General features: G+C 39.7%; 47 protein-coding genes, 1 tRNA gene and 1 pseudogene. 24 read left to right on the top strand and 25 right to left on the bottom strand.

Annotated features, from left to right (window positions below; genetic code table 11):
* A pseudogene (locus tag I8748_RS30865) lies at window positions 1-818 on the top strand (hypothetical protein); the annotation flags it as partial.
* A gap of 430 nt (window positions 819-1,248) precedes the next feature.
* Here the strand turns inward: I8748_RS30865 and I8748_RS30860 are convergent.
* Window positions 1,249-1,395: a hypothetical protein gene (locus I8748_RS30860; protein WP_198128293.1), complete on the bottom strand. Its 147-nt coding sequence runs from the start codon at window positions 1,393-1,395 to the stop codon at window positions 1,249-1,251.
* Between the two features lie 51 nt (window positions 1,396-1,446).
* A complete protein-coding gene (locus I8748_RS30855) occupies window positions 1,447-3,042 on the bottom strand; it encodes an iron uptake porin (protein ID WP_198128292.1) in 1,596 nt (531 codons plus the stop codon).
* A 325-nt stretch (window positions 3,043-3,367) separates the two neighbouring features.
* On the opposite strand from I8748_RS30855, the gene I8748_RS30850 reads away from it, so the two are divergent.
* The 4 genes from I8748_RS30850 (at window position 3,368) to I8748_RS30835 (ending at window position 6,446) form a co-directional block, all read left to right on the top strand.
* Window positions 3,368-4,381: a metal ABC transporter solute-binding protein, Zn/Mn family gene (locus I8748_RS30850; protein ID WP_198128291.1), complete on the top strand. Its 1,014-nt coding sequence runs from the start codon at window positions 3,368-3,370 to the stop codon at window positions 4,379-4,381.
* A gap of 87 nt (window positions 4,382-4,468) precedes the next feature.
* Window positions 4,469-5,248 (top strand): metal ABC transporter ATP-binding protein, encoded by a 780-nt coding sequence (locus I8748_RS30845; RefSeq protein WP_198128290.1) that lies wholly within the window; start codon window positions 4,469-4,471, stop codon window positions 5,246-5,248.
* 180 nt (window positions 5,249-5,428) lie between these two features.
* Window positions 5,429-6,298, top strand: a complete 870-nt coding sequence (locus tag I8748_RS30840; protein ID WP_198128289.1) for a metal ABC transporter permease — start codon at window positions 5,429-5,431, stop codon at window positions 6,296-6,298.
* Between the two features lie 75 nt (window positions 6,299-6,373).
* Window positions 6,374-6,446: transfer RNA gene (locus I8748_RS30835), tRNA-Phe, on the top strand.
* Between the two features lie 481 nt (window positions 6,447-6,927).
* Here I8748_RS30835 and I8748_RS30830 read toward each other — a convergent pair.
* The 6 genes from I8748_RS30830 to cofH all read right to left on the bottom strand — a co-directional run bounded on the left by I8748_RS30830 (window position 6,928) and on the right by cofH (window position 13,804).
* Window positions 6,928-8,022 (bottom strand): reverse transcriptase domain-containing protein, encoded by a 1,095-nt coding sequence (locus I8748_RS30830; protein ID WP_198128288.1) that lies wholly within the window; start codon window positions 8,020-8,022, stop codon window positions 6,928-6,930.
* A gap of 229 nt (window positions 8,023-8,251) precedes the next feature.
* On the bottom strand, window positions 8,252-9,283 hold the full coding sequence (locus tag I8748_RS30825; protein ID WP_318781300.1) for an RNA-binding domain-containing protein: 1,032 nt from the start codon (window positions 9,281-9,283) through the stop codon (window positions 8,252-8,254).
* Between the two features lie 135 nt (window positions 9,284-9,418).
* Window positions 9,419-9,592 (bottom strand): hypothetical protein, encoded by a 174-nt coding sequence (locus I8748_RS35480; protein ID WP_225896598.1) that lies wholly within the window; start codon window positions 9,590-9,592, stop codon window positions 9,419-9,421.
* A 184-nt stretch (window positions 9,593-9,776) separates the two neighbouring features.
* Window positions 9,777-11,276: a family 10 glycosylhydrolase gene (locus tag I8748_RS30815; protein WP_198128287.1), complete on the bottom strand. Its 1,500-nt coding sequence runs from the start codon at window positions 11,274-11,276 to the stop codon at window positions 9,777-9,779.
* 798 nt (window positions 11,277-12,074) lie between these two features.
* On the bottom strand, window positions 12,075-12,470 hold the full coding sequence (psb27, locus tag I8748_RS30810; RefSeq protein WP_198128286.1) for a photosystem II protein Psb27: 396 nt from the start codon (window positions 12,468-12,470) through the stop codon (window positions 12,075-12,077).
* A 194-nt stretch (window positions 12,471-12,664) separates the two neighbouring features.
* The gene (gene cofH / locus I8748_RS30805) at window positions 12,665-13,804 is read right to left on the bottom strand and encodes a 7,8-didemethyl-8-hydroxy-5-deazariboflavin synthase subunit CofH (RefSeq protein ID WP_198128285.1); all 1,140 of its coding nucleotides are present in this window, start codon (window positions 13,802-13,804) and stop codon (window positions 12,665-12,667) included.
* Between the two features lie 709 nt (window positions 13,805-14,513).
* Between cofH and I8748_RS30800 the strand changes: the two genes are divergently transcribed.
* Together I8748_RS30800 and I8748_RS30795 are read left to right on the top strand one after the other, a co-directional pair.
* Window positions 14,514-15,764, top strand: a complete 1,251-nt coding sequence (locus tag I8748_RS30800; protein ID WP_198128284.1) for an acyltransferase family protein — start codon at window positions 14,514-14,516, stop codon at window positions 15,762-15,764.
* A gap of 67 nt (window positions 15,765-15,831) precedes the next feature.
* The gene (locus I8748_RS30795; RefSeq protein ID WP_198128283.1) at window positions 15,832-17,514 is read left to right on the top strand and encodes a glycosyltransferase family 39 protein; all 1,683 of its coding nucleotides are present in this window, start codon (window positions 15,832-15,834) and stop codon (window positions 17,512-17,514) included.
* A 64-nt stretch (window positions 17,515-17,578) separates the two neighbouring features.
* Here the strand turns inward: I8748_RS30795 and I8748_RS30790 are convergent, their stop codons facing one another.
* Window positions 17,579-19,174, bottom strand: a complete 1,596-nt coding sequence (locus I8748_RS30790) for a glycosyltransferase family 39 protein (RefSeq protein ID WP_198128282.1) — start codon at window positions 19,172-19,174, stop codon at window positions 17,579-17,581.
* Window positions 19,175-19,586: 412 nt separating this feature from the next.
* Between I8748_RS30790 and I8748_RS30785 the strand changes: the two genes are divergently transcribed.
* The 4 genes from I8748_RS30785 to I8748_RS30770 all read left to right on the top strand — a co-directional run bounded on the left by I8748_RS30785 (window position 19,587) and on the right by I8748_RS30770 (window position 26,331).
* The gene (locus tag I8748_RS30785) at window positions 19,587-20,831 is read left to right on the top strand and encodes a glycosyltransferase (protein ID WP_198128281.1); all 1,245 of its coding nucleotides are present in this window, start codon (window positions 19,587-19,589) and stop codon (window positions 20,829-20,831) included.
* Window positions 20,832-20,923: 92 nt separating this feature from the next.
* Complete coding sequence (locus I8748_RS30780; protein ID WP_198128280.1) at window positions 20,924-22,717, top strand: glycosyltransferase family 39 protein; 1,794 nt, start codon at window positions 20,924-20,926, stop codon at window positions 22,715-22,717.
* Window positions 22,718-22,925: 208 nt separating this feature from the next.
* Complete coding sequence (locus I8748_RS30775; RefSeq protein ID WP_198128279.1) at window positions 22,926-24,575, top strand: ArnT family glycosyltransferase; 1,650 nt, start codon at window positions 22,926-22,928, stop codon at window positions 24,573-24,575.
* Between the two features lie 88 nt (window positions 24,576-24,663).
* Window positions 24,664-26,331, top strand: coding sequence for a N,N-dimethylformamidase beta subunit family domain-containing protein (locus tag I8748_RS30770; protein WP_225896597.1), 1,668 nt, complete (start codon window positions 24,664-24,666; stop codon window positions 26,329-26,331).
* 123 nt (window positions 26,332-26,454) lie between these two features.
* Here the strand turns inward: I8748_RS30770 and I8748_RS30765 are convergent, their stop codons facing one another.
* The 3 genes from I8748_RS30765 to I8748_RS30755 form a co-directional block, all read right to left on the bottom strand.
* Complete coding sequence (locus I8748_RS30765; protein ID WP_198128278.1) at window positions 26,455-27,051, bottom strand: DUF3318 domain-containing protein; 597 nt, start codon at window positions 27,049-27,051, stop codon at window positions 26,455-26,457.
* A gap of 70 nt (window positions 27,052-27,121) precedes the next feature.
* Window positions 27,122-27,454, bottom strand: coding sequence for a hypothetical protein (locus I8748_RS30760; RefSeq protein ID WP_198128277.1), 333 nt, complete (start codon window positions 27,452-27,454; stop codon window positions 27,122-27,124).
* Window positions 27,454-27,846 (bottom strand): hypothetical protein, encoded by a 393-nt coding sequence (locus I8748_RS30755; RefSeq protein WP_198128276.1) that lies wholly within the window; start codon window positions 27,844-27,846, stop codon window positions 27,454-27,456. Before I8748_RS30755 ends, I8748_RS30760 begins: the two co-directional genes overlap by 1 nt.
* A gap of 258 nt (window positions 27,847-28,104) precedes the next feature.
* Between I8748_RS30755 and I8748_RS30750 the strand changes: the two genes are divergently transcribed.
* Window positions 28,105-29,538, top strand: a complete 1,434-nt coding sequence (locus I8748_RS30750; RefSeq protein WP_198128275.1) for a DUF3370 domain-containing protein — start codon at window positions 28,105-28,107, stop codon at window positions 29,536-29,538.
* A 77-nt stretch (window positions 29,539-29,615) separates the two neighbouring features.
* On the opposite strand, the gene I8748_RS30745 is transcribed toward I8748_RS30750, so the two are convergent.
* On the bottom strand, window positions 29,616-29,918 hold the full coding sequence (locus I8748_RS30745) for a small RNA NsiR4-regulated ssr1528 family protein (protein ID WP_198128274.1): 303 nt from the start codon (window positions 29,916-29,918) through the stop codon (window positions 29,616-29,618).
* A 269-nt stretch (window positions 29,919-30,187) separates the two neighbouring features.
* On the opposite strand from I8748_RS30745, the gene I8748_RS30740 reads away from it, so the two are divergent.
* Window positions 30,188-30,574 carry a hypothetical protein gene (locus I8748_RS30740; protein ID WP_198128273.1) on the top strand — a complete coding sequence of 129 codons (387 nt, stop codon included), beginning with the start codon at window positions 30,188-30,190 and terminating at the stop codon, window positions 30,572-30,574.
* Window positions 30,575-30,623: 49 nt separating this feature from the next.
* On the opposite strand, the gene I8748_RS30735 is transcribed toward I8748_RS30740, so the two are convergent.
* From I8748_RS30735 to I8748_RS30725, 3 genes are all read right to left on the bottom strand, one after another.
* A complete protein-coding gene (locus tag I8748_RS30735; protein ID WP_198128272.1) occupies window positions 30,624-30,878 on the bottom strand; it encodes a hypothetical protein in 255 nt (84 codons plus the stop codon).
* Between the two features lie 185 nt (window positions 30,879-31,063).
* Window positions 31,064-34,135: a phosphoenolpyruvate carboxylase gene (gene ppc / locus I8748_RS30730; RefSeq protein WP_198128271.1), complete on the bottom strand. Its 3,072-nt coding sequence runs from the start codon at window positions 34,133-34,135 to the stop codon at window positions 31,064-31,066.
* A gap of 106 nt (window positions 34,136-34,241) precedes the next feature.
* Window positions 34,242-34,475, bottom strand: a complete 234-nt coding sequence (locus tag I8748_RS30725; protein ID WP_198128270.1) for a hypothetical protein — start codon at window positions 34,473-34,475, stop codon at window positions 34,242-34,244.
* A gap of 219 nt (window positions 34,476-34,694) precedes the next feature.
* Here I8748_RS30725 and I8748_RS30720 point away from each other — a divergent pair, with 219 nt between their 5' ends.
* From I8748_RS30720 to psbA, 3 genes are all read left to right on the top strand, one after another.
* Window positions 34,695-37,721 carry a DUF1574 family protein gene (locus I8748_RS30720; RefSeq protein ID WP_198128269.1) on the top strand — a complete coding sequence of 1,009 codons (3,027 nt, stop codon included), beginning with the start codon at window positions 34,695-34,697 and terminating at the stop codon, window positions 37,719-37,721.
* Window positions 37,722-37,924: 203 nt separating this feature from the next.
* Entirely contained in the window at window positions 37,925-39,421 is a 1,497-nt protein-coding gene (locus tag I8748_RS30715) for an MBOAT family O-acyltransferase (RefSeq protein WP_198128268.1), read from the top strand.
* Window positions 39,422-39,618: 197 nt separating this feature from the next.
* Entirely contained in the window at window positions 39,619-40,701 is a 1,083-nt protein-coding gene (gene psbA / locus I8748_RS30710) for a photosystem II q(b) protein (RefSeq protein ID WP_198128267.1), read from the top strand.
* 109 nt (window positions 40,702-40,810) lie between these two features.
* On the opposite strand, the gene I8748_RS30705 is transcribed toward psbA, so the two are convergent.
* On the bottom strand, window positions 40,811-41,356 hold the full coding sequence (locus I8748_RS30705) for a hypothetical protein (protein ID WP_198128266.1): 546 nt from the start codon (window positions 41,354-41,356) through the stop codon (window positions 40,811-40,813).
* Between the two features lie 527 nt (window positions 41,357-41,883).
* Window positions 41,884-43,266: a helix-hairpin-helix domain-containing protein gene (locus I8748_RS30700; RefSeq protein WP_198128265.1), complete on the bottom strand. Its 1,383-nt coding sequence runs from the start codon at window positions 43,264-43,266 to the stop codon at window positions 41,884-41,886.
* Window positions 43,267-43,844: 578 nt separating this feature from the next.
* Here I8748_RS30700 and gatA point away from each other — a divergent pair.
* Window positions 43,845-45,305: an Asp-tRNA(Asn)/Glu-tRNA(Gln) amidotransferase subunit GatA gene (gatA, locus tag I8748_RS30695; RefSeq protein WP_198128264.1), complete on the top strand. Its 1,461-nt coding sequence runs from the start codon at window positions 43,845-43,847 to the stop codon at window positions 45,303-45,305.
* 104 nt (window positions 45,306-45,409) lie between these two features.
* Here gatA and I8748_RS30690 read toward each other — a convergent pair whose 3' ends face one another.
* Complete coding sequence (locus I8748_RS30690; protein WP_198128263.1) at window positions 45,410-46,246, bottom strand: helix-turn-helix domain-containing protein; 837 nt, start codon at window positions 46,244-46,246, stop codon at window positions 45,410-45,412.
* Between the two features lie 186 nt (window positions 46,247-46,432).
* Here I8748_RS30690 and I8748_RS30685 point away from each other — a divergent pair, with 186 nt between their 5' ends.
* Complete coding sequence (locus I8748_RS30685) at window positions 46,433-47,341, top strand: alpha/beta hydrolase (RefSeq protein ID WP_198128262.1); 909 nt, start codon at window positions 46,433-46,435, stop codon at window positions 47,339-47,341.
* A 59-nt stretch (window positions 47,342-47,400) separates the two neighbouring features.
* Here the strand turns inward: I8748_RS30685 and I8748_RS30680 are convergent, their stop codons facing one another.
* From I8748_RS30680 to uvrB, 6 genes are all read right to left on the bottom strand, one after another.
* Entirely contained in the window at window positions 47,401-47,679 is a 279-nt protein-coding gene (locus I8748_RS30680) for a BrnA antitoxin family protein (RefSeq protein ID WP_198128261.1), read from the bottom strand.
* A 98-nt stretch (window positions 47,680-47,777) separates the two neighbouring features.
* Window positions 47,778-48,191, bottom strand: a complete 414-nt coding sequence (locus I8748_RS30675; protein ID WP_198128260.1) for a type II toxin-antitoxin system VapC family toxin — start codon at window positions 48,189-48,191, stop codon at window positions 47,778-47,780.
* A complete protein-coding gene (locus I8748_RS30670) occupies window positions 48,188-48,463 on the bottom strand; it encodes a hypothetical protein (RefSeq protein WP_198128259.1) in 276 nt (91 codons plus the stop codon). The genes I8748_RS30675 and I8748_RS30670 overlap by 4 nt, the downstream gene beginning before the upstream one ends.
* Before the next feature lie 183 nt (window positions 48,464-48,646).
* Entirely contained in the window at window positions 48,647-49,405 is a 759-nt protein-coding gene (locus I8748_RS30665; RefSeq protein ID WP_214662824.1) for a hypothetical protein, read from the bottom strand.
* A gap of 85 nt (window positions 49,406-49,490) precedes the next feature.
* Window positions 49,491-49,619, bottom strand: coding sequence for a hypothetical protein (locus I8748_RS35910; RefSeq protein ID WP_263977114.1), 129 nt, complete (start codon window positions 49,617-49,619; stop codon window positions 49,491-49,493).
* An 88-nt stretch (window positions 49,620-49,707) separates the two neighbouring features.
* Window positions 49,708-51,705, bottom strand: coding sequence for an excinuclease ABC subunit UvrB (uvrB, locus tag I8748_RS30660; RefSeq protein WP_198128257.1), 1,998 nt, complete (start codon window positions 51,703-51,705; stop codon window positions 49,708-49,710).
* Between the two features lie 249 nt (window positions 51,706-51,954).
* Between uvrB and I8748_RS30655 the strand changes: the two genes are divergently transcribed.
* From I8748_RS30655 to I8748_RS30630, 6 genes are all read left to right on the top strand, one after another.
* Window positions 51,955-52,422: a hypothetical protein gene (locus tag I8748_RS30655; protein ID WP_198128256.1), complete on the top strand. Its 468-nt coding sequence runs from the start codon at window positions 51,955-51,957 to the stop codon at window positions 52,420-52,422.
* A gap of 447 nt (window positions 52,423-52,869) precedes the next feature.
* Window positions 52,870-53,052, top strand: a complete 183-nt coding sequence (locus tag I8748_RS30650; RefSeq protein WP_198128255.1) for a CsbD family protein — start codon at window positions 52,870-52,872, stop codon at window positions 53,050-53,052.
* 335 nt (window positions 53,053-53,387) lie between these two features.
* Window positions 53,388-53,825 (top strand): hypothetical protein, encoded by a 438-nt coding sequence (locus tag I8748_RS30645; RefSeq protein ID WP_198128254.1) that lies wholly within the window; start codon window positions 53,388-53,390, stop codon window positions 53,823-53,825.
* 134 nt (window positions 53,826-53,959) lie between these two features.
* Window positions 53,960-54,481, top strand: a complete 522-nt coding sequence (locus tag I8748_RS30640) for a hypothetical protein (RefSeq protein WP_198128253.1) — start codon at window positions 53,960-53,962, stop codon at window positions 54,479-54,481.
* A gap of 507 nt (window positions 54,482-54,988) precedes the next feature.
* Window positions 54,989-55,180 carry a PEP-CTERM sorting domain-containing protein gene (locus tag I8748_RS30635; protein ID WP_198128252.1) on the top strand — a complete coding sequence of 64 codons (192 nt, stop codon included), beginning with the start codon at window positions 54,989-54,991 and terminating at the stop codon, window positions 55,178-55,180.
* A 139-nt stretch (window positions 55,181-55,319) separates the two neighbouring features.
* On the top strand, window positions 55,320-55,805 hold a 486-nt coding region (locus I8748_RS30630; protein WP_198128251.1), incomplete at its 3' end, for a helix-turn-helix domain-containing protein.

Below are 55,805 nucleotides of genomic sequence, written 5' to 3'. Positions count from 1 at the left end.
GTGTGATTCCCAGTAGATTTCAAGTGATAGTCACGGCTGATCGAGGCCTGTATGCAGATTGGTTATATCAACTCATTGTCGATGCTGGCTGGCATCCGTTTTTACGTATTAACCATCAAGGGACTTATCGAGTTCCACCTAGTCACACATGGCATCTATTGGTAGATGTAGTCTCTGCTCCTGCACAATCTTGGTCAGGTCAGATTATTTGTTTTAAAACCAATCCACTCAAATGCACATTACTGGCACGTTGGGATATCGGCTATCAAGACCCGTGGTTGATTCTGACTGACATTGAACCAACTCGCGCTTCGGCTGTTTGGTACGGTTTACGTCCTAGCACTGAATGCGTTTACCCTTCGGGTTCGGGGGTTCGCAATCGACGGGAACCGCCAAGACTGCGACCCCCTCACCGCGATGTTAAATCTGACGGTTGGCAGTGGCACAACACCGTTTACTTGACCCTCAACGTGCTGAACGTATGCAGGTTAGCGATCGCAGTTTCTACCCTTTGGATGGTTATGCTTGGTGGTGAGGTAGTGCGTTCCTGTCGCCTTGCGTCGGAAAGCAACTACCGAACCCGTAAGGGTGAAGCTGAAAATCAATCATCTCCCCCAAATTTAGAAACACTTCCATCTCACCACATTGTATTTTCTCAACCTCTTAACCTTCATCCTCAACGTCATCTTTCTTGTTTTCTCCAGGGATTGTTAACCCTGATTGCTAATTTACTCAACCATCTTCCTATTCAACTTCATCGTTGGAGTTCTTTTCCTTCTACTCCTGTTGACGATTTTTACTGTTTTAACTCCTCCTAAGTGTAAAAAACCTACACCTGTCAGCCATCCCCCCATCCCCCCATCCCCTCTATCCCTTGACATTTTTGAAATATTCTGAAAGATAGAAGCTAATTTCCTTCGGCCACATCTTTTTTTGGTAAATTTTTACGAAAAAACTGTGTTGGCTGTTACAATATTGTTAAGAAAAGTTGCCCGTTGCATTTTGGGAACGCGCAATTGGGTTTTAACTCTATTGAGAAGACAACGCGAAAAAATATTTTTCAAACCAGCCGTGGGAGGCTGGTTTTTTTTATGCTGTAAACTTTTTCTCTATTGATTGCCTTGTCAATAATACTAATTTTACAAAATTTCCTCAGTAATTACCATGAGCTTACTTTTCCAACTCTGTAAAATCCACTATGGATTTTCTTGTTTATATTGCTCATATGCTCGAAGATCTGCATAAACACTATAAAACATTTAAAATGTCGTTTTCAGATGTCCAACCCAGCCAGGATGCTGGGTTTTTATTTTGATATTCAGTAGCAAAAGACGCGAAGTTTTTCTTCGCGTCTTCTTTTGATGCTAATTCTGTGTAACGTTGCGCTTTATTCATATAGTGGCAATTCATGCATTGCCACTACAGCACCTAGTTTTGCTTAAAAAATTAGAAACTGAATGTGGTTCTTAAAGCACCAATCACAACATCATCGTTGTTATCGTTATGATCTGGGGATGTTAGCCAGATAACTCCTGGGGTGATGGTGATATTGTCACTTACTTTGTATTGGTAAAACGCCTCAACATGATATGAAGTATCATTATCTTCAGCTAATCCGGCGACACTGGAACTTGTCACTCTCGGCTCTACACCAGCGATAATACCAGCTAAATTACCTTTTTTGCCAAGGTCGGGGAAGCCGAGAGTGACTGCATAATTCCAAATGTCAACATCCCCACGGTTTCCACTTAAGGTACGGCTGGTGGTGTATCCAGCCCAACCGCCTAAGACAAATTGATCACTGATGCTAAAAGATGCTTGGATACCGTAAGAATTGCTGGAAAATGCCACATCTTCTAAATTTACAAAAGTTGCCGCATTACTACCCGTAAGTAGTGGCTGTTTGTAGGAATTGATGTAAGTTAAACCAATAGTAATGCGATCGCTTGGTTTAATAGTCAGCTGCGCTAAAGCACCGTAACCACCATCAAACAAACCATTCTTGGGAGATGGGTCATTAGCTGTACCACTCAAATACCCTAGGCTGAGTGCTAATTTATCACTAAATTCGTGAGTGACTCCCAACCCTGCACCACCGATTTGGTTATAAATTGGGTTGCGCGTACCAAAGGTGGACAAAGCACCGAAAGCACCATCACCATCGAAGATATTAACAGTATTGGTCAGGTCATCTGCTGCACCTCCGTTGGCAATTAGTTTCACCTCAGTCTGTTTGCCAAGGGGAAATGCATAAAATAATGCATCTATAAAAGCGTCGTTAGTACCATCTTCACCAGCAAAGAATAAGTTGCCCTCTGGCGTACCAATGTCAGGGCTAAGAATATTATTCGTTTGAAGCCTAGTAAAAAGTGTATCTTGCCCTGTGAAACTAGTAACAAATTCAACGCGTGCCCGTACCCCAAGAGTTGTATTTTTGTCGGTAATTTCTATACCGTTAACAGTATCTCCTGAGAAAACATCACTGACAACTGCCACAACTTGCCCTTGTAGTTTGGTTGTAGTTGAGAATCGATTCGCCTCCAACTCAGCTGTGCGTGTTTCTAGAGAATCCACTCGACCCCGTAATGTCGCCAGTTCCGCGGAAAATTCTTCTTGTAGCTTTTGCAATTGAGCTAAATCTTCTTTTCTTACAATGTCGCTGGTAGCTGTGGCAATCAGTTCATTCACCCGATCTAGACAAGCATTCAAACCAGCAGCGAATTCATAGCGTGACAGTGGACGATTACCTCGATAAGTGTTATCTGGATAACCTGCAATACAACCGTAACGTTCTACTAGTGATTGCAAGGCGACAAAAGCCCAATCCGTAGGTTGTACATCAGATAACTGAGACACTGAGGTAATTTGTGCCATTACCTGATTTTGATGAAAATTCTCAGCATTATTTTCTGGACTTGCTATCAATAGCGGTTGACTTGTTTGTGATGTGGCTGGTGTTTCTTGTGCATATGCATCACCAGCAAATATCAGACTAGCGCAAACTACTGGGCTTACCAGCAAATATTTCCATAACTTTTGCATTTTTTCCTCACACTTACTCACCGTTGGTCACACCTTCACGGCAATTTTATCAAAGCAGATTTTGTTGACAAGTATTCTCAAAATATTATCAGTAGAGAGCTATCTTTTTAACACTCAAAGTCAAGAAATTATCATTCATCGGGCTAAACTAAACAGCAAATAACAGTAGTTTATAAAAATTGTAGTGATTTTTTACACGATTAGTAATATTTATGATTTTTTATGAGAATGAGAATTATTATAATTGGCAGTGTACAATAAGTTTAATTGTCAACAAAAACTTTAACCAAAGCAGAGCAAGTATCCTTTTGGAGGAGAAAACACGGTGATTCCGACTCACATAGGACGTAAACTAGGTAGACAAAGAAGCGGTATCTTGTCCCTAATTGCTTTGCTATTATTGTCAATAGCTAGTGGTTGTAGCCAATCGAACAAAAATCAGGAAACTAATACTGAGCAGTTTCCACCAGTACAGGAGGCAGCATCGACTCCATTAGAGCAGTCAGAAAAAACCAAAGTGGTGACAACATTTTTACCGATGTATTTGTTTACTAAGGCCGTAGCTGGTGATGTAGCAGATGTAAAACTTTTAGTACCACCGAGTACGGAAGTACATGATTATCAGGCTACACCAGACAACGTGAAAGCGATCGCCACTGCCAATGTAATGGTCAAAAATGGTTTGGGTTTAGAGAAATTTCTCAAAGACACCGTAAAAAATGCCCAAAATCCAAAATTAATCGAAATTAATGCCAGTAAAGGCATAAAATCTTTAAATGAAATTTCACCAGTTGAAGAAACCACCAAAGTTGAAAAAGACCACGACCACGCAGAAGGTAATCCTCACGTTTGGTTAGATCCAGTTTTGGCAAAACAGCAGGTAATAAATATTCGGGAGGGTTTAATTGCTGCCGATCCGAAAAATCAAGCTACTTATAAAGCAAATGCAGCAGCTTATATTCAGCAATTAGAAAGTTTAAACAGTGAATTTCAACAAACTTTGCAGAAAACTCCCAACTGCACCTTTATCACCTTTCATGATGCTTTTCCATACTTAGCTCAACGCTATAAACTCCAACAAGTTGCTGTGGTGGAAATTCCCGAAGACCAACTTTCACCACAAGATGTGCAAAATGCAGTCAATGTAGTAAAAAAGTATAAAGTGAAAGCTTTGTTTAGTGAAGCAGGAGTAGATAACAAATTACTGGCTAGCCTTTCCAAAGACTTGAAATTAACTTTGCGTACTCTAGATTCATTAGAAGCTGGTCAGACAGATCCGCAGTATTATTTCAAAGTAATGAAAGCTAACTTAGAAACTCTAGAAACTGCGTGTAAATGAATTAGGAGTTAGGAGTTAAAAGATAATTTATAATTACCCTCCTTCTTAACAAATAAAAACTGACTAATGGCAAATAAAAACTGACTAATGACTAATGAAATTCCTATTTTAAAAGTAGAAGGATTAACTGTATATCAAGGCAGTTACTTAGCTGTTCGGGATGTTTCCTTTGAATTATTCCCTGGGACAGATACAGCAATAGTTGGGCCCAACGGTGCTGGTAAAAGTACTTTGGTAAAAGCAGTATTAGAACTGATTCCGCGTGTTGCTGGCCAGATTGAAATATTTGGTCGCCCAATTTCTAGACTCGGAAGTTTACGTCACCTCTTGGGTTATATGCCGCAAAATTTTATTTTTGACCGCAACTTTCCCATATCTGTGAGTGAATTGGTAGGACTAGGTTGGACACTTGCAGGTAAAAAAGGAAATTCATTTTTTAAAAAACTGTGGAGACAAGATAGAGAAAAATCAGCAGCAGTAGTAGAAGCTTTACAGCGAACAGATGCTTATCATCTGCGAAATCAAGCTATTGGTTCTCTGAGTGGTGGTCAACTCAAACGGGTATTACTAGCTTATTGTTTAGTGATGCCTCGAAAACTTTTGATACTAGATGAAGCCTTTGCTGGGGTAGATGTGCAAGGTATAGCCGATTTTTATACTTTACTAAATGAATTAAAGCGCGAAGAGGGCTGGACAGTGTTACAGGTTTCCCATGATATTGATATGGTAAGCCGCCATTGCGATCGCGTCCTTTGCCTCAATCAAACTGTTGTTTGTACTGGCCAGCCAGAAATTGCTCTTTCACCCCAAAACCTCTTAGCAACCTACGGCCCAAGCTTTAGTCGTTACCAGCATCATCATAATTGAGTGGGAAGGCGTAGGGGCGGGTTTTGTAATATTACTCAATTGGTAGCAAGATATCCAGGTAAACCCGCCCGTACAGGAGTTAAAAATTCATAACTCTTTGATTGGGTGTAGAGTTTTTAATTCAAAATTCATAATATCAATTACTAATTACGAATTGGTATTTTTTGTAAAAAATTACATATGTATTTATCTTTTGATTGTCACATAGCTGGACTAGCCATCATTAATGTTAGTGACTTAGTGAGTTTGTTGGATTTCCCATTTATGCAACGTGCGATCGCAGGTGCTGTATTAATGGGAATACTTGGGGGCTTACTTGGTAGTTTCGTAACCTTGCGCCAGCTATCGTTTTTCAGCCATGCTGTAGGTCATGCCGCATTAGTAGGGGTAGCATTGGGCGTGTTACTACAGTTCAATCCTACTTGGATGCTGTTACCTTTTACTTTAGTGTTTGGCGTTGTTGTCCTTTACTTTATTGATAAAACCGATTTAGCTAGCGATAGCGTTCTTAGTATAGTGCTATCAGGAGCATTGGCAATTGGCGTAATTCTCACCAGCCTCATCAAAGGTTATCGCGGCAATTTGATGGGAGTCTTGTTTGGTGACATTCTCGCTATTGATTCTACAGATTTAATTTTGACCCTGCTTGTGCTTTTGGGCGGCAGTGTATTCTTACTACCGACTCTGCGCCAGCAAATTTTGTTGACCCTTAACTCCGACGTGGCACAAGTTCAAGGCATTCCCGTTCAATTGTATCGCTATGGGTTTGTCGTCTTGCTTTCACTTGCCGTTGCCGTGGCGATTAAAGCTGTCGGTGTTTTACTGGTGAATGCATTTTTGGTGATTCCCGCTTCTACAGCTAAATTGATGAGTCACCACTTTAGCCGCTTTCTCATCATGTCGGTGATATTCGGTTTCACTACCAGCCTTGCTGGCATCATCGTTTCGGGTATTTTCAACCTGGCTTCGGGCCCTAGCATTGTTCTTGTTCAGTTTCTCATATTTATAGCTGTTTTCCTGTGGGTGAAATTGGGGTTGAAAGTAACATAAAATTTTTTCTACAAGCCCTTGCCAAACCCTTATATCTTTGCTACATTAAGTAATCGTGGCAAAGAAAAAAGCCCAGCCGGGATAGCTCAGTCGGTAGAGCAGAGGACTGAAAATCCTCGTGTCACCAGTTCAAGTCTGGTTCCTGGCATCTCTATAAAACCCTTGAAACTCACTGGTTTCAAGGGTTTTATAATTTCTAACCCCTAACTGAAATAGAACATTAGTTCTATTTCAGTGATAAATATTGAACATTTTTAGACACCTTTAGACCAAAAAGTGGTGTAAAAATGGTGTAAATGGTGTAGAGCAGAGGATAATTACACCATTAATACATATGTTCTCAAAAAATTATAAGGAACGGGGATACAAAGGATCTGTATCAATCATTAGCTCTAATGGTCGGTTACAGTTGAGGTTTCACTACGGTGGTAAGCGTCATTATTTGTCTACGATTTCTAAAGCAGAATATGACTATCAACCAGTTGCTTCTCCTAAAATATTCAGCGATACAAAATTATTTTTGAGAAGGGTATGGATTTCTTAGAACTAAAAGCAACTGGTATTTATCCGTTAAGAGAAGCAACTTATGTAGTAATTAATAAGCAGGATTGATCTAACATGAACCGATATTATGGAACTATAATGTTGTTTTTATCAGATTCTTTTTCTTTTAATTCATGAAATATATTCAAAAGTTTTCGATATAGAGGATCATCTTTTCCTCTTACACTTCCTATAAATTCTATCTTACCTCTTAGTGAATCTAAAAAAGGGGGTACTTTATTATTAGGTGAAACAGGTTTTATTGCATATTCAAAAATATAAGTCTTTTGTGCTTGTTCTAAACCAAATTTTTCCCATGCATGTAGAGTACCATAAAGATTACGAATACATTTACGATTAATATTAACACCTTTATTAACGACTAAGCCTGTGGCTTCTTGTCTTTGGTTTATATAAGCTAACCTTACTTTTGATTCGTTTATTTGAAATCCGTTATTTTCTATAATTGACCTCAATTCATCACCTAATATAACTTTAGAAAATCCCTTACTATAGGACGAAACTAATCCACTTGGTAAATTTTCTCGATTAATCGAAAATGTTATATCATCAGCATATCGTGTATAAAAAATTCCATTCTCTTTGGCAAAATTTTGAAGCTCTTTGTCCATCTTTGCACAGATTAAGTTAGAGACAATTGGCGATGTTGGCGCTCCTTGGGGCAACTTGTTTTTAAAACAACAAATCTGAGCTAAAATAGTTGCAACTTCTTTATTTAACTGATATGGTTTTGCAATAAAAAGACTTCTTACTCTACCAAAGTTTATTGCATCAAAAAAATCCTTAATATCTATATTTAAAACGAATTTTTTCCTTGTATGAACTTTAGCATTTGTAACTATACTACGGTTAGCTGCAAATCCATGAACACAAGGTTTTGGATTATAGACTGAATATAGTACTTGACTTAATTTCCTTTGAAGGATTTCCAGAGAGTTATTTGGACAATGAATAGTTCTATAACCACCAGATTTTTTTTCTAAATTAAAAGTTTGATATTTTGAATTTTCAGAAGTTCTATAAATATAATAAATTAAATAATTATATGGAACTTTTAAAATTTGAGCAACATCTCTTGCTGATTTTAATTCTTTGAATTTTTTACCAAGGTCTTCACAACTTTCATACAAAAGAGGCGAAAGAGAAATTTTGTTACTCACAATTAGTCAGTACCTTTATTAAAAAAACCTACTGATGGCATTCCTGCTTACTGCATTACAGCAGCACTAACAGATTTTTCACTAGTTAGCGTAAAGTTTGGATGAAAATACACCGTTGCTGTATCGCCAACGGACATCAATGCTCATCAAGTAGGTATTTGCGATTATTTTAACATAACAAGTCCAGTATGCAAAATATTTTAACAGAATATATTTCATATTTGTGAGCTTATATTCTGATACCACCCTCAAACATCTTATGATAAGTTATTTTTTTTTCATATTTTGCAACTCTATAATGAGGAGACTTTGCAAGAGCCAAATTAAAAACTTTGATAGATTCCCTATATTTACCTAATTTTCTTAATGCAATACCAGTTTGGGTAATGATAGTATAGTCTTCTGGATTAAGTTTCAATGCAGCTTCATACGTTTGGAAAGCTTCTTTAGCCTTATCTGAGCCTAAAAGTATTTCTCCTTTTGTTTTTAATATACTCAGATTATCTTTGTCTATCTTAAGAGCATCTTCAAGGATATCTAATGCTCCCTCTAAATCACCTATACTTTTATGTGCAGAAGCATAATCAACCCTTGTTCTATAATTTTTAGGGTTAAGATTTATGAGCTTTTTATAAGTTTCATCTATTGTCTCAATATCGCCCATCATTTTCGCTATCTTAGCTTTTTCATGGAGAAGAGAGCGATTGTCCGGATTTTGTAAAAGTTGATTGTTAATATCGTCTAACTCTTTCTTTAAATACTTTTGTTTACGCTTTTGAATTTCTTGTGCTCTTTCTGTGGTATTCAGCTTAATGCAGTCTGTACCTGTCTTAAGATAAGTACTTCCTCCTGTTGTTTTGTAGAGAAAATACTCACGGCTTGACGTTCTATAAAACTGATTTTCATCTATTCCCAGAATACTTATATTTACAATGAATAAATCATCTATCTCTTTTTCTTCTTCGTTAATAATATTGTAAAGCGAAATATCATAAAGTGATGGAGAAACTATTGGATCTGTATTTCTGAGCTTATTAGGAATTATTTTTTGAATTTCATCTCGCTCACTCTTACTAAGTTTAACATCTAGAATTTTACCAGCATCATCTATACCTAGATATAGTTCTCCTTCTACCAAGGCGTTAAGAAATCCAGTTATATATTCTTCTGCATGATTTACAATTTTTTTAACAGGATGTTGTGACTCTATATGTTTAAATTCAACGTCTTTACTTTCTTCTCGATGGTATAGCGAATTTATTATAAATTTATGTTTTTTTGCATATGTAAAAAATCATAAATATCGACATTAAACTCATTACCAGAAAAGAGAGAAATTTGATTATTTAATAATCGTCTAACTTCGGCTAAAATTGGTGCAATTAAGAACTCAGATCTAGCTTTTTCGGTAGAATATAGATGTGGCTAAGGGAATATAATCACTAAGAAGAGTTTTTAAAGTTGCAGATGGTAATACTGGTTTTGTGTCAGCAAATAGATTGTGGCTTTCGTCTAAAGTCAAGCTAAAATCATTTTTTACTTTTGCAAGGCTGAAATCACTGTAAGCCATCTCTCTACCTCTTCACAATTCTCCTCTATCTTTAAAATAGCCATCTTCATAGTACTTTGCCATATAAGTTTTAAAAATCATATTTGCTATTTTGGCTTCTCTATGAATGTGTCAATTCAAAAATAGCAGGGAAATTACAGAATAAAATTGACTTCTGCATCCCCTGTTTATCTACTGTGAATGATTAGCGGACGCGACAGAATTTGCGATCGCTATCATTTTCAGGATATTGCCAAGAATAGGCAAAATGGCTGACTCCCTTAAGTTGAGGGGCAAGTTGACGAAGTGCTTGCATTTGTACTTCTAATGGTGGACGATTACTCACCGATTCTCCCCAGTTACCAGCTAAAGCTGGAATCACCTGTGTACCTGGTTTGGCGACGCTCAAAACCCGTCGAACTTGCGGCACAATACAATTCACGTTACCGCAAGTCGCATAAGACATAGGATGCCACTCTAAAGAACTAGGGAACCTATCCCAAGGTTGTAAGCGAGAATCATACCCTTGACCTACAGTTTGGTTACCATCAGGGAAAAACACTACCCCAGAAGGTATTCCTACTTGCTGTGCTGGGTAACTGGCTAAAGCGACAAAATCCAAGATACCTTGCATAGCATGGGCAACTGACAATTGCCACAACTCTGTTTGCAAAAGTGCTTGTCTGTCGCTAGGAGAAAGGATTGATTTTGAGGCTGGCGGTGGGATGCGACCTTGCCACATGGGTTCACCTTCTTGAGGATAAAGTTTATCCACTTCACTGATATCTCCTGCGGTGATGTATCCCTTACTCAAGAAACGCCGAATTAACTCCAATCCTTTATAGTTCTGTGCGCGTCGAAATAAAGCTTCTTGGGTGGCTTGACTATATAGCCATAAATCGGTGACTTTGGTGGCGAGTGAATCAGTTCCTGCTTGCCTGGGATAACGCACATAGTCAAATAGTATTCCATCGGGGCGACGGCGCACTACTTCTTGTACCATACGAAAGTAGTCGCGTTTAGCTTGCTCGTTGTAGGGGTCAATAAATACTTGAGAGCCGTTATCTACTACATATAAGCTTGTTTGACCTTTGCCATTGCGAGCGATCGCTGCTTCTCTATCTGGACGTTGAGCGTAAGTATAACCGAAATTTATGGTATACATCCAAGCATAAACTTTTAAGCCACGTTGCCGCCCTTTTTGAATCGCTACAGAAAGTAAATCAATCTTTTCTGCTCCTGGAGTGCGAATCACAGAAGGCCAAACCGTTGGGTTAGCTGCGGCTGGTAATAGTACCTGCCCATCATAGAAAACTTCTACATAAACTTGATTATAGCCACGGTTGACAATCCGATCCATAACCTGATCGAGCGTTCCTGGCTTAATGTCACAGGGATACAAGCGTAACCAAAGAGCTTGGACTTGTGGCCAATTACGATTACGGCACTCTTGTAATTGCTGTGCGTGTTTTTTCAATAACTGCTGATAACGGCTCTGAGCATCTTTATCACCTTTTAGGGCTGACAAACGTAGGTTTTCTTTTGTTCGCGTTGCTGCTGTTGATAATTGGCAGTACTGTGTTAGCTGCGCCTCGGCTGACTGACTTCCAACGTTGGGAATTAAGAGAATACTGCTGAAAACGGCAGCAAACAAGCGTCGCCAAAATAACATTGGTCTTGCAAGATTCAAGGGACGGTTAGACATACCTAAAAGTAGAAGGACAAATCAATCATCAACCACAATTCATTCATAATCAGTTGCGAAGAGAAGCAGCATCTAGACATGGGGGAGATGGGGGATGAGGGAGATGAGGGAGATGAGGGAGATGAGGGAGAAAGATTTGCTCCCCTGTTTCCCTATTCCCCTGTTTTCCATGCTCATTTAACGTGAGTTCGATAAACCTCTCCCTCCCGGACTACCTCGCCTTTTAGGCGAGGGAGGAGGAACGAAAAAATAGGGGTTTTACTCCCCTCTCCTTGTAGGAGAGGAGCCAGGGGAGAGGTCAAAATAGCACTTGTCGAACTCACGCTCATTTACTATCTTTGATTGCAAGCTGATATCAGATGGCTGGGGGTGACATGTATCAAATGTTATATATCAAAAACAAAGGTTTTGAAGCCTACTTCTTCAAGACTCCTAAACCCCTGTTGCTGTTGCCTGATTTTTTATTGAATTAAGTTATGCAAAATACTGGCGCAATATCATACGAATGCAACAGTTATTTATTTTGTTGGTTATTACAATGGCGTTGTGTCCACAGTCATCTATCAAAGTGAAAATTCGACATTTGAAATTCAAAACTGGGATTTAACTAAAGTTTACAAACTATTGCTGAGTGCTGAGTAAAAGTGCGATTTCATTACAGCGTAAATAAGTCAACCATTTGTCTAAAAGCTTTACGATTCACTAATTACGGTTTACTAATTACGCTAAGCGGTATTAATTATGAGTCCAAAATCAGAACTTTGGACTCATGACATTGGAATATAGGGTAGTGGATAGTTAACCACCACGTCGGAGTGCAGACTCTACCTGTTGTAACTCTTGCTCTAGGCGAGTTTTGAGTTTTTGTGGTATGGGTCGGTTTGGGTAAGAACTGTAGTGTCCTGCCAAAGAGTTGAGGGCTGTTCGCATAGTTGTAAAGGAGCTAAGACCGGAAACAGAGTTTGCCCTTTGGTAGCGAGCTGAAAAGTCATTAATTTTTTGACGCGCTTCTGCTTGAATTGCTGCTTTGTTTGGTGAATCTTCTGTTAACTCTAGGGCTTGTTTCATGATATTGACCACAGCCAAGGTGTCTTGGCGATAATCTCCCGTCAGACTGTCGGGGCTAGAACAACCCATTAAACCAATGGCTACAACTAAAACTAAGGCAAGCAGACGCGACCAATAGCGTTTCATATGCATCATCTGAAACTATACGTAAATCAACGTCCATCCTATCCTGGATTGGGGTCTTGGGGATCATGAGAGTGCTGAGTGCTGAATGCTGAGTGCTGAGTAGAGACGATTCGCCGAATCGTCTGTACTGATGAGTGCTGAGTGCTGAGTAAAGAATTAAGAACTCCTAACTCTTAGCTCCTAACTCTTAACTCCTAACTCTTAACTTTTTGATAAAGGGTATCGCGTTGTTGATAGGGGCGTCCTAAAGAAGCGATCGCAGCTTGCAAGGTTTCGACTTCCATGCAAGTACCACCTAAAGCACCTGCCATTGTGGTGATATGCTCTTCCATTAATGTGCCACCAATATCATTACAACCCCAAGTTAAAGCTTCTGTGGCCCCAGCTAGTCCCAACTTTACCCAACTTGGCTGATGGTTAGGAATCCAATTTCCTAGAAAAATCCGTGCTACAGCCCCTAATAGCAGTGCATCAGCTAGAATCGGTTGATCGCGTCCGACTCGACGGCGTAAGGATTTAGGCGCTTCTTGTCCAACAAACGGTAATAAAATAAACTCAGTGATACGCGCTGGATATCCTTGATTGATGGCAGTTTTTTGGAGCGATCGCAATTTTTCTAAATGCCCAATTTGTTGTTCTGGCGTTTCAATATGTCCAGATAACATAGTGCTAGTGGTGTGTAAACCCAATCTGTGAGATGTACTAATAATTTCTAGCCAAGTAGCTGTATCAATCTTCTCTGGACACAACACCCGTCGCACTTCATCGTCCAACACCTCAGCAGCTGTTCCTGGCATTGAACCAACACCAGCATCGCGTAAAGCAGCTATCACATCAACATACTCAAGTCCATCAATTCTGGCGATAAATTGAACTTCTTGGGGGGAAAAAGCATGTAGGTGTATTTGGGGAAATTCCTGCTTGATGGTTTCTACCAGTTTCAGGTAATAAGGCAAAGATTTACCATTGATCTGCGCTTGTGGATTCAATCCTCCCTGCATACAGATTTCTGTTGCACCACGTTTGACTGCATCTTGGGACTTTTCTAAAATTTGCGTCCAATCTAACCAGTAAGCGCCCGTATCACCATCATCCCGACGAAAAGCACAAAAACTACAATGCTGCTCACAAATATTAGTAAAGTTAATATTTCGGTTAATGATGTATGTGACGGTATCACCTGCTTGAGCGTGGCGGAGTTTGTCTGCGGTGACTTGAATGGCTGCGATCGCCTCTGGGTCAGTTTGTTTTAACAAAAATACTCCCTCTTCGGGAGATACATCATACCCCATTAGGGCACGGTCGAGAATAGCATCAACAGTTTTAAGCTTCACAGGGCACTAGTTACAACCAGGTTACTTTTTATATTTTGACAATAAGTTGATTTTACTCCTGCTCTGTGCTTGTGAATACTTCTCCTGAATTGTCTAAATCCCTGCTCTGTCTATTTCCTAGCTTTTCTTTCTGGTGGCAATAAATGTCTGACTGTGACTATAGCCGTAGTCACATAGGTTAGGACAATGTTCATTGCTCAAAGCTAGCTGTGAAAAAAACTGGCTTTCTACTAAGCACTCAGCAACGCCAGATGCTTCAATTCGGCGAAGCCGACGACACTTGCTTCAACGCTCTTAACCCGCGCAACGCAGTGTCTCCCCAACGCACTGGCTCCTCAGCACTTTACTAAGGATAGCTTGAACGATAGAAAAAGCCCCTAGGATTTAGCTAAAGGCTACATAGCAGATTTGATTCTTGAGACTCAATACCAGTTTTGCTGAAGTTGAAGTTTTTCCTTGAGCAGTGGTAATCTCAGTATCTTTGATAACTTAATTAAATAGTTTTGTCCAATCTAAAAGTATAAAAAATAATTTTAATTCCAGTAAATTCAAGTAAATTCAGGTAAATTATGGTTATGTAAGGCTTTTGACAATGGCAACAGCCCTTAAAAATACTGTCCAGGCTGAAGTTTGTGGGGGAATAAAGTGCAACCTCACACAAAATTAGTATCAATTTAATTTCGTCATTCCTAACTATATTTATGCATTTATGCCAATAAGTTTTACCAAAACCAACCCCATACCTTTCGCCGAAAACTATAACCGCCTCAGTCAAACTCTACCTGCAATTAAGGGTTTGGCTATATTGATGGTTGTTACTTACCATCTTTGGCAATACAGCAAAGGCTCGCCATCATTCTTTCAAATATTAGCAGCATCTAAAGAATATGGATTCAAAAGTTTAGTAGAGAGTTTACTCTCTACTTTATGTCTGATAGGAGAGCAAGGAGTTCATTTTTTTCTGATAGCTAGTGGTTTTGGATTAGCTGCATCTTGGTGGCAACGATATCAGGTATCTAAATCAAAATCTGCCTCTTTTAGTGTGATATCGTTTTGGCGGCGCAGAGCTTTACGTTTGTTACCTTTATACTGGTTGGCTCACTTATTAGCTTTAGGGTTGGTTTTGATTAAGCCTGATTATGTTCCTTATGGACAAGAGATATTTGCCCAAGGAGGAATCGAAGTAGGAGCGGCTATTATTGCCAGTCTGACAACTTTGCGAAACATGATTTTCAAATATTACTTTTTTCTCAATGGTGCTTGGTGGTATGTCGGTCTTTCTATTCAGCTTTATTTAGTTTTTCCTTTATTAATCTGGTTTGGTAAACGTTGGGGATGGTCAATATTACTTTTTGGTTCTCTTTTATTTTCTTTAATATATCGATTATTGATTGTCTTTTTAGCTTTGGATACCTTAACAACTGATATTCTTCTAAAAGGAGCATTATTTCCATCACGTTTATTTGAATTTGTCTTCGGAATAGTAGTGGCGATCGCTCTGATTAAATGGCAGAATTTAAACTTGGTAAATATCAAAAAAATTCCCAGTTTTTATTTGTTAATTCAAAATTTATTATTTGAGCGTCGTTGGTTAGTTTTGCCCATTTTCTTATTGATTTTAGGCTTAGCTTGTCACTGGTCATCATCTGAAATTTGGCCCATTTTGAGGGTTCCAGCGGATGCACTTATAGGTGTTGGAGAATTTTGCTTTGTTTTTCAGATTATGACCATGCTGACAATCCCGAAAAAATGGCTAGATGTGTTAGGGAATTACTCTTATGGAATTTTTCTCACACACATGAACATCTTTGTAGGGCTTTGGACTGTGCTAAATACTGTAATTTCATTTTACTGGTTGCGTTTAGCTATAGTAACCATGATTACCTGTACTCTAGGCATTATTTTTGAGTTATGTTACAACTGGGTCACAAAACAATATCTATCGAATAAGTCAGCTTAATTTTTGAAATTAAGCTCTTTCGCTACGCAAACTCCGTAACTGTTGAAGAATTATAAATTTTTCTGCTATGAATAAAGACTTAATAAGCCCTAAATTCTTTGGGCAATTTTCTTTAGAGTGGTTACTGCTGAGTGCGATCGCACTAGGTGTGTTACTACGAATTATCAATTTGGGTAGTAGAGAATTTTGGTACGACGAAGTTTTATCTTTACTAATTTCTACTGGGAAAAATAGTGCCTACAATAGCCCCAAAGATACACCTGTAGTATTAGCAGAGTATACATCATTGTTGAGCATATCTGTTGAGACAGGTATACGCGATTTTATTTTAACTATTAGTAGCTTACTTAAAAGTTTGTTAGGAGGAGAACCTCATCCACCATTATTTTTTTTGAGTCAACATTTATGGCTGCTTCTTTTCGGCAATAGTGAAGCGGCTATGCGTAGCCTCAATACATTTTTGAGTATTGCAGCTATGGGTAGTGCTTATGGTTTAGGTAGAGTTTTCTTAGGACATCGAGGAGGACTCTTTCTCGCTGCATTACTAGGAATTAATCCATTTTATTTATTTCATTCTCTTAATGTTCGGATGTATGCACCCTTAGTTTTATGGGCAACATTAAGTGCATGGGCGCTGTTACATTTAATTTATCAAAAAGATACTCAAATTCCTCAAAATCACCGCAGTCAAATTGTATGGAATGTCCTTTTAATTGGCTCGGTTGCAGCTGGTATACTGACATTTTACTTATATGCTTATTGGCTCATTACTTTAGCAGTATTAGTATTGTACCTTGACCGAAACCATTGGTGGCAGCACGGTTTACGTTTAGGGGCTGGAGTTTTATTAACTATTCCTTGGGTACTATGGGGTACTCTCAAGCAACTGAGAAATGCTGACTTAAAACGCTTTAGCGCTGTCAAAGAAGTTAGTTCTGCATGGTTACAACATTTGCAAGATGTTGCTCAAACTTTGGGTATTAACTTGCTTGTGGGAGACTGGGTATCTAGTTTAGCACCGATGAGTGTAGCCATAGCTGGTTGCTTAGTAATTTTGCTGCTTTTAGCCTCTAGCATTAGCCTTTGGAAATGTGGTGAAAAAACAAACTTAACTGTAGCTTTAATATTAGGGCTTTTACCGTTGTCACTAGCTCTAGGAGTAGACATTGTAGCTCAAAAGTTTACTGTAGGATTTGGCTGGGGAAGGACTATGATTATTATTCTACCCGGCTGTTTATTATTGCTAGTTTTGTGGGTAGAACGAGGTGTACCTAGTCAGTGGCGTACATCTATAGTAGCTAGTTTATTATTTTTGTATCTCACCATTAGTATCGGTGATTTTAGCCTACGGCATCGCTCAGTTTTCCATAGAGTTGCAGATTTGATTTTACAAGATACAAATCAGCCAACCTTAATTGCTATGAATTCCAAAGCTTGGGGCCATGTTATGCGTTTGGCTTATTATATTCCTCCCCAAGCTAATGTCATGCTGTTAGCTGATAAGCCTGCCAATCTGGCAACTTCTTTAGAAAAAGTCTTGAAGGATGAAGCTGAAAAATATCCTCGTGTTCTCTGGTTAGATAGTAGTGATCCCTTATGGTCTCGTTTGAAAACAGAAGCGGAAATAAACAGAGAGAATCAAAGAATTCAACAGATTTTGTCAAATAAGTTTCAGCTGAAAAATACTCAAGATGTTTCAGGCACAATGTCTTTAGATAAATTTACCCTCAAGCTTTATACACGTTCTTGAAAAACTTAAATTTATCGTTATTTTAGCGGAAGAAACTATTTATAGATTCAGATTATCTCATTAGTTAAATCTTAGTCTTTTGTAGTCGCCACAGCCTAGCTTTTTTATAGACCGTAGTTAGTCGATAGTTTTGCTCAATTCCAGATTTTAATTCTGGAGATGGATTATATAAAAATATATCGCTGAAACCAGCCGGAATTTGGGGTAAATTTGGCTGAATTAGTAATTGCATCTGCACTTTTGAATTTAGCAAATGGCTTAAAGACATTAAATCGCCAATATTTAAAGAATTATTGCTACTAATCAAAAGTGGTTTATTAGTTTTGTTAATTATACGAGCTATTTCAGGGTTAGAAATACTACCTTTATTCCACCATGATTCAGCTTGAGAACTAATCAGACAAGATAATAATCCACTGGAAATTACTATAATGATGGCTAATTGCCAAAACTTACGTGCTATCAACCTAGTAGAAATCAGTTTAGTCGCAAGTAAGTAAGCAACAGCTAACTGAATGCCTACATAACATGGCATCACATATCTAGCTCTAACACTGAGCTTACCTCCGATTATTACATCAGGTAATACGAGAGCTAATGCAGTTATGCCAGTCAGTGTAAAAATAAATAGCCAGGCTCGTGGTGCAGCTTGACGATAAAGAAATAAAAATGAATATATTACCAGAATTAAAATTAGAGGAGTTAAAAATCGACCCCAGCGTAAACCTGGAAAATGTAAATCTGGAAAAAATGGTTCGTAACGCCAGAAATCTGCAAATAAATAACTAATGTTAGTAATCCAAGTTGCCACTAAACTAGAAAGAGATTGTCTGGTCTGGGCACTAGCTGTTACTCTGTCAATTTGAGATAAGTTATTAATAATAATATAAATCCAAGGGATGAAAGCAAAAAAACCAGCGCTAGCTGCCACTAAATAAGCTTTCACTGTTTTGGTAAATCGAAAATTTTCTGTGGCAATTACATAAATACCATGAGCGATCGCCACCAGACCAGAAAATAAAAAAGTATATAATCCTAGTGCTACTGTCACTCCATAAATCCCCCACCATCGCTTGCTATGCAGTCGCATTGCTCGTAGCAGTACAGCACTCCCCAGCAAAATTATTACTGTCCATAAACTGAACTGTCGTGCTTCTTGAGCATACAGCACATTTAAAGGTGAAACTGCCAAAAGTGCTATGCTCATCCATGCTGTGATTGGTGACTCAAATAATTCTAAACACAGCCAATAAATACCAACAAAAGTTAGCAAACTAATAATAGCTGACAGAATTCTCGTGGTAGCTATTGAATTACCAAAAATTTGCACCCATAATCTAATCATTACGTAATAAAATGGTGGATGCTGAGGTTCTTCTAAAGCTAAAGAATTAATTGTACTAATTACACCTTTTTCTGAATTGGGACGTTGATACTTTTGTATAGAATCAACACCGATTACACGCCCGTCAAATACTTGTTGAACAAATTCTGTTTGAGTATAACCAGAAATCCTTAATGACGTGTAAGCTTCATCGTGCCAATAGACTTTTCTATCAAGGTTGACGAAACGGAAAAATATACCTAATAATAAAAAAACAATTAAAATTAATAGTCTATATTTGTAAAAGTTATTATCTTTTCTTTTTTTATTGTTCATATCTCATTAGCTAAACGTTTTTTTATTTTGAATTTACTCAGATTTTAATACATTAAATCAACTCTATTTTTCATAAGAAACTACAGGTTGCTGTTAATATAATTGCTTTTTCTAAAAAAATAGCTAATTTTTAAATTTAGTTACTTTTAAGACTAGTATATATACTCTTGTTTTTTAGCCATGAATACTACAAATTAATTCCAATGCTTACATTTAAACACTTATATAATACTGATAAACTAAGACTTGACACTGGCTAGAATATAGAATAAGCAAATTTGCGACAAGATGAAAAAATTTTTCGCTATTGAGTTCCTAGTAAAACAGCTAGCATGTGTGCGATAGTTGTCATATTGTACTTAGATTTAAGCAGACTTTTACACACCGTCACTGTTAATGTGAAATTTCCTTTATGAATTTGAACTCACCTAAATCACTGTTAACGGTTCCGACTGGTTCATTACAGATTTCTGAATTACTGCCTACCTATGTAGATGCAGATGATGAACCCATCTATTTTTCTCTAATTATTCCTACTTATAAAGAGCGAGATAATATATACCATATTGTCAAAATATTAACTCAGCTACTAGATGAATTCATACCAGATAAATACGAACTAATTGTTGTAGATGATGATAGCCCAGACCGCACTTGGGAAGTAGCACAATCTTTGACAGGAGAATATCCGCAGTTACAGGTGATGCGCCGCCAACAGGAGCGGGGGTTGTCTTCAGCAGTGATTCGTGGATGGCAGGCTGCAAGAGGGCAGGTATTGGGGGTGATTGATGGAGATTTACAACATCCACCAGAGGTTTTAACGCAACTATTACGTGGGATTCAAGAGGGAGCAGATTTGGCAGTTGCTAGCCGTCATGTGGAAGGAGGCGGCGTTAGCAGTTGGAGTGTTGTCAGGCGTTTTTTGTCTCGTGGCGCTCAGGTGTTGGGATTGGTTATTCTACCTAGTGTATTAGGCAGAGTTACTGATCCGATGAGTGGCTATTTTATGGTGCGTCGGAGTGCGATCGCAGGTGCAACACTCAATCCAGTAGGTTACAAAATTCTCCTAGAGGTAATTGGCCGAGGAACAATAGGCGGAATTACTGAAGTAGGTTATGTATTTTGTGAGCGCAAAGAAGGTGAAAGTAAAGTCACATGGAAGCAATATGTCGAATATATCCACCATCTAGTACGGTTGCGGTTGTCTACTGGACGATTAGGACGAGTCAGGAGAAAAATCAACTTCCCCATTGACCGATTCCTACGTTTTGGGTTGGTGGGTTTGAGTGGTGTATTTGTAGATATGGCAATACTGTACTTGCTCAGCGACCCGGCTACTTTAGGTTGGCCGTTAACGCGGAGTAAGATCATTGCTGGAGAAATTGCAATTTTGAATAATTTCTTGTGGAATGACGCTTGGACATTTGCTGATGTCAGTATGCGACAGCAGGAATGGCATCAACGCTTAAAGCGCTTTTTGAAATTCAATGTCATTTGCCTTGCTGGATTGGTTTTGAATGTTTTGGTGTTGAATTTGGTATTTAACTTCATCATTCCTAACCGCTACATTGCTAACTTGATAGCGATCGCAGTTGCAACCATTTGGAATTTCTGGGTGAACTTGAAACTAAGCTGGCGCGTCACTGACGTAAAATAGTCAACTGGAGGATGAAGTATGAAATTTCAGCCTTCATCTTTCAGCTTGATAATTGCTCGTGTGCTTCCAGCACGCGAAACGCCTAACAAAGGATGCATTTATATAATCGCTATCGTGCCATTTTCGATCGCTGGCTTCACCCTTTACTGTGCCTCGCGTGGTTCCTCATAGGTTTGAGCTTGCGCCTAGCCAACTTGACTAGCAAGCCTCCTTGGACTGATGAGTTTTCCACCTTAGTGTTTAGTTTAGGTAATAGTTTTTTGCCAGTACCGCTCGATCAAGCGATCGCACCTGATATTTTATTGCAACCGCTACAACCACAACCAGGTGCTAACATCCACGACGTATGGACACATCTCAGCCACGAAACTAACCATCCTCCACTTTACTTTTTCCTAGCTCACTGGTGGATGCAGTTATTTCCTACACAAGGGGGTTTAGTTTCTTTGTGGGGTGCGCGATCGCTAGCTGCGGTTTTTGGTGCTGTATCCATACCAGCTATCTATATTTTCAGCTTGGTGACTTTCCGCTCTCGCTTGGTTGGGCATTTAGCCGCAGCCATGATGGCAGTATCACCCTACAGTATTTTTCTAGCACAAGAAGCTCGTCATTACACTTTAGCAATTTTGTGGGTAATTGCTTCTCTTACCTGCTGGATAATTGCTATACGTAATATCCAAAACCGCAGGCAATTAGCCATTGGTGTAGCACTCTCTTGGGTAGTAATTAATGCTTTAGGCATTGCTACTCATTACTTTTTCGCCCTCACCCTCTGTTGTGAAGCTTTAGTTTTGATTGTTCTAGCTTGGCATCAGTGGACACAGTTTAACCAAAAGCAAACAACAAATTTATCCCCCTTATCCCCCTCATCTCCCCATCTCCCCATCCTCCCACCCTGGCGGCGCATCTATGCTGTTGCTGCTGGCACATTTGTTGCAGGGGTAGTTTGGTTGCCAGTATTTTTACATAACACTTATGGTAGTAAATTGACAGATTGGATACAACAACCACGCGAGGGTTTTGCGTGGTTAAGTCCAATTTTCCAAGCTTTTGCTGCGTGGATAACCATGCTTTACTTGTTACCAGTTGAAGCACCACAAATAGCAATTGTGCTTGGTTCTGGGCTGGTGATGCTGATTTTCATGATTTGGGCAGCACCAATTTTAGTACGTGGATTCAAGATACAACTACAACAACCAGAGAATCGGTTGATGATTCAGGTATTATCTGGAGTAGTTGTGAGTGCGATCGCTTTATTCTTTATTTTTACCTACTTTCTGGGCATAGATTTAACACGGGGCGCTCGTTATAACTTTGTTTATTTTCCCGCTGTCATAGTTTTACTTGGGTCAAGTTTAGCAGTGTGTTGGCATGGTTCCCAGAACTTTAAAGGAGAAAATCAAACAATAAAGGAGAAAATAGGTAGATGGAATATAACTGGCAAGAAAGCTGTGATACTCATTTGGTTAATGGGATTTATTAGTGCCATCACAGTTGTATCTAATCTCGGTTATCAAAAATACTACCGCCCTGACCTTTTTGTACAACTAATTCAAAAAACATCCCAAGTTCCAGTACTGATTGCAACTACCCAGATCACTCATGTACAAATTGGTGAAATGATGGGAATAGCTAGGGAGTTGAAAACGCAAAATTCTCAATTCCCATCTTCTCTATTTCTTCTTGCCCATCAAGACAAAAACCCCAATACTTCTACTGCTGCATTAGAAAGTACATTAAAAGAACTATCAAAACCGTTTGACTTGTGGCTAGTAAACTTTCATGCTCCTATAGCAGAGTCAGTTAAAAAATGTGCTGCTGATACTCAATCTTTGCCAGCAGTAAACGGCTATGAGTACAAGATTTATCATTGTGGTAAAAATTAATAGTCAAATTAAAATTTGACTATTAATTGGCAATTTTGGTATTTATAAGTTCGTAATTATTTTCTTGATTTTTCATTGGCAATTCCTAATTAACTATTTTTAAAAAATACAAATTTAAAAAACGATTGCGACAGATGGATTGATAGAACCTAAATTCATAAAACAATTTCCAATCTAAAATCTAAAATCCAAAATCCAAAATGGTAGAATGCCTAATTTTGCTAAACTTTTATCAAAAACTAGAGCTGCACATTATTTAGGGATAATTATCTGGATTACACCATTATTAATATTGAATAATGGTGAAAACAGCCTTATGCCTTATGATGAAGCTGTATACGCTGTGCGTGCCCGTTGGATGCTCGAATCTGGTGATTGGCTAACTCCCCAATCGTGGGGAGAACTAGTTTATGAAAAAACGCCGGGCCCTTATTGGTGGCTAGCATTTGTTTATAAAATATTTGGTATTACTGAAGAAACATCTCGCCTACCAGCCCAAATAGCTTGTATTTTCAGCCTATTGTTGGTATATGAAATTGCAGTTATGCTACTCAAGAAACGTATCGCCTACTTAGCTTCAGCAATTTTGGGTATATCGTTTCTTTGGCTTCAGAATAGCCGATTAGCTAACGCAAATATTATGACCATTTGCATAGCATTTCTAGGTCTTTGCTGTTTACTAAAAGCAGAGATACATCCTAAATATCGTTCTTGTTGGAGCTTTTTGGCAGGATTGAGTTTTGCATTGGGATTGTTAATTAGAGGACAATTAATATTTGTAATGCTTATAGGTTTATTACCTTATTTAATTTGGGAACATCACCGTCATCGGCTTCTTTATAACTCCATGTTGTATGTAGGATTCATCATCGGATTAGTTCCTACATTGACTTGGTTATTGTTAAGCTGGCTGCGCTATGGTTCCGTAGTTTTTGAACAATTATTTGGCTTAGCATTTAGAATAGCATTAGAACAGCGTAATGGTAATTCCCCTTTCTTTTATCTGTGGAACACTCCTATTAAAGCGTTCCCTTGGGCTTTTTTTAGTATTTTGGGACTGATTATAGTTTCCAAGCGCCCTATTAAGAGGAATCATTGGATATTAATTGTCTGTCCTTTGGTGATCTTGACGGAAATTAGCTTAGTTTCTACTCGTTTACCCCACTATGCACTGATGCTATATCCGTTTATGGCCATACTTGCCGCAGTTGCTTTTGATTGGTTAGGTGAAGTTTATAACAATAATCTTAATACAAGAAAATTTAGAATTATACCTCGTAACTTGAGTTATTTATTTGGGGGATTAGGTGGTTTAATTTTTCTAGCAGGAATCCTAATATATACAGGTATTTTACCGATAAATTTTGAGCAAAATATAAATATTAAAAATTACGCGATAATTGGACTGGTTTTAGGATTTAGTTGGTTAACCTTACCTCTGATTTGGATAGTACGTCATCGGTTCGGTAAAAAATTTTTAACAGCTAAATATTGGATTGCTAGTTGGTTATTAAGTGCATGGCTAGGTTTAGCTATAGCTGGGGCTACAGGACTGTTCAGCAATTATAATCCTGACATTAAAGTATTCTTGCAACAGAAAGCGATCGCGTCTGCACTGCAAAACAATTCTATTAACTTTGTAGTTCAACAAACAGATGCTCTCACAACCGGCGGAAATGAGGCATTATTGTTACTAACGTTTTATACACCCCACTGGGGACAGCGATTCAAACAAGTCTTTGAAGTTCCAGCGGAAAGTTACGCCTGGGTAAGTCCAGAATCCTCGGTGGGTTTACCCCCCGCTTATCGTCATTTAGGTACTTTTCGGGAATGGAAGTTGATTCAATTAGTGAAATAAAACAGAAGAAAGTAGGAAAGCTTATTGCGTACCTCCTGACTCCTGAATAATAATTTATCTCACACAGAGACGCAAAGGCGCGGAGAGTATGAGGAGTTTTGGATTTGATTACGTTGATTGTATTTTTGATTTTCGTAATGCTAAATTTGCCATCAGGGCAATGATGGCAATACTGTTGAGTGTAAGTTTCAGCTTGTTTTTTCTGCAACCATATGCCTTGGCTGTAGAACTAGCAATGTCTCAGAACAAAAATAATCCTATAATTATTGAAAATCGCAAGATTGGCACTACAGATTGGCAATTAACTAACCCTGCTACTAAACGAGAAATTGAAGGTTATGCTTCGTTAACTAGTGTCAATCGTGGTGAAGAAATTAAATTGTTTGTGAATACGAAAGAGCCAAGTTATACGATAGAAGTTTTTCGTATGGGCTGGTACAACGGTGCTGGAGGTCGGCTAATTATACCTGCCATTCAACGAGTAGGAGTCAAGCAACCAAATCCAATTGAGGATCAAGCAACTGGTTTGATTGAATGTAATTGGAAAGAACCATATGTTTTAAAAATTCCTAATAATTCTGGTGATTTAACGAAGTGGGTCAGCGGTATTTATTTAGCAAAACTTACTGCTAGTAAAAGTAACAAACAAAGCTACATTATCTTTGTTGTACGTGATGATAGTCGTCCTTCTGATATTCTATTTCAATCGAGTGTCACGACTTATCAAGCTTATAATAATTGGGGTGGAATGTCTCTTTATCGCTGGAATAGTCGCGGTAAACAAGCATATAAAGTTTCCTTCAATCGTCCCTATGCCGCTAGTCCTAATTCAGCAGCAGCTTATGGAATAGGAGCAGGGGAATTTTTGACTAATTTGCAACCAAAAAGGAGAACTTCTAGTGCAGGCTGGGAATACAACATGGTCAGGTGGCTGGAAAGTTCAGGCTACGATGTTACTTACTGTACTGGTGTTGATACACACAATAATTCTTTAGACATATATACTACCAAGCCCATACTTTTTTTGCACAAAGCATTTCTTTCAGTTGGTCATGATGAATATTGGTCTGCAAAGATGCGGCAAAATGTAGAAACAGCCCGTGATTATGGTGTAAGTCTAGGCTTTTTTTCTTCTAATAGCTGTTATTGGCAAATTCGTTTTGAGCCTAGTCCTATTACTAGAGACATGAACCGTACTATTGTTGCTTATAAAGAAAGTGCGGCTCTAGATCCCTTTGCTAGAGACAAGAATCCGGCAAACGATTTTCTAGTAACAACTCTTTGGCGAAGCAAACCTGTAAATCGCCCAGAAGAAGCTTTTATTGGAGTTATGTATGAAACATTTCAGGTAAATGCTGATATTGTGATTGATGAAACAGCACCAGATTGGTTGCTTGCTGGTACACAATTGAGCTTAGATAATACTACAAAGTTTGTAGCTACAAATTCCACATCAGTTGTTAAGAAAATGCGTCTTAAAGGACTATTAGGCTACGAAGTTGATCGCATGTTTCGCTACGCCCCAGCTAATACTATTCGCATTGCCCATTCACCTTATCGATATCAGGGTGGTACGAGATATTCAGATATGACCGTTTACACTACAGATTCTGGTGCAACGGTGTTTGCTACTGGTTCTATGCAATGGAATTGGGGATTAGATAATTACAATGCAGCACAATTACGCCCTGCTATATTAAGTCCTGATGCACAAGCGATTACACACAATGTCTTAGCTAAGATGATAGGTAAATAAGAGTTATGAGTGAATAGTTAATAGTTAGGAGTTGTGATTTGTCAATTTTTCACTGCTGACTCAGCATTAAATAAAAGAGTTACAAGTTTTTAATCCTAACTCCTAACTCCTAACTCCTAACTTTTAACTTTTTGGCAAACCCACGTTTGATAATCCAGCGATCGCTCGTAGGTTTTGGCAACGAATCAATTCGGTAAAATTTAAACTGGAATGTCCTTCAATCTTGGCTACCGCCTCAATAGCAGCTAACAAATGTTCAGCGGCTTCGGTTTCGGAGTATCCCCGCCGCTGCGCTACCCGCATGGCTGCTGCATCAGCATTCAACTCTGACTCTTGAGATTGATTATTGCGCCAAATGCGAGCCAATGCGATCGCACTTAATCCTCCAGCAACAGCTACACCTACAACGTCTGACTGTGCTGATTCCACTACTGCACCCAACAAACCCAGCAGTACTACACCTTGATAAAGTTCTGGTTTAAACCACTTTACTCCTGTTAATAGGCTAACCTTCTGCAACAGTAGCAAGTCTCGTTGTGGTTTTGTCAGGCGAAACCATAAATCAAAATTAATATATATCGGTCGTTCTCGATTCCACGGTAGAGGAAAAGCAGCATCTATTACCTTTACTTGCTCAGGCTTACTGACAATTTTTGTCGTCATTCGAGCCGAAGCAGGCATCACATCTAATAAACGGCGAATTTCAAAGTTTGGCTCCATAAGTTTAATTTAAGGTATTTAATGAAGATGTAATCGGCTATATTAATTGTGAAAATGCTATCGTTTTTTACTATTCGTATCTATCCTTTTTCGATTTAATAACTTCTATAACATCATCATGCCGTTGCCCTTCGATAATGTCTTTGAGGTGAATTTTCCCTTCTATATACTGAAGATGGATACGCCATCCAGAGATTTTATCTATATCAGCACGATATATTGCTTGTTTAATACCTTTTACTTTATGCAGTCTTGTTTTAGGAAAACTTCTGGTTCTGTGGCACTCATTATCCTCTAGTTCAGCCAAAGCTTCTAAAAAATCAATTTTTAACTCGTCTGGCAAAATCTTCATCGCTTCATAGATAAAGCCATACTCATCTAAAAGAGGTTTAATTTGTGCCATTAGCTAGAATGAACCTCAACCTCTTGATTTTCTATAGTAAAGTCTTGGTAAAGAATCTCTGCAACTGAACTATATGCTTTTGCAGCATCTTCAGGCTTGACGATTCTAAATAAAGTGATAAGTTTCCTGTCAAAAATTGGATCATCATCAATAGTGAGGATTAGCCGCATTGCGGGTTTAAGTCTCAAGAAATATAGTGAAGAATCATAATCCTTATCTAGTTTAATTTTTTGAAATTGAGAATGAGCTATCTTTTGAAAGAGTGTTTCTGGCTCATGTAATATCAATTGACATACTTTATTAATTTGCTCAATAATATTATCTTTATTAACTTGACTAAAACCTGCTAAATCTCGCTCAAATTCTTTTGTTGATTGAATCAGTATTTCCATTGCATTGACTCCTAAGTCAAAAATCAAAACTTACTTTAAATTTAGCGTAGTGTTTCAAATAATTAAAGTATGTCAAGTATTTTCATCTGAAAACTAAAAATTGTAGCGACAGGCTAGAAGTAGGTATATCAGCTAGTACCTGAATATTTTGCAATATCACTGTCAAAATAGCGATCGCACTTTTCTAAATCGTCTTTCTGGAACTTGTAGTGACAATCAGTCCTCTTTGATACTACAGCTACCTTGAAATTAACATTCATGTCAGTAAAGCTATCATCTTCTGTATTTATACTTCTATTAGGACTTGCTATTATCCCAAGCGTTGGATACACAACTTTTAAATTAAATCGCGATGGTTCAGCAGTCGCCCAAACTTCACCGAAGCCAGCACCCCAAGAAATTATCCAATCTGGGGAAGTGCGCCCTTTACCTGGGAAGTTAGATACAATACCCGTCTTCAACAGCAACAGCCCAGAATGGATAAAAACTGAAGGGATTTTACTTTCTACTTTTCCTCCAAATGGGAAAAAAGTCCCAGCAGCACACCTCAATTTTCCTTTTCAAGGACGCTTTGACTTATTTGCCCATCACTATACCCACACTCCCAAGGATTTACAAACACTTTATTTGGGTGTAATTCTGCATAACCCAAGTAAGCAGCCTGTAACAGTAGATGTGTTGCAAGGGGCAAGTTATTTGATGCAGGATGCACCCTTTGTTACCTTACCTCCCTACGTAGACAATAATGATGGTAAGGCTTACTCAGGGCCAGGCGATCGCGCTGTTAGCGATGTACTTCGGGGTGTTCGCCAAGCTGATTTTTCCGCAAAGCTAGTCATTCCGCCAGGACAAAGCCGGATGTTGCTAAATCATCCCATTCCTGTGCGAAATTTGGAAAAGCCAATAAATGGTCGGTCTAGCTTTCTGCGGTTGCGTAGTAGCGGTAAAGTTTATACAGCTAGCTTGGCAATGTTTGCTAAGAAAAATTCTGACGGTAGCGATCGCGCCCCCACTCTCACAGAATGGCAAACTTTACTTAATACTGGAAACTTCGCCGGGCCACGAGATAAAACTCCAACACCTCCAGATGCTACTGGTGGCGCAATGATTTATGGCCGTGTCGCTGGTGTTTCTCAAGGTTCCCAATGGCAAGCAACACTAGTGGATAACCCCAAAGCTAAGACTCTCACCATTCCTCATCCTGGCAAAGGTATTTCCTATACTTTAGTTACCTTGCGGGGTGGTCAATTGGGTACTCAACAAATCCAAACAGCAAAAATGCTAGTACGCTATCCTGATACAGCATACGAAGCTCACGGTAACTATGGGGTGGAATATAATCTCAGTTTACCTCTAAGCAATTCTACTAACCAAACTCAAACTGTAACTGTAACTTTTGAAACACCTTTAAAGGAAAATAAATTATCTCAAGGTGGTATACGTTTCCGTAAACCATCCCTTGATTTTCCGTTTTTCCGAGGCACAGTTAGGTTACGGTATGTTGACGACCAAGGGCAACAGAAAACGCGCTACGTGCATTTATGGCACAGAACTGGGCAAGTTTTAGACCCATTGCTACAGCTTGTCATGCCACCCTCGACTCAGCGCCAAATACAAGTAGATTTGATTTATCCACCAGATTCTACACCTCCCCAAGTCCTGACTGTGAGAACTTTGGAAAAATTATACTAATAAAACTCTTTGTGTCTTAGTGTCTTTGTGATAAAAAATTTTGAACCACAAAGGCACTAAGGCACAAAGTAAAATATTTATTTACCGCCGTAGAAAAAGGCAATTTCTTTTTCTTTGAGGGGGGCAAAACCAGCTTCTACCAGTTGTTGATCGAGTTCTGCTTGGGGAATGTGCTTAGCGCCAATTCGCACGATGCGCGATCGCATAGTATTAGATACACCACTGCGCTGTCTATTTGCTTCTAATGCCATGACTTTGTTATACAGGTCTAGCTTCGCAGGCGGAATGGGAGTACCATCAAAATCTATTCCTTTGGCGATCGCTTCATCAATAGCATCAGCGCCCTTAGTGGAATTTCCCTGGTTAGTTTCAACAGACATGACAATTTGCTCTTTATACTACAGCTAGATTTTACCAGCCATGAGGAGCGGGGGAGCGGGGCAGCAGGGGAGGAGATATTTATCTATCTAAGGATAGTTTTCTTCTGCTTGTGTATGTTGGTGTATGTAGGCTGCCAGGCTTGTTACGTATATTGAAATATACTTATATATTAAGTATCAATAGTATTTTTAAACAACGTGCGTGTACACTTGTCAGTTTTCAGAATTTTGATTAACCTCGAAGCATCAGTGTAGCAGAAGGTGATATAATGTCTGGCGAAAAAAATCCTCACGACAAAGACCGCAGCCTCGAAAAAGCACTGACCAACAAAATTATTGATGATTACTTTGAGAATTCTGAAGGTTGGCTCAGGGCGATTTTACGAATGTGCATCTTCTCATTAGGTTACCTGAATGAACGAACGGTGTTTATCGTTGAATGTCCAAATCATGCAGTAGCTAAACGGCTGAGTCGTAAAACTTTTCCTTTTCGAGGAATCGTCTATTATTTAACTGACAATTTGAACGGTTGCGATCGCACTTTATTTTGCTATCAGAAAAATCAAGATGGAACTTGGCATTGCTTTGACACCAGCACCAACTCTTGGAAAAGCTTAAGTAATTTAGAATCAAGCACTGCAACAACGGATAGTTGACTGATAACTGATAACCACTGACAACTGACGACTAACCACTGACAACTGACTAATAACGATATCGGCGTGTCACTGAACCACCAACGAAGGCCCCTAAAATTGTACCTGTCCACAGTCCTGTTGTGCTGCCTTGCCACATTGCCCCTGGTGTGATCAAAGTGTTACAGGCTTGTTTGAAACCCCAAGGCTGGTTTTGACACTTCTGGCTATGCATCATTAAGGTGATTTGTCCACCGATGTAAGCACTAAAAAAACCTGATGACAGTGCCAAAAAAGTACAAATTAAAACTCGATTTTTAGTCATTAGTCATTAGTCATTAGTCAGTTGTCAGTTGTCAGTTGTGAACTAGCGTGGTGGACAGGTTTACTTTATTGAAACACCTGCTTTCCTATGAACAATTGGTGTTAACGAAGTGGTAGCGTTAACGAAGAACGAGGGTCATTTGTATATGTTTTACCACTGACTACCAACAACTGACAACTGACTTTTCAACCAGTATTTCTCATACCGGCAGCAATACCATTAATAGTTAACAATGCGCCTCGCAATAACTCTCCTTTGCTGTAACGGGAGTGAATTACTCCAGAGGTGACTGTGGAATTTTGGGACTGGCGGAGGCGCTTGAGTAAAGAAACCTGGATGAACCCTAGCGGTACAATTGTTCCATTACGTAATTGTACTGAACGTTGCAATATCGGATCGCCATCTAAGAGGCGCTTATGACCAGTGATTTTCAATACTAAATCCCTGGTTAGATAGAATTCGCTGGCAATTTGCTCAAAAACTTTTTCAAATCTGGCTTTGTCTTCAGGGTTAGACAACTCTTGCACATAATGGTGTGCCATTTGGATGTCCACTTTTGCTAAGGTCATTTCTGCTTTGGAAATCACCATTTTGAAAAAGGGCCATTTGAGATAAAAGTAGCCGAGTAATTTCAGGTGTTCTTCTGGTTCTTCATTCAAGAATTCTTGCAAAGCTGTACCAACACCGTACCAAGAAGGCAGCAAAAATCGGGTTTGCGTCCAGCTAAATACCCAAGGAATAGCCCGCAAACTGCTTAAATCTTTTTTGCCAGATGGACGCCGCGCTGGACGGGAACTAATTTGTAGTTGGCTAATTTCTTCGATGGGGGTGACTTGGTGGAAAAAGTCGATAAAATCAGGTTGTTCGTAGATGAGATTGCGATAATGTTGACGCGATCGCGCTGCTAATTCTTCCATGATTTCATTCCAAGGTTCGATATCATCAAACCCGGTTCGTAGCAAACTGGCTTGAATCACAGCGGTGGTGATTGTCTCTAAATTGTACAAAGCCAAGTCCAACAATGAATATTTAGAGGCTAAAACTTCTCCTTGTTCGGTAATTTTGATTCGCCCGTTAATACTGTGGCCTGGTTGAGCTAAAATCGCCTCATAAGCTGGGCCGCCACCACGCCCCACAGAACCGCCGCGTCCGTGGAAGATTCGCAAATTCACGCCATACTCTTCTGCGATTTTTTGCAGTGATTTTTGGGCTTTATGAATTTCCCAGTTACTACTTAAAAAGCCTGAGTCTTTGTTGCTGTCGGAATACCCCAGCATGACTTCTTGTAAGTTGGGAGTGAGGAGTGAGGGGGGAGATGAGGGGGATGAGGGGGATGAGGGAGAGTTATCTGTGTTTGCTGCGTAGCCGCCGGCTAGTAAGGCGCGATATAGGGGGAGTTCAAACAATTCTCGCATGACGCTTCTGGAGCGTTGCAAGTCTTCTACGGTTTCAAATAGGGGAACAACTTGAATGCTTCCCACTGCAATGGCGGGGTCAAACAGTCTAGCTTCTTTGGCTAACAGCAAAACTTCCAGTACGTCGCTAACTTGGCGGCACATGCTGATAATGTAAGTTTGGCAGATGTTGATACCAAATTCTTGTTGCAGCGATCGCACGATGCGGAAGGTTTGAATGACATCGTTGGTTTTTTCAGAAAATGGCAATTCTGCGGGTATTAAAGGTCTACGGGTTTGTAGTTCTCCTGTTAGCCAAGCAACTCTTTGTTCTTCAGATAAATCGTTGTAAGATTGGGGCAATATTTGCAGGTATTCTAGAATCTCATTCAAGGCGTCAGAATGGCGGGATGATTCTTGACGAATATCTAGCTGGGTTAAATTAAAGTCAAAAATTTCGACTTGACTGATGAGATTTTCCAACTCTCGACAACTTAAACCTGTTTCCGTCAAGTTCCGGTGAATTAACCGCAATTCTGCTAAAAACTCTGACCCCGAACGATACATGGGTGCGTCTTCGTTTTTTGGCGTTTCTCTATTATATAGAGCAAGATTGCGATCGCGTGTATTTTCCAACCGTTTCAGCACGTAAGATAGTTTGAGCCGATAGGGTTCTTGGCGATAACGCAGTGCCAATGCGTCGTATACTTCACTTAATTGCGACTGGTCTAATTCTAGAGATTCCAGCAAGTCCGGTAAAACATCACTCCAATGCATCGATACACTGAGTAACTCTATCAGCTGCTTGACTGACTTGATATATCTTTCCAGCACCATTTTACGCTGATAGCAAGCTGTTTTCCAGGTGGTTTCTGGGGTGACTGAGGGGTTACCATCTCTATCTGAACCTACCCAAGAACCGAAAGAACAAAAGTTTTTACTCGGTGGTTGCAGCCAAGCAAAAGTTTTACCTAAAGCGTATGTCAAGCGTTTATGTAACTGGGGAATGCCATCAAATAACACTTCTTGAAAGTAGTGTAGGGCATAATCTACTTCATCCAGAACTGTGGGCTTAAACTGATGCAGTTCGTCTGTACGCCACCACAGGCGAATTTCTTCGAGCAATTTTTCCCGTAATTCTGCTGATTCCCAAGGATAACCTCCTAGCGTACTATCAGAGCGGTTTTCTACTACATCCAGCTTTTGTAAGAGGTTGACTACTTGCCGCTGTTTATCTCGAATCGTATGCCGGACAATTTCTGTCGGGTGTGCTGTGAATACTAATCGCACATCCAGTTGCGAAATGAGGCGTTGAATTTGCTGGGGTGGTACATTCAGCCTATATAAATGGGGAAACAAGGTAGCAAAAGTACCTTTTTGTTTTCCTTGGGCTTTGGTAAGCCAACTTTTAGTTAGCCATTCTGTTTCTATTTCTGTCTCAACAGTGGCATCATCTTCTTTTTGGTTTGAGGAATATGTTGTATTTGTTTGAATTTCCTGATGTACCAATTCTGTTTCTACTTCCGAATAGCGGGTCAATTGCTGCCGCTGTTCATATTCCTGCTCTATGATGTTAATCAGCTGAAAATACAAAGCAAAGGCACGAGCTGCCCGAATTGCTTCGTTGATGTTCAGTTGTTCAATCAATTTCACAGCAGCAGAGGCTTGATCATTTGTGGCTTGTCCTTCCGGCGAACATAAAGCGCGTAACTCCCGCAATAAATCCACCATGTTTTGACCGCATTCTTGCCGGAGTACAGTTTCCCACAATTCCTCCACTATCTGGAGACGATGACGCAAAAATAATTCCGACGCTGGGTAGAAATTTGCAGCTTGAGACAGAGAGTATAAAACAGAACTCATATTTTTTGCTCTTTGAAAGCCGATTGCTGTTGACAGTTTCTAATCTTGGCGATTTAGGCTCATGGTTTTTTCCTGAGCATTTAATTCTTAAGTATATTTTTTAACTTTAATTGTCAAATTCGCTGTCATCTGGGAAGGGGAGAATGGGTAGGCGATCGCCTCGAAACAATTCTTCACTCGCTTCGCCTATAGATTCTAATGCTTTTGCTGTGAGCTTTCCCGTGGTCAGCAGCAGTAGTATAGAGCCTGTACCTAGTTGTAAGAGGAGAGATTGGGGAATGCTAAACAAAACCAGATTTAATCCAGGATTTTGTGAGGACTGTTGGTTAATAGAAGACATTGGTATTTCTTGGTTGAGTGCAAATGAGTAGAATGAAACGCATTATCGATAGATATTTGTGAAACTTGCAATGGTACAAGACTATCTTGGCCGATTTTGCAAGGTCATAAGGTAACAAAAGTGTTAAAAAAAAACTGCAAAGTATGATAAACCTATGGTTCTAGTTTACAAGTGCAGGCAATATACCCCAATACTCGCTTCCTGTAAAGTTAACTGCCCATGAAAACAGTATTACTAGATAGTCAGCAATCGTTAGTGCAATGGGTAAGCCAGGCAACAGGAATTAACTCTTTGGGAGTTAAAGTCCGGTTGCGGGGAAATGACCTACACATTCTTTGTGAAGGTTCAGAGTGTCCTCAACGCTGGCGCACTCTGTCTGACTTACTTCACGCACTACAGCAAACAGACTTGGATGTTCTGACGAGCAGCGAACAACCCTCAATATACCAAGTATTTGTCTATGGGCGGAAGAAAGGGGAATATCGGCCGCAATGGTGCCACCGGGTTTATTTAAATCAACTGGAAAGGCACTTAGAACAGGTAAAGCAAGCCCTGGAGGACTCGGAAAAGTCTAGACAAGTGGGTGGGGCGCTGATCATCCCTAATGAAAGTTTAGCTCGTCGCGGAGATCCCAATGCCATCGCTCGCTATCTCAGCGAAACTTTAAGTGCATTGGGCGTGGCGGTACAGGTTAGAATCAAGCAGCATCAGCCAAAAGATGACACTCAACCTGTGATCAATCGCCTATGGGTATTTTGTCAGACCAGCTACAGCCCTGATGCTTCACTGCTAGCAGAAACAATTGCCCAGCAGTTACGCCATCTCAAGCTTTCTGGCTACAAAGATGCAGTCATTATTTCCCAAGTCAGTGGTGAGACAACACCAGAGTGGCTGTTAAAGGTGGATTTGACACCCCCGGAGGTGATGCTGAAAGAATGGGCGCGTTGGGGGGATGTGCAAGCGATCGCTATGCTGTTAACTGAGGTATTATCTGAGTTAAAAGTAACTGTCCAAGCTACTCTCAAAGAATCAACTTTACATTTATTTTGCAGCCCAGCGGTTTCACCAGCAGCAGATACACCAGCACCAGATAAGACAAAATGCCTAGAGGTGATTGTACCGCAACTCGAAGCGATCGCTCCCCAAGGCATTCTTGCCGCCACCATTTACGGACAAATAGACGAAAACCAACCAGCATGGGTTGACTGGCTGGCTTTACCTGCGGCGGAACATCCAGCCCTTGCGACTTCTGCCTTAGAATTAGCAGCTACTGGCGATCTACCAGCGATTATTTTTTTACTAGAACGCTTACTCAATCCTGACCTCAATCAGCGTTTAAAAACAGGTGGTATTCGCATATTTATGCTGCAAAAAGGTGATTTATTGCACGTTATGTGTGATGCACCTGTTTGCCCAACACGCAAACAAATAGCTAACAAAGTGACGCAATTTTTGCGTTTATTAAAATTGTCTGGCATTTGTGGGGTGAGAGTCTACGGTCGTCGTGCTGGTGACAAAGAACCATCTTGGCATCATGGCGTAGATTGGGAAAATCGCCAGCGTTTAGTTCCAGAAGCTACGCCAGAATTTGCTGCAACTTCAGAATATGTTGGCGACCTTTTAACCACCGAAACCAACGAACCAATTATCCGTCCTGACTTAACTACAGAAGAAGTTCAAAGTTTTGTCAAAGAAGTAGCGCGGGATTGGGTGACAACTGCTACTAGCACAGTCAAAAAGTGGCTACTAGCAACGCAGGTATTTACAGAAGCTGACCAGCCAGAAACCCCAGACTATGATTATCAAGGAGTTAAGGTTGCTTTAGTTTGGGGGACATTGGGATTACTCCTGACTCTGCAAACTGATTGGTTCTTCGGTCGATTCATTACTCCTATTCAGCCCAGTTCGCCACCAGTGGCTAGTGCTTCGCCCCCCTCACCCCCAAACGAAAAGCCATCATCTCAATCTGAGGATCATCAAACAGAGAAAACAGCATTTTTAAGTAATACCACGAGTAAAAAATCTTCTTTAAGTAAAAGTGGTGCTTTTAACGCTTCTGGGTTTACTCAAAGTGACGATAATCAACCCAAGAATTTGACAGCCGCACCATTGAAGGAAAAAGCCAACGCAGCTGCTATTTTGTTAGCAGCGCGATCGCAGATGCCAAGTTTCAATGTGAGGCAATTAGATGAACAACTCGCATTGTATAGACAGCGACTAGCTCAGAGCAGTAATCCTCCGGATGTGTTAATTATTGGTTCCTCCCGCGCCTTGAGGGGAGTTGATCCTGTGGCACTTTCCAAAGCCTTGGCAAATCAAGGTTATCCTGATGTTGATGTCTTTAACTTTGGCATCAACGGGGCCACAGCACAAGTCGTCAACTTCCTCATTAGCCAAGTCCTAGAACCATCAGAACTACCAAAACTGATTATTTGGGCAGATGGTTCCCGTGCATTTAACAGCGGTCGTGAAGATATGACATTTAATGCGATCGCAGCTTCTAATGGGTATAAACAAGCGTTGCAGAAAACACAAGTAACTCCAAGTAGCGAAGACTCACTCAAAAATCCGGCAAATTCCACACAGAAGCAAGATCAGTCAAACCAGAACCCGGAAATTAGCGGCTATCAAGCATTAAATCAGTGGTTAAATCAAGCATTAGCTCATATTTCTTCTAGCTACCAAAAACGTGACCAAATCAAAGCTTTATTGCACAAACAACTGATATCTTTGCCTTTAGTTAACATTCCAACTCAGACTGTTACATCATCAAAACAGTCTACAACAGACAATTCTGAAGAAGACGCTGGGCAGCAATCAGTTGATTTTGATGGTTTCCTACCTTTATCTATACGCTTCAATCCTGCTAGATACTATCAAAAGCACCCCAGAGTTACGGGAAATTATGACAACGACTATAAATCTTTTCAAATAGAAGGTGAACAAAATGTTGCCTTCCAAGAAATGCTGCAATTTACTCAAGCACAAAATATTTCCTTAGTATTTGTTAATATGCCTCTTACCACAGAATATTTAGACTCAGTACGCAAAAAATATGAGCAAGAATTTCAGCAACATATGTTAAATTTATCTACCAATCCTAACTTTATCTATCGGGATTTAAGCGAACTTTGGCCCAAAGCCAACGATTACTTTTCTGACCCTAGCCACCTTAACCGCTTTGGTGCATACGAAGTTTCCAAAAAATTAGCCAGTGACCCAATGATTCCTTGGCCTGCAAAGTAAAGTAGTCAGTTGTCAGTTGTCAGTCGTCAGTTGTTTTTTCTTCACTGACTACCAAGAATAATTATTTCTTAGCTGACACCGGACTTCGATTCTTTTTTTTTGTTTTTTTGTGTACTTTGTGGTTCGTTTAATAACACTTCAAAGTAACTTCATAGACCGAATTTATAACAACTGACCACTTACCACTGACAATTAACTAAAAAATGAATTTTATATCAATATCCTACGGATTATTCTTACTAAGTGTTCTGGCAATTTATTGGTCTTTTGCAGTTCAAAAGTTACGGCTGTGGACATTGCTGATTGCCAGCCTTGTGTTCTACGTATCTTTACAAATCCAGTACCTACCACTACTATTAGCACTAACTTTTATTAACTTTCGTTTGGGGCGGGAAATTGGTAAAAACACCTCTCCAGGAAAACATTCCCTTGATTGGCAAATTTCTAACGAAGAATGGCAGTATGCTCAAGCTGACTGGAATCGCCGCCGCCTTAAACTGATGTGGTTTGGCGTAACTTTAAATGTTGTACTGTTATTAGTATTTAAGTATCTACCTGCTTTATTACAAATTATTTTTCATATTCAAATCAACCAAGCAGATGCCTCTTCTAAATCGTTTCTCCCTTTGGGAATTTCCTTTTTCACCTTTGAGTGCATTGCCTATTTAGTAGATGTATATCGCGGTGCGCCTGCAACTGATAAATTTATCAAATTTGCTAGTTACAAATTATTTTTTGCCAAACTGATTTCAGGGCCGATTACTCGTTACCATAATTTAGCCAATCAATTTAATACTCTACATTTGCCGACATCTGAGAAAGTCGCCGAAGGGCTTTGGTTATTTGCTAGGGGCGCTGTCAAAAAAAGTATTTTGGCTGATAATTTAGGAATATTTGTTGATTTATGTTTTGGTAACTTGCAACGCGCAGGTAGTGGTGATTTATGGCTAGCTACATTTGCTTATGGTTTGCAGTTATATTTTGATTTTAGTGGTTACGTAGATATGGCTCGTGGTAGTGCTTTGCTATTCGGCTTGGTATTGCCAGAGAATTTCGACTTCCCATACTTCAGCACCAGTATTGCAGAGTTTTGGCGGCGCTGGCACATGACTTTGGGAGATTGGTTGCGTAATTATCTGTACTTTCCTTTGGGTGGTTCCCGTCGAGGCTTGACTCGTACCTGCTGGAATTTATTTATTGTGATGCTAATTGCTGGCATTTGGCATGGCTCTTCCTGGAATTTTGTAGTTTGGGGAACATACCACGGTTTGGCTTTGGGGGTTCATCGACTCGCAGATGCGATGAGCGATCGCTATGAACATTTAGAACATTTCTGGCAAAATCCTTTAGGTATAGTTGTAGCTTGGCTGTTGACTCAGTTGATGGTTTTTACCTCTTGGATCTGGTTCCGTCTAACCAACTTCCAAGACTCCTCTTGGGTAATTCAGCACCTGTGGGGTTATTCTGGCGATCAACAGTTTGCTCAAAAGGTTTATGTTGAAGCCTTGAATATGAGCCAATACCAACTTGCTTGCTTACTGATAATTTTAGCTGCATTAATGGGTATGGTATATGGCTTCAAAGGCAGGCTGAAGTTAGATCTGAACTGGCCTGTGAAGCTTGTTTTTGTGCCCTTATGTCTATATGCTGTTTGGTTATTAGCTCCTCAAGGAGCGCCTCATATCTACTTTGCATTTTAAGTAGTGGCAATTCGTGAATTATCCAAACTACCGTGTAGCTTTGCTTTAGTCGTTAGATAAGTAAATCAAATCATATTGATAAGAAATATTAAACAATTGATAGTATTTTTAACGTAAATACATGTTAAGTTTATGAGTGCGTACAAATAATTAGGTACGCAAAATTTATTAGCAACATTTACAGCAATCATCCAAAAATGACCACAACCTTACAAAGACGCGAAAGCGCTAACGTATGGGAGCGGTTCTGCAACTGGATCACCAGCACCGAAAACCGGATTTATGTCGGTTGGTTCGGCGTGTTGATGATTCCAACCTTGCTAGCTGCTACCGTTTGCTTCGTAATCGCCTTCATCGCTGCTCCTCCAGTAGACATCGATGGTATCCGTGAGCCTGTTGCAGGTTCTTTAATCTACGGAAACAACATCATCTCTGGTGCAGTTGTTCCTTCTTCCAACGCTATCGGTTTGCACTTCTACCCCATCTGGGAAGCAGCTTCCTTAGATGAGTGGTTGTACAACGGTGGCCCATACCAATTGGTAATTTTCCACTTCTTGATCGGTTGCGCTTGCTACCTAGGTCGTCAGTGGGAACTATCTTACCGTTTGGGTATGCGTCCTTGGATCTGCGTAGCTTACTCAGCGCCTTTGGCATCAGCTACCGCAGTATTTTTGATCTACCCCATCGGTCAAGGTTCTTTCTCTGACGGTATGCCCTTGGGTATCTCCGGAACCTTCAACTTCATGATCGTGTTCCAAGCAGAACACAACATCCTGATGCACCCCTTCCACATGTTAGGTGTGGCTGGTGTATTTGGCGGAAGCTTGTTCAGTGCAATGCACGGTTCTTTGGTAACTTCCTCCTTGGTTCGTGAAACAACCGAAACCGAATCTCAAAACTACGGTTACAAATTCGGTCAAGAAGAAGAAACCTACAACATCGTTGCAGCACACGGTTACTTCGGTCGTTTGATCTTCCAATACGCTTCATTCAACAACAGCCGTTCCTTGCACTTCTTCTTGGCTGCTTGGCCTGTAGTGGGTATTTGGTTTACCGCACTGGGTGTCAGCACCATGGCGTTCAACTTGAACGGTTTCAACTTCAACCAATCAGTGATTGACTCCCAAGGTCGCGTCATCAGCACCTGGGCTGACATCATCAACCGCGCTAACTTGGGTATGGAAGTAATGCACGAGCGTAACGCTCACAACTTCCCCTTAGACTTGGCTGCTGGTGAAGTTGCTCCTGTTGCAATGAGCGCTCCTGCTATCAACGGCTAATAATCAAGTCTTAGCCCAATAAAAAACGCCCCCCGGAAACGGGGGGCGTTTTTGTTTGTTTTGTTCAAACTTGAACTTGGTATGTAATTTTATAGGATTGTGTAATTTTTCAAGTATAGTTATTTTTTCTATAATTCTTACGCCATCTTTCAAGATTTTCTATGGTTATTGATTGAGTTACGACATTAACACCATTTCCTCGCCAGTCAACTTCTGGATCTGTTGTAAAAACGCCACATTCTAATTGATCAAGCCTAATATCCCAATATTCACTAAATCTATTTTTCAAGGTAATAACTTGCTCAAACACTTTATTTCTATGCTTATTTCTTCTTTTTCTTTCTGTTGCTCCTTTTGCTACTGTATCAATAAATTTAGTTTCTATTAAAAATAGATTGCCTTTCAATGTCAGGTAGACAAAATCACATTTACCTAAATCTGTATAATCGGCAATTGGAGATTTTTCAAATAACAACAATTCATGACAATAAGGAAACAATGATTTAATATTCAAAAATAAATAAGCTTGTAATAGAAGTTCATTGTCATAGGGAAAAAGCAAAACTCCCTCAAAAAATTGTTTAATATCTTGCTGAGTTTGAGGTTGAATTTTTTTACAATAAGAAACAAATTGATATAAATCGTTTGCAATCATCAAGTTCTAACTCCTTACCCTGACTTTTTATCCGAGTCCCCTTGGCATAAAAAGATACCATTTATTTTGTGAAAGGAGCATCCGCAGAAGTAACTAAAAATGATGAAAGTTCAATATTGATACGGATATATACCATTGGTAACAGCCTTAAAAATATACTTAAATTTTAAAATAACTTAAGTATAAATGCGATATTCTTGAGGTTGCTACCAGTTAGGCCGATTACTTGATTGAGGAAAGCGGTGGCTTTAATTTAGCCAAGTTTTTGTTGGAAACTTCTATTTTGCAAACGCTTTGCGATCGCGTCTACCAAGCGTCTAATACTAATTTTTCATGAAGATGCATTTAATATTAAAAAAGGTAGATGGGTTGTCCAAGCTTTCTCGTTCACCAAAGGTGTTTGCGTTCCCTCGAAGAGGGTTCAGCGACTTTTTGCAGAATACCACCAGCCAGCCTGTATCAAAATATTTTCCAATTGCTTATTAAACGCTTTATTTAATATGATGGTTGGTAAAGATTGCCCCGCACTACCTTTTGTCGTTTTTTAGTTCTGTCAAACTCTCGTTAACTAGGGGTTTTAAATCAGCATTAAAACTGGCCTTTTTTAGTTCATGAACAGCTATCCCAGAATCTTGCACGCAAAATTGCCAACCTAAACGAACTAATTTACGTGAATTTTCATTTTGTACAATGCCAATCACCGGCATTTTAGCTTTTTCTTTATCCCCTGTATGTTTTTGTAAAATACTTTTTAAGTAATCCAGTTTGCTGATGTCAGCTACATCTTGGGGATGAAGTTCCACCGTCACCATTTGTACTGTTTCCACTGGTTCTGCATCTTCAACTATCAATTGAGTTTGATCGTCTCTGCGGTCTACTTTTCCCCAAATAATTAATCTGGTGTCAACTGCGAGTATTGAACTGATCCGCTCATAAGTTTTAGGAAATACTACTGCTTCCGATTGTGCAGTTAAATCTTCAATTTGCAAAATAGCCATTGCATCACCTTTCTTGGTCATCACTTTTTTCACAAAATTCAGCATGACAACCGCACACAGTTTTGTGTCTTCCCTTTGTTCGCTAAGTTGTGAAAGATTAATCGGGTTTAAAAGTTTTGCTGTTGGATTTAATGATTTTAGCGGATGATCTGATACATATAAACCCAACAATTCTTTTTCCATTCGCAACTTGTCTTGTGGTAGATAATCAGGCACAGGCTGAGCTTTAGGAGCAGAATCATAAGTATCATTTTTTGTTTTATTACTATTAGTAATAGAAAATCCCCCTAATAAATCAAAGAGGTTTCCCTGACCGATCGCTCTATCTTTAGCACGAGATTGCGCCCATTCATATACCAGTTCGAGGTCTTTGATTAACTGATGGCGATTGGCTTCGAGTTTGTCAAAAGCTCCACAGGAAATTAAAGACTCTAAAGTCCGGCGGTTAACAGCACGCAGATCAACGCGATCGCAGAAATTGGCAAGTGATGTAAACTCCCCTCCCTCATTTCTCGCTGACAAAATACAGGCGATCGCATTCTGTCCCACATTCCGTACTGCTGAAAATCCAAACAAAATCTTGCCTGCCACCGGGGTAAAATCTAGCCCAGAACGATTAATATCTGGCGGCTCTATTTGAATACCCATACTCATGCAGTTATTAATATATTTCTGCACTTTATCGGTATCGCCACTGTTAGCTGTTAACAGCGCCGCCATGTATTCTAATGGATAATTAGCTTTTAAATATGCAGTTTGATAGGTAACATAACCATAGGCAGTCGAATGGGATTTATTAAAACAATTAGAAGCTACCAACCCATTTTTAATAGCAAAATTATGGTCACACTCAACCCCAATATCATAAACATTTTCTGTGCCTACATATTTACGAGAAATTATTTTAACCATGTTTCCCAAACTCCAAAAAATTGTATAATCAGTTAATATTAGGTCTTACACAAGATTCATAAATTTGTAGTTGAGGCTGTCAATAGTCAATAGTCTAAAAAAGCTTAATTTTTGACAATTGACTGTGGACTGTTGACAATTTTAGCCTTTATTTAGTGTGAGTTCGATGAACCTCTCCCCAACCCCTCTCCGCATCGGAGAGGGGCTTTGAAATTCCTGATAAAGAACGAAAAATTAAGGTTTTTAAGCCTCTCCCCTGAAAGGAGAGAGGTTTGGAGAGGGGTCTTTTAAATCTGTCGAACTCACGTTTATTTATTGTGCCAGTTGCATAAGTACTGAATTGCTAGAATCAGTACAATTATGTGCTGAACAATGCCCATAATACAAACTCCACTGTCGAACTAACACTACTAGCCTTATACACGAGAATAACCAAAATCAGCAATAAAAATCGGCGACAAGAGAATAAAGCACAATGCCCCATGCCCAATTCCCCATGCCCAATTCCCAATTTTCAATTACCCATTCACCTTTAATATGTACTAAAATCAATGACTTGAGTCACAAAGAGAGCAATCATGGCATCCATCCGCGAGTTGCACGAACAGCTAACCAAAAAAGAACGTTCTGCCGTTGAAATAACACAAGAAGCTTTAGACCGCATTCAAGCGTTAGAGCCAAAATTACACAGTTTCTTGCATGTGACAGCACAACAGGCATTAGAACAGGCTCGTGCTGTAGATGCAAAAATCGCTGCTGGAGAAGAAATTGGGCTACTAGCAGGTATCCCCATTGGCATTAAAGATAATCTGTGTACCAAAGGAATTCCCACCACTTGCGCCTCCCGGATTTTAGAAAATTTTGTGCCCCCTTATGAATCCACAGTGACACAAAAACTACTAGACGCAGGCGCGGTGACGGTAGGCAAAACCAATTTAGATGAGTTTGCAATGGGTGGTTCCACAGAAAACTCTGCTTACCAAGTTACAGGAAATCCCTGGGATTTATCACGGGTTCCTGGTGGTTCTTCTGGAGGTTCTGCGGCGGCGGTGGCGGCCCAAGAATGTGTAGTTTCCATTGGTTCAGACACTGGCGGTTCCATCAGACAACCTGCATCTTTCTGTGGAGTTGTGGGGATAAAACCGACTTATGGCTTAGTTTCGCGTTATGGCTTAGTGGCTTTCGCTTCATCTTTGGATCAAATTGGCCCATTTGGACGCACAGTAGAAGATGTGGCAATATTATTAAGTGCGATCGCAGGTTACGACCCCAAAGACTCCACCAGCCTCAAAGTTAAAATTCCTGACTACGCCGCCACCTTAAAACCAGACTTTAAAGCCAGAGGTAAGTTGCGAATTGGAATTATCAAAGAGACTTTTGGTGAAGGTTTGGACTCTGTTGTAGAACAAGCTGTCACCAAAGCAATTGATCAATTGCAAAGTTTGGGAGCCGAAATTCATATAATTTCCTGTCCTAACTTCCGTTACGGCGTACCTAGCTACTACATCATCGCTCCCTCAGAAGCATCAGCTAACTTAGCTCGTTACGATGGCGTGAAATATGGTTATCGCGCTCCTGGTGCAGACAATCTACTGTCAATGTACAATCGTACCCGTGCCGAGGGTTTTGGCCCAGAAGTCAAACGCCGGATTATGATTGGCACCTATGCCCTTTCTGCGGGCTATTATGATGCTTACTACCTAAAAGCCCAAAAAGTCCGCACCTTGATTAAGCAAGACTTTGAAAGAGCTTTTAAGAAAGTCGATGTTTTAGCCTGTCCTACTGTTCCCACCACAGCTTTTAAAGCAGGGGAAAAAAATACTGACCCCTTGAGTATGTACTTACTGGACTTGATGACAATTCCCGTAAATCTTGCTGGTTTACCAGGTATAAGCGTACCCTGTGGTTTTGACAACAACGGTCTACCAATTGGATTACAGCTGATTGGCAAAGTGCTACGAGAAGACCAATTACTTCAGGTAGCTTACACCTACGAGCAATCCACCAGTTGGCATTTGCGTCAGCCACAAATTGCTTAGAAGTGCTGAGTGCTGAGTTGAGCAGGGGTGCAGGGGGGATAAGGGAGATGAGGGAGATAAAGAAAATGACCACTGACAACTGACAACTGACAACTGACCACTAACTACTGACCATTAACTTCTGGAGTAAATGTAACCTCCTTAACAGCACCTTGATTCCCTAAAGGTGCTGCTGGTTGCTTGTTAACACTAATTAAAACAGCACCCGCATTACCAGCACGCACAATCAACTGTTTTTTAGCTGTCCAAGTTCTTCGTTCTCCCTTTTTTAAGTCTCCCTCGAATTCAGTTTTACCATCCACTTTCACTCTTAACCATGATGTATCTTGAAGTTCTAAAGTGACTTCAACATTCTGATTGACTGTGCTTTGAGAAGGTGCAGGTGATGGTACTGTTTCTTGTTTGGGAGTAGATACCGAGTTTGGTTGCTTTGCCACGGATGCGACTGGAGGTGACGAACTTACAGGTGATGGTGCTGTTTTGTGTTTGGAAATAGATACTTGATTCAGTTGCTTAGCAAACGATTCGACTATCAGTTTGGGATTGAGTACATAGATGAGTCCGATAGAAGCAAGCACTAATAATAAGATGTAGGGTACGAAAAGAGGTATGTGTATATTTGGTTTGATGTTTAACTTTTGACTATCATTGTTGGCACTGATATTGGTTTCTGAAGGGATAATATTAACTGCAAAAGTGTTTGCTAAAGCAGCACCATCCAACCCTAAAACATCTGCGTAGCGACGGATGAATCCTTGAACGTAAACAGGCTCAGGTAATTCTCCAAATTCCCCCGCTTCTAAAGCTTGTAAGAAAGCCAGTCTAATATGTGTTTTAGCAGCTACTTCTTCTATACGTATAGATTTCTCTTGTCTTACTTGTTGTAAATATTTACTTATTTCCTTCAGTTGCTCAACTTGAGCTTCATTTAAAGGCTTCACAATCTTCTCCTAATCTTGACTAATGTTTACAATGGTGTAGTTATAATACTTAAGTAAGGTCAATATTGTTACTAAAATAGTAAATTGTTTTGATCAGTTTAATTTTAAATTGAAATCACTAACCTCGCTTGGTTAGTAGATAATTACCATATTTCTCAATACTGATAAAAGTATAAAATGTATTGCATGACAGTAGCCAAACTGCAAATAGCAACACAATTATGGTTGCAACTACTACTTTTGGTAGGGATAGTTGTAGCGATCGCTTACTTGGCGATTTGTCTATTTCTGTTTATTCAGCAACCTCGGTTTATCTTCTATCCCTCCCGTGTCATTGAAAAGACACCAGAGTTGTTTAATCTCCCATACGAAGAGGTTTACCTGCCTGTGCGGGTCAAATCAGGTAAAGTGGAGTACATTCACGGTTGGTGGATGCAGAACAACCAACCCAATGCCAAAGTGTTGTTGTATCTGCACGGAAACGCTATTAATGTTGGCGCAAATATACATCATGCTAATCGGTTTTATCAACTAGGATTTTCGGTCTTATTGATTGATTATCGAGGTTATGGTCGCGCTCAGGATAGATTTCCTAATGAAATGCGCGTTTATCAAGACGCCATGATAGCTTGGAACTTCTTGGTACAACAGCAACAGATTTCAGCCAGCGAGATTTTTCTTTATGGACATTCTCTAGGAGGTGCGATCGCTATTGATTTAGCAGTCAAATTCAATGAAGCAGCCGGATTGATTGTAGAAAGTTCTTTTACTTCGATTCGAGAAGTAATAGCTTATCGCAATGTGTTTCGGATATTTCCCATCGATTTATTGCTGACACAGCGGTTTGAGTCTATTAAAAAAGTAGCACAGTTGAAGATGCCAGTTTTATTCATTCACGGTACTGCTGACTCTGCCATACCGTCTTTTATGAGCGAAAAACTTTATGCTGCTGCTTCGGAACCAAAAACACTGTTTTTAGTTCCAGATGCAGAACATAACAATACAGCTACGGTTGGTGATATAGAATATCTGCAAACAGTGAAGGCTTTCGTCGAACAAGCACATGCTCGGAGGTTGCTGACTACTTCAGAGTAAGGTTGATATAGCAAAGTGCCGAGGAGCAACTACCGATAACCTCAGCCACCTAACGATTGTTATACTGCTGACTGCTCACCACTGTTTTCTATGTAGCGACGCAAGACTGAGTTAATTAAAGCTTTATACCCTCCGCCTTGAGCTTGGAACCAGTTGAGAACATCAGAATCAATCTCAACTAATCGCTGTGCTTGAGGCGCAGGAATTCTCAAAGTAGCTTTTTCAAAAAACTCTTCCGTTAATGGCGGAATGTCAGAGTAATCAATGTCCTCATCTTCCATTGCTTCAAGTGCTTCCCAGTTAGTACCAGAGGTCTTGTTGAAATCTTTGCCGCTCATATCGATTTGCCGTTCGTGCTGAAATGATCCGAATTACATCACCAAGCTAACCAACAAACTCGATACAGTCGGGTGCATGGGCTTTGTTAGTTGGCAGTTCAAGGCAGTAGCTCAAAATAATCGCAGTGACTTGGACGAATAATCGAAAAATCTCGACGGTCAAGCGTGTAAATGCGAGTAACCCTGAGCCTCTCAGCTATGGCAACGATTGCTGCATCTGTAAAATCAAGTTGGCTATCAGCATATTGCACCAAAACCTCATGTATTCGCACCAAATCCTCTGAGGTAACTGGCTCAATCTGGACTGCACTGGTTGTCAGGCTAGACACAAAACGACGCATTGCCCTATGCCCTAATCTTGATGCTATCAGGTAACAGATTTCGGGCAAGACAACCACAGGTAGCACTAACGGTTCATTTACACGTTGAACGGCAGCCAACACAAGTCTATGGTTACGATCGCTTTCATCAGTTAATGCAAACAGGAAACTGGTGTCAAGTATCGCTGTCATGCAGGATTACTCGGCTTGAAATTCCAACCATAAACAGGATCAATCTCATTACCCAAAATGTCCTCGTCTCGCTCTGAAACATCGTTTTGACCAGAGTTGCCTAAACCTGCAATTGCAAGTAAAAAACCACGACCATTACTTTCAGGTTCTCTCAACTGAACTGACTTGTAGCGAAGATAGTCAACAAAACTAGCAAGCTCAGGCAGAGCCTCATCAGGCAGGGTGCTGACTGCTTCAATTAGCTTTTGTCTGTCTACAGTAGTTCCGTCCATCGCTATAACTTGGGCAAAGGTATTGCCCCTATTGTACTTCCCGCTCAGGTGGCCATGCTGACTTAATAGTAGTTTACGCCACTTAATGCAGAGTTTTTATGTTAAGGATGAGGACGGGCAAACAGCACAGATAGCTTGTAGGTTTATTCTTTCATCTGTTACAAAGGCATAGAGCAATGCTAACTACCATGCTCCTGTAGAGTTTAACATTCGTACTTTCCAACCTCTATTAATATATTCTTTGCTTTCTCTGCTTTTAGAGCAATTAGTTCCTTTTCTAGTTCCAAAATCTATGGTAATAAATTCTTTATGAACTTGCACCACTGTATCAAAATATTCAGAAGAAAACCTGTTTAGTAAAGAGTCTTTTGTAATCACCACGGCTGACAAATCAATTGCTGTAGCCAGTATTAGCACATCATTAATAGTATTTTTAATCTCAGATTTTACATTGTAATTAGACAAAAATTCATAAAATAAATGAATACCCTGGTTAAGAACACTTTTACTAAGGGGAACACACTGGACTTGAGAATCTAGCAAGAATCGAAATCGACGTAGAATAAGCTTCTTCTGATCTTTATTTAGAAAACGTGTGGCTTCTCTAAAGAGATTTTTCGCTTTGAGATTGATAACCTCTGTAATCGCATAGTTACTAAACTCAATTATTGATGGATAATCCTGTCCAAAGTCTAAAATGATCTGGTCTGTGTTCCATTTTGAAAAAGGGTGATCCATTCTGGGAAAAGCCATATCTTTCTCAGGCGAATAATTTTTCATCCTTCTAGGTAATGGAACATAGTAATTAGCTGCTGTTCGATCTGATCCTTGAATTAGTAGAAACTCTTTAGCGGTGACAGACGAAATAAGCTGCTGATTAACTTGTCCATCATACACACCCTTAAATGCATATGAAATAACTTGTGTATCCAATATCTGCATAAATTTTAATACATAAAATAGACAGTATAAACGCCAAAGAACGCTGCCATCAATAGCGGGAAGCAGCCTAAGTACTTATTATTGGCTACGCTTCTGTTACTTCGGTTCCAAACTGCACTTGTTCATACAAATCAGTCGTTATTTCTGCTACATCAGGTTCTAAGCTAATGGTTGTTCCACCAAAGCTTTGACGCTCATAGCCTAACCTTCTCACCCGTAGACTCTTTAAATCATATTCTTACTGCAGTTCATGTTTCATCAAAACTTAATTACGAATTACGAATTACGAATTACGAATTATTTTAATGCCCGAGCATTTTATCCCGCAGGTGCTTAATGCGATCGCGGAATTTTGCAGCCTCTTCAAATTCGAGTTTCTTCGCTGCTTCTCTCATCTGTTCTTCTAGCTTACTAATCAACCCTGGAATCTCTTCTAATGGCAGTTCATCTATATGTTCATCGACGGTTTTCAAATCAGTTGCATTTAACCGTCGAGATACTTCTAAGAATGACAAAATCGCATTACTCGACCTTTTAACAATCGGTTGCGGTGTAATGCCATACATCTTGTTGTATGCTATCTGAATTCCACGCCTTCTATCTGTTTCATCAATGGCTTTAATCATGCTATCAGTGAGATTATCAGCATATAAAATTGCTTGTCCTTTCACGTGACGCGCTGCTCTACCAATAGTTTGAATTAAGGAACGCTCAGCCCGTAAGAATCCCTCTTTATCTGCATCCATAATTGCCACTAAGGAAACTTCCGGTAAATCCAAACCTTCCCGCAATAAGTTTACTCCCACCAAAACATCAAAGTTTCCCTCGCGCAAATCTTGCAAAATTTCAATGCGTTCAATGGAATTAATTTCTGAATGCAAATACCGTACCCGAATACTATTGTCTTGCAAATACTCGGTTAAATCTTCCGCCATACGCTTTGTTAATGTGGTAATCAACACTCGTTCGTGGCGGTCAACTCTATCTTTAATTTCTCCTAATAAATCATCAATTTGTCCTTCTGTGGGACGTACAAAAATTTCTGGGTCAACTACACCAGTTGGTCTAATTACTTGCTCAACAACATGGTCTTCAGAAACTTCTAATTCCCAATTTCCTGGTGTAGCCGAAACGAAAATACATTGATTCACCTTTTGCCAGAATTCTTCTGCTTTTAGAGGACGGTTATCAGCAGCACTTGGAAGGCGAAATCCATGCTCAATTAAAACTTTCTTTCTAGCTTGATCACCGTTATACATACCACGAATTTGTGGCACGGTAACGTGAGATTCATCTATGACTAACAGCCAATCTTTAGGGAAATAATCAATTAAACATTCTGGTGGTTCTCCTGCTTGTCTTCCTGCTAGGTGACGAGAATAGTTTTCTACGCCGTTGCAGTAACCCACCTCCCGCAGCATTTCTAAGTCATAGCGTGTCCGCTGATCTATGCGTTGTGCTTCTATTAATTTACCCGCTGCTTCTAATTCTGCTTTTCGCTGTTTTAATTCGGCTGCAATGTCATTACAAGCTTCTTCTAACCTTTCTTCGGGAGTGACGAAGTGACGCGCTGGATAGATATGCACTGCTTCCAAACTGTTGAGAATTTCACCAGTCACAGGGTCAATATAACGAATCGCGTCAATTTCATCACCAAAGAATTCTACACGAATAATTCGGTCTTCGTATGCTGGGCCGATTTCTAACACATCACCCCGGACGCGAAAACGTCCCCGACCCATTTCTACATCGTTGCGGCTATATTGCACAGATGTCAAATCTCGTAAGACTTGACGTTGATTGACTTCCATACCTATTTGCAAGGGGATAGCAGCTTTGAGGTATTCTGCGGGAGTTCCCAAACCGTAGATGCAGCTAATGGAAGCCACAACTATGACATCACGGCGTTCAAAAAGCGATCGCGTCGCTGAATGCCGCAACATATCTATTTCATCATTAATCGAAGCTGTTTTTTCAATATAAGTATCGCTAACTGGAATGTACGCTTCTGGCTGATAATAATCGTAATAACTAACGAAATACTCAACTGCGTTTTTGGGAAAGAACTCTCGCAACTCGTTACAAAGTTGTGCAGCCAGGGTTTTATTGTGCGCCAACACTAAGGTTGGTTTCCCCACTTTCTCAATTACTGCTGCTATTGAAAATGTCTTGCCTGTTCCCGTAGCTCCCAGTAAAGTTTGGTAACGGTTCTTTGCTTGGATACTGGCGGTTAGTTGTGCGATCGCTTGTGGTTGATCGCCTGTGGGTTCAAAGGGAGCTTGAAGACAAAATTCTGTCATACAGTTTCGCTGGAAATACCCTATTTCATGTTAACGATACCAATCTGTACTCAGTGAGTGCAGATGGCAAAACCCATATAGAGCAACATTACTTTATAATATTTTACAATTTTAATTTACTTATGTGTGAATTTTGAAGATATTTATACCTATGCAAGGTTATTTAAGGTTAAACTTTCATGTATAGGAAAAACTTCATTTTTCCTTAATTATTGTAAAATTCAGTTAATAAAACAAAGGTGTTTAGTTATGGCCATTAGCAGCACCGGCAAAGCAATCAGTCCACGGCAAAGACGCGCCAAGTTAAAAGGGGAAACAACAGTGGAAGTTGAAAATAACCAGGGTTCTAGCTCAAATAAGGAGCAAATCGAGCAAAGTACTGATGCGCCAGTGCAAGAAAGCAGTGGAACACTCGTCATTGCTGGAGTACGTCCCATTGCTAGCAGTGACTTGCAAGTTGCAGAGACAGTCTCAATTGCTGGAGTACGTCCTATCACTGCTAGCAATTTGCAAGTTGTCGAGACAATCAACGTCATGGGAATTCGTCCAATAGCGGCCAACAACTTCAAAGTTGTGGACAGCATCAACCTTTCAGGTATTCGTCCAATTGCCTCAAGTTCATTGGTAATTGCTGAAAGCTATTCTGTAATGGGTAACCGTCCAGTGGCATCAAATATTATAGATGATTCTGCGAATCTAATGGGTTTTCTAGATTAGATCAAAAAATAAACAACACATATGTAATAACCCAGTTTCTTGGCGAAACTGGGTTTTTTATTTAAAGGGTGTATGTATTGAACTTAGATATTCACTATTGAAGACTATTATTTGTCATTAGTAGGGGCGTACAGCTGTACGCCCCTACATTCAATCAATGTGTTGCAAAGATTATTGAAATTGGTATCATCGGTATTTTTAAAACAGAAATCAAGTTTTAACACATAACTATGCAATTTAGCAGCATATCAAGCTTTCCAAAGAGATATCTAAATTGCAGATTTTCTCCTACTTTTTACAGATATTATTAATATGTCTTGTGGCAGAAGGCTTGAACAAAAACTTTAAGCTAGATTGTAGGGGTAATAACAAAGGATTTCAAAGTTGATTCAAACCATTGAAACCTTTGTATGAAAGTTACTTTCTATAAAATATAGGAGTAGAAAAATGAGTTTAGAAGATCGCGCAAAAGCAGCTGGTAAAAATATTGAAGGTAAAGCTCAAGAAGCTTTGGGAAATGTTACCGGAGATCCAGAAGATAAAGCTGAAGGCAAAGCTAAACAAGCTGAAAGCGAAGTACGTCACGGTATAGAAGATGTAAAAGACAACATCAAGAAAAAGATTGATTAAAACATTTGCTCTCTCATTCATTGCAAAATTTTTAGGGACATAACTGGGGAATGTCTCATTTTGCAACAAGAAGTGATTCGGCTCAACCCCTTTCTTAGCCTTTTATTAAAGGTAGATAGGGGTTTCTTTATAAAGAAAGGAAGCATAGATGCTTTTATTTGTGATTAATACATAGATAGTTGATTTAAAGATTTCGTGATGAAAGTTTCATATAAATAAAGTCATATTTTATCTGTTGACTGAAATTAAATATTTGGCAATCAAAGTTTCAGTTGAACGGAATTAACTATATTCCATTGAATATTTATAACTATTTCATTTGAGGAGGCAAAAAAATGTTTCTGCTTCAGCAGATCCGCAAAATTGTGACAGCTTTTATATTAGTTGTAGTACTAATGGTTTCTACCGCTTGTGGTGGTAATACTTTGACAGCCGAGCGCACAACTACTCCACCAGCAATTGGCCAAAATGTAACTTATTCCGAGTTGGAGCGAGGTAACACCGACGCAGGACAAAATTTTGGAACCTGGGTTGTGCAAACATCTAAAGGTTTAATTAAGGACGCATATGTGCGTGATAACAACAAATTAGGTGTTGTGATTTCCAACCAAGTTCGTCCTAATGAAGTGAAAACCTTAACAAAATCATTAGCGCAAGGTTTTCGTAAAAACTTTCCCAATCAAGACTTAACTGTTTTAGTTTACGGCCCTGATAAAAAATTGATTTTGACTGCTAAATATGACGTTCAAAGTAATCAAATTCAGTACACTTAATAGCTGAATTCGTAATGTCAACTCAAGCTTAGAGTATGAAGTATAAAGTTACTTCAGCAGTCAAAGTGGAATTGAATATAGCGATAGTCAGGTGATCGAAAAATCTGACTGACATAGATAAGGAGATAAGTAAAGTGACAAGCAGCGAACAATACAGACGGGAAATAATGAAAGATTTGGCTGAGGGAAATGTTGAATCCCTAGGTGATATACCAGCCGATTCTAGTACTCAATATGAGACATTTGACGATTTTGCCCAACGCACAACCCCAGATCAAAGGCGTCAGTTATTTGGTAGAACTTTACATCCGGAACAGATTCCTACCAGCCAAATGGAACCTGAACTACAAAAAGCGATCGCTCAAATTAAACCAAATGAACGAGATGATGTAGCACGAGCCTTTTTCAAACACTTGAAATCCAGAGGATTGGACGAACGACATCTAGAACAACAGCTAGGTCTATCTACTCACCACGCTAGCCGGATGAATGCTGATGATGTGAGCAAACTTGCGTCTTTCGCCTATCACAACCACCCTGACATCTTCCGCGAGGTGCTGGCGGAACAACCAGGAATTCTCAAGTTTCTCAGCAATCCCATAGTAGCCGGCATTATTGGTATTGCCGCAGCTAAGTGGTTGAGTGGTCGTAAGTAAATTTTCAATTCAGAGAGCCAAGGCATCAAGGTGGGCATTGCCCACCTTTTTTTATCTCTTTTAATAAAAAAATCTCTAAATTATTTCTAGTAAAATAAAACTCACATAAATGTTATATAAGGATATAACCATTTAAGCATGTTAAACCCTTTTATATCTAGACTGTAGTCCTATTTTGATAATTATTGCTAAAATCTCTAGTTTAAATTTATGATGAAGTTAAAGAATTAGTTATTGAGAATACTCGTTTTTTCAGCGATATTAACTCTTGGATTTACGAAAAAAAGCCTAACTATCCCTACGACAATCAAATACGTAAAAGAGATTAGCAATTTAATTCATCTGTGTCGCTTCGCTGTTAGTGAGTATTGATCGGCAGAGCGAGCGCTTGCCTATAGCAGAGGTTTTAACAGGCGATCGTTTTGCTGTAGCGTGCTGCTTAGTTCTTGAATCTCACATTTACGTAAGTCCATTATTAAGCTGAATCGGTTTACAGGAGTTTTTCCAATGACTAGATTTGCAGTCATAGATAATTTACTGACGGCTTTTTCTGGAGCAACGTTAACTAGATTTAGATTTAATATGAAAGCTGCTTCTGTTCCTGAACCTGCAACTATTTTGGGTTTATTCACAGTAGCTAGTTTTGATGAAGGGGCAAAAAATTTACCACTTTATACTGGCTTGGCAAGGCTAAAATAGTGTATTAAAAATTGATGAGAAATCAGATTTGATAAACATAATCTAATTTGTTGATTGCACTAAATTAGTCCGGTTATGCTGGTACTAGCGCGACCGGGCTAAAATAGTGCATTAGATGTAGCAGAAACAGACAAAGAAAATGGGACGTGGACGAACAAACAAGATTCGCTTAAGTGCAGAACAAAGACAACACTTGGAAGCGCTCAGCCGTAATGGTCATGCACCAGTGAAAAAAATTCTGCACGCACGTGTACTGATCATGTCGGATGAGGGTGAATATGGGCAGCAACGCTGGAATGACCAGCAGATAGGGGCAGCACTAGGATTACATCGTAATAGCGTTGCCCGCATCCGCTCATCATTTTTAGAGCAAGGAGAACAAGCAGCCCTCAACCGCAAGCCGCGTCAGACACCACCCGTGCCACAGAAATTAGATGGAGAAAAACAGGCGCATCTGATAGCTATATGCTGTTCACCACCGCCGGATGGTAGGACTCGTTGGACGATGAAGTTATTAGTAGACGAACTCAAAGCGCGAAGTATCGTCACGCAAATAGGTCGTGAGACTGTGCGATGTACACTCAAAAAAACGAATTGCGCCCGTGGAAAAAGCAGCGTTACTGTA

The sequence above is a fragment of the Amazonocrinis nigriterrae CENA67 genome (assembly GCF_016056305.1).
Lineage (GTDB): Bacteria > Cyanobacteriota > Cyanobacteriia > Cyanobacteriales > Nostocaceae > Amazonocrinis > Amazonocrinis nigriterrae.
The sequence above is the reverse complement of the archived record's forward strand: the minus strand, read 5'-3'. Positions and strand labels throughout refer to the sequence as shown.

Excerpts from the sequence above, each read along its gene's own strand:
- I8748_RS30680 (WP_198128261.1), bottom strand. The coding sequence starts at position 47,679 with ATGAGCGGCAAAGATTTCAACAAGACCTCTGGTACTAACTGGGAAGCA.
- I8748_RS30790 (WP_198128282.1), bottom strand. The coding sequence starts at position 19,174 with ATGAACAATAAAAAAAGAAAAGATAATAACTTTTACAAATATAGACTA.
- I8748_RS30650 (WP_198128255.1), top strand. The coding sequence starts at position 52,870 with ATGAGTTTAGAAGATCGCGCAAAAGCAGCTGGTAAAAATATTGAAGGT.
- I8748_RS30740 (WP_198128273.1), top strand. The coding sequence starts at position 30,188 with ATGTCTGGCGAAAAAAATCCTCACGACAAAGACCGCAGCCTCGAAAAA.
- I8748_RS30860 (WP_198128293.1), bottom strand. The coding sequence starts at position 1,395 with ATGAATAAAGCGCAACGTTACACAGAATTAGCATCAAAAGAAGACGCG.
- I8748_RS30755 (WP_198128276.1), bottom strand. The coding sequence starts at position 27,846 with ATGGAAATACTGATTCAATCAACAAAAGAATTTGAGCGAGATTTAGCA.
- I8748_RS30785 (WP_198128281.1), top strand. The coding sequence starts at position 19,587 with ATGAATTTGAACTCACCTAAATCACTGTTAACGGTTCCGACTGGTTCA.
- I8748_RS30840 (WP_198128289.1), top strand. The coding sequence starts at position 5,429 with ATGTATTTATCTTTTGATTGTCACATAGCTGGACTAGCCATCATTAAT.
- uvrB (WP_198128257.1), bottom strand. The coding sequence starts at position 51,705 with ATGACAGAATTTTGTCTTCAAGCTCCCTTTGAACCCACAGGCGATCAA.
- psb27 (WP_198128286.1), bottom strand. The coding sequence starts at position 12,470 with ATGAAACGCTATTGGTCGCGTCTGCTTGCCTTAGTTTTAGTTGTAGCC.
- I8748_RS30815 (WP_198128287.1), bottom strand. The coding sequence starts at position 11,276 with ATGTCTAACCGTCCCTTGAATCTTGCAAGACCAATGTTATTTTGGCGA.
- I8748_RS30770 (WP_225896597.1), top strand. The coding sequence starts at position 24,664 with ATGAGGAGTTTTGGATTTGATTACGTTGATTGTATTTTTGATTTTCGT.
- I8748_RS30655 (WP_198128256.1), top strand. The coding sequence starts at position 51,955 with ATGGCCATTAGCAGCACCGGCAAAGCAATCAGTCCACGGCAAAGACGC.
- I8748_RS30800 (WP_198128284.1), top strand. The coding sequence starts at position 14,514 with ATGCCAATAAGTTTTACCAAAACCAACCCCATACCTTTCGCCGAAAAC.
- I8748_RS30705 (WP_198128266.1), bottom strand. The coding sequence starts at position 41,356 with ATGATTGCAAACGATTTATATCAATTTGTTTCTTATTGTAAAAAAATT.
- I8748_RS30700 (WP_198128265.1), bottom strand. The coding sequence starts at position 43,266 with ATGGTTAAAATAATTTCTCGTAAATATGTAGGCACAGAAAATGTTTAT.
- I8748_RS30845 (WP_198128290.1), top strand. The coding sequence starts at position 4,469 with ATGACTAATGAAATTCCTATTTTAAAAGTAGAAGGATTAACTGTATAT.
- I8748_RS30760 (WP_198128277.1), bottom strand. The coding sequence starts at position 27,454 with ATGGCACAAATTAAACCTCTTTTAGATGAGTATGGCTTTATCTATGAA.
- I8748_RS30635 (WP_198128252.1), top strand. The coding sequence starts at position 54,989 with ATGACTAGATTTGCAGTCATAGATAATTTACTGACGGCTTTTTCTGGA.
- I8748_RS30665 (WP_214662824.1), bottom strand. The coding sequence starts at position 49,405 with ATGCAGATATTGGATACACAAGTTATTTCATATGCATTTAAGGGTGTG.
- I8748_RS30745 (WP_198128274.1), bottom strand. The coding sequence starts at position 29,918 with ATGTCTGTTGAAACTAACCAGGGAAATTCCACTAAGGGCGCTGATGCT.
- I8748_RS30720 (WP_198128269.1), top strand. The coding sequence starts at position 34,695 with ATGAAAACAGTATTACTAGATAGTCAGCAATCGTTAGTGCAATGGGTA.
- I8748_RS30750 (WP_198128275.1), top strand. The coding sequence starts at position 28,105 with ATGTCAGTAAAGCTATCATCTTCTGTATTTATACTTCTATTAGGACTT.
- I8748_RS30715 (WP_198128268.1), top strand. The coding sequence starts at position 37,925 with ATGAATTTTATATCAATATCCTACGGATTATTCTTACTAAGTGTTCTG.
- I8748_RS30725 (WP_198128270.1), bottom strand. The coding sequence starts at position 34,475 with ATGTCTTCTATTAACCAACAGTCCTCACAAAATCCTGGATTAAATCTG.
- ppc (WP_198128271.1), bottom strand. The coding sequence starts at position 34,135 with ATGAGTTCTGTTTTATACTCTCTGTCTCAAGCTGCAAATTTCTACCCA.
- I8748_RS30685 (WP_198128262.1), top strand. The coding sequence starts at position 46,433 with ATGACAGTAGCCAAACTGCAAATAGCAACACAATTATGGTTGCAACTA.
- I8748_RS30780 (WP_198128280.1), top strand. The coding sequence starts at position 20,924 with ATGCATTTATATAATCGCTATCGTGCCATTTTCGATCGCTGGCTTCAC.
- I8748_RS30775 (WP_198128279.1), top strand. The coding sequence starts at position 22,926 with ATGCCTAATTTTGCTAAACTTTTATCAAAAACTAGAGCTGCACATTAT.
- gatA (WP_198128264.1), top strand. The coding sequence starts at position 43,845 with ATGGCATCCATCCGCGAGTTGCACGAACAGCTAACCAAAAAAGAACGT.
- I8748_RS30735 (WP_198128272.1), bottom strand. The coding sequence starts at position 30,878 with ATGACTAAAAATCGAGTTTTAATTTGTACTTTTTTGGCACTGTCATCA.
- I8748_RS30675 (WP_198128260.1), bottom strand. The coding sequence starts at position 48,191 with ATGACAGCGATACTTGACACCAGTTTCCTGTTTGCATTAACTGATGAA.
- psbA (WP_198128267.1), top strand. The coding sequence starts at position 39,619 with ATGACCACAACCTTACAAAGACGCGAAAGCGCTAACGTATGGGAGCGG.
- I8748_RS30645 (WP_198128254.1), top strand. The coding sequence starts at position 53,388 with ATGTTTCTGCTTCAGCAGATCCGCAAAATTGTGACAGCTTTTATATTA.
- I8748_RS30855 (WP_198128292.1), bottom strand. The coding sequence starts at position 3,042 with ATGCAAAAGTTATGGAAATATTTGCTGGTAAGCCCAGTAGTTTGCGCT.
- I8748_RS30670 (WP_198128259.1), bottom strand. The coding sequence starts at position 48,463 with ATGGACGGAACTACTGTAGACAGACAAAAGCTAATTGAAGCAGTCAGC.
- I8748_RS35480 (WP_225896598.1), bottom strand. The coding sequence starts at position 9,592 with ATGGCTTACAGTGATTTCAGCCTTGCAAAAGTAAAAAATGATTTTAGC.
- I8748_RS30795 (WP_198128283.1), top strand. The coding sequence starts at position 15,832 with ATGAATAAAGACTTAATAAGCCCTAAATTCTTTGGGCAATTTTCTTTA.
- I8748_RS30765 (WP_198128278.1), bottom strand. The coding sequence starts at position 27,051 with ATGGAGCCAAACTTTGAAATTCGCCGTTTATTAGATGTGATGCCTGCT.